The organism is Myxococcales bacterium (assembly GCA_016703425.1).
Taxonomy (GTDB): domain Bacteria; phylum Myxococcota_A; class Polyangia; order Polyangiales; family Polyangiaceae; genus JADJCA01.
In genome coordinates this window covers 57672-115342 of the sequence record JADJCA010000015.1, presented here as the reverse complement: position 1 = coordinate 115342, position 57671 = coordinate 57672, and the positions used below count along the sequence as shown (strand labels likewise).

The 57671-nt window shown below is 68.1% G+C and carries 39 protein-coding genes (1 of these 39 only partly in view); 19 read left to right on the top strand and 20 right to left on the bottom strand.

Going from position 1 to position 57671, the window contains the following annotated elements:
• The 3 genes from IPG50_27325 to IPG50_27315 form a co-directional block, all read right to left on the bottom strand.
• Positions 1 to 1980: the 5' portion of a hypothetical protein gene (locus tag IPG50_27325; GenBank protein MBK6695888.1), read on the bottom strand. 285 nt of this gene lie to the left of the window's left edge; the window shows 1980 of its 2265 coding nt (coding positions 1–1980); the start codon lies at positions 1978 to 1980; its stop codon lies beyond the left edge, outside the window.
• Positions 1981 to 2135: 155 nt separating this feature from the next.
• Positions 2136 to 2843, bottom strand: a complete 708-nt coding sequence (locus tag IPG50_27320; protein ID MBK6695887.1) for a glutathione S-transferase family protein — start codon at positions 2841 to 2843, stop codon at positions 2136 to 2138.
• A gap of 34 nt (positions 2844 to 2877) precedes the next feature.
• Positions 2878 to 4827, bottom strand: coding sequence for a hypothetical protein (locus IPG50_27315; protein MBK6695886.1), 1950 nt, complete (start codon positions 4825 to 4827; stop codon positions 2878 to 2880).
• 139 nt (positions 4828 to 4966) lie between these two features.
• Between IPG50_27315 and IPG50_27310 the strand changes: the two genes are divergently transcribed.
• The 5 genes from IPG50_27310 to IPG50_27290 all read left to right on the top strand — a co-directional run bounded on the left by IPG50_27310 (position 4967) and on the right by IPG50_27290 (position 12756).
• Positions 4967 to 5668: a phospholipase gene (locus tag IPG50_27310; protein ID MBK6695885.1), complete on the top strand. Its 702-nt coding sequence runs from the start codon at positions 4967 to 4969 to the stop codon at positions 5666 to 5668.
• Positions 5665 to 6516 carry a nucleic acid-binding protein gene (locus IPG50_27305; GenBank protein MBK6695884.1) on the top strand — a complete coding sequence of 284 codons (852 nt, stop codon included), beginning with the start codon at positions 5665 to 5667 and terminating at the stop codon, positions 6514 to 6516. The genes IPG50_27310 and IPG50_27305 overlap by 4 nt, the downstream gene beginning before the upstream one ends.
• 45 nt (positions 6517 to 6561) lie before the next feature.
• A complete protein-coding gene (locus IPG50_27300) occupies positions 6562 to 7917 on the top strand; it encodes a hypothetical protein (protein ID MBK6695883.1) in 1356 nt (451 codons plus the stop codon).
• Positions 7918 to 8298: 381 nt separating this feature from the next.
• Positions 8299 to 11325, top strand: a complete 3027-nt coding sequence (locus IPG50_27295; protein MBK6695882.1) for a thrombospondin type 3 repeat-containing protein — start codon at positions 8299 to 8301, stop codon at positions 11323 to 11325.
• Between the two features lie 165 nt (positions 11326 to 11490).
• Positions 11491 to 12756 carry a hypothetical protein gene (locus IPG50_27290; protein MBK6695881.1) on the top strand — a complete coding sequence of 422 codons (1266 nt, stop codon included), beginning with the start codon at positions 11491 to 11493 and terminating at the stop codon, positions 12754 to 12756.
• A 16-nt stretch (positions 12757 to 12772) separates the two neighbouring features.
• Here IPG50_27290 and IPG50_27285 read toward each other — a convergent pair whose 3' ends face one another.
• From IPG50_27285 to IPG50_27275, 3 genes are read right to left on the bottom strand one after another with little or no spacing between them, the layout of a single operon-like run.
• Positions 12773 to 13516, bottom strand: coding sequence for a 1-acyl-sn-glycerol-3-phosphate acyltransferase (locus IPG50_27285; protein MBK6695880.1), 744 nt, complete (start codon positions 13514 to 13516; stop codon positions 12773 to 12775).
• Positions 13517 to 13571: 55 nt separating this feature from the next.
• Positions 13572 to 14183, bottom strand: a complete 612-nt coding sequence (locus tag IPG50_27280; GenBank protein ID MBK6695879.1) for a GNAT family N-acetyltransferase — start codon at positions 14181 to 14183, stop codon at positions 13572 to 13574.
• Positions 14184 to 14240: 57 nt separating this feature from the next.
• Positions 14241 to 15866, bottom strand: a complete 1626-nt coding sequence (locus IPG50_27275; GenBank protein ID MBK6695878.1) for a hypothetical protein — start codon at positions 15864 to 15866, stop codon at positions 14241 to 14243.
• Positions 15867 to 15978: 112 nt separating this feature from the next.
• Here IPG50_27275 and IPG50_27270 point away from each other — a divergent pair, with 112 nt between their 5' ends.
• The gene (locus IPG50_27270) at positions 15979 to 16368 is read left to right on the top strand and encodes a pyridoxamine 5'-phosphate oxidase family protein (protein MBK6695877.1); all 390 of its coding nucleotides are present in this window, start codon (positions 15979 to 15981) and stop codon (positions 16366 to 16368) included.
• A 12-nt stretch (positions 16369 to 16380) separates the two neighbouring features.
• Here the strand turns inward: IPG50_27270 and IPG50_27265 are convergent, their stop codons facing one another.
• Both IPG50_27265 and IPG50_27260 read right to left on the bottom strand, forming a co-directional pair.
• Positions 16381 to 16593, bottom strand: a complete 213-nt coding sequence (locus IPG50_27265; protein ID MBK6695876.1) for an RNA-binding S4 domain-containing protein — start codon at positions 16591 to 16593, stop codon at positions 16381 to 16383.
• A complete protein-coding gene (locus IPG50_27260; protein MBK6695875.1) occupies positions 16590 to 18116 on the bottom strand; it encodes a GAF domain-containing protein in 1527 nt (508 codons plus the stop codon). The genes IPG50_27265 and IPG50_27260 overlap by 4 nt, the downstream gene beginning before the upstream one ends.
• Before the next feature lie 103 nt (positions 18117 to 18219).
• On the opposite strand from IPG50_27260, the gene IPG50_27255 reads away from it, so the two are divergent.
• The 8 genes from IPG50_27255 (at position 18220) to IPG50_27220 (ending at position 38434) form a co-directional block, all read left to right on the top strand.
• Positions 18220 to 19839, top strand: a complete 1620-nt coding sequence (locus IPG50_27255; GenBank protein ID MBK6695874.1) for a polysaccharide biosynthesis C-terminal domain-containing protein — start codon at positions 18220 to 18222, stop codon at positions 19837 to 19839.
• Between the two features lie 123 nt (positions 19840 to 19962).
• A complete protein-coding gene (locus IPG50_27250) occupies positions 19963 to 20751 on the top strand; it encodes an alpha/beta fold hydrolase (GenBank protein MBK6695873.1) in 789 nt (262 codons plus the stop codon).
• Positions 20748 to 21650 (top strand): alpha/beta hydrolase, encoded by a 903-nt coding sequence (locus IPG50_27245; protein MBK6695872.1) that lies wholly within the window; start codon positions 20748 to 20750, stop codon positions 21648 to 21650. Before IPG50_27250 ends, IPG50_27245 begins: the two co-directional genes overlap by 4 nt.
• 66 nt (positions 21651 to 21716) lie before the next feature.
• Complete coding sequence (locus IPG50_27240) at positions 21717 to 22604, top strand: CPBP family intramembrane metalloprotease (GenBank protein MBK6695871.1); 888 nt, start codon at positions 21717 to 21719, stop codon at positions 22602 to 22604.
• Between the two features lie 6 nt (positions 22605 to 22610).
• On the top strand, positions 22611 to 28943 hold the full coding sequence (locus IPG50_27235; protein MBK6695870.1) for an amino acid adenylation domain-containing protein: 6333 nt from the start codon (positions 22611 to 22613) through the stop codon (positions 28941 to 28943).
• On the top strand, positions 28882 to 34014 hold the full coding sequence (locus IPG50_27230; GenBank protein MBK6695869.1) for an amino acid adenylation domain-containing protein: 5133 nt from the start codon (positions 28882 to 28884) through the stop codon (positions 34012 to 34014). Before IPG50_27235 ends, IPG50_27230 begins: the two co-directional genes overlap by 62 nt.
• Positions 34011 to 37541 carry an amino acid adenylation domain-containing protein gene (locus IPG50_27225; GenBank protein MBK6695868.1) on the top strand — a complete coding sequence of 1177 codons (3531 nt, stop codon included), beginning with the start codon at positions 34011 to 34013 and terminating at the stop codon, positions 37539 to 37541. The genes IPG50_27230 and IPG50_27225 overlap by 4 nt, the downstream gene beginning before the upstream one ends.
• On the top strand, positions 37538 to 38434 hold the full coding sequence (locus tag IPG50_27220) for a phytanoyl-CoA dioxygenase family protein (protein ID MBK6695867.1): 897 nt from the start codon (positions 37538 to 37540) through the stop codon (positions 38432 to 38434). Before IPG50_27225 ends, IPG50_27220 begins: the two co-directional genes overlap by 4 nt.
• A 19-nt stretch (positions 38435 to 38453) precedes the next feature.
• On the opposite strand, the gene IPG50_27215 is transcribed toward IPG50_27220, so the two are convergent.
• From IPG50_27215 to IPG50_27205, 3 genes are all read right to left on the bottom strand, one after another.
• The gene (locus IPG50_27215; protein ID MBK6695866.1) at positions 38454 to 40013 is read right to left on the bottom strand and encodes an SUMF1/EgtB/PvdO family nonheme iron enzyme; all 1560 of its coding nucleotides are present in this window, start codon (positions 40011 to 40013) and stop codon (positions 38454 to 38456) included.
• Positions 40010 to 40678: a hypothetical protein gene (locus IPG50_27210; protein MBK6695865.1), complete on the bottom strand. Its 669-nt coding sequence runs from the start codon at positions 40676 to 40678 to the stop codon at positions 40010 to 40012. The genes IPG50_27215 and IPG50_27210 overlap by 4 nt, the downstream gene beginning before the upstream one ends.
• A gap of 104 nt (positions 40679 to 40782) precedes the next feature.
• Entirely contained in the window at positions 40783 to 40971 is a 189-nt protein-coding gene (locus IPG50_27205; protein ID MBK6695864.1) for a hypothetical protein, read from the bottom strand.
• Positions 40972 to 41363: 392 nt separating this feature from the next.
• Here IPG50_27205 and IPG50_27200 point away from each other — a divergent pair, with 392 nt between their 5' ends.
• Entirely contained in the window at positions 41364 to 43070 is a 1707-nt protein-coding gene (locus IPG50_27200; protein MBK6695863.1) for a hypothetical protein, read from the top strand.
• A 27-nt stretch (positions 43071 to 43097) separates the two neighbouring features.
• Here IPG50_27200 and IPG50_27195 read toward each other — a convergent pair whose 3' ends face one another.
• The 4 genes from IPG50_27195 to IPG50_27180 are packed head-to-tail and all read right to left on the bottom strand — an operon-like array spanning position 43098 to position 45497.
• Positions 43098 to 43442: a hypothetical protein gene (locus IPG50_27195; GenBank protein ID MBK6695862.1), complete on the bottom strand. Its 345-nt coding sequence runs from the start codon at positions 43440 to 43442 to the stop codon at positions 43098 to 43100.
• A 3-nt stretch (positions 43443 to 43445) separates the two neighbouring features.
• On the bottom strand, positions 43446 to 44672 hold the full coding sequence (locus IPG50_27190) for a site-2 protease family protein (GenBank protein ID MBK6695861.1): 1227 nt from the start codon (positions 44670 to 44672) through the stop codon (positions 43446 to 43448).
• Positions 44605 to 45300 carry a hypothetical protein gene (locus IPG50_27185; GenBank protein ID MBK6695860.1) on the bottom strand — a complete coding sequence of 232 codons (696 nt, stop codon included), beginning with the start codon at positions 45298 to 45300 and terminating at the stop codon, positions 44605 to 44607. Before IPG50_27185 ends, IPG50_27190 begins: the two co-directional genes overlap by 68 nt.
• Positions 45297 to 45497, bottom strand: a complete 201-nt coding sequence (locus IPG50_27180; protein ID MBK6695859.1) for a hypothetical protein — start codon at positions 45495 to 45497, stop codon at positions 45297 to 45299. The genes IPG50_27185 and IPG50_27180 overlap by 4 nt, the downstream gene beginning before the upstream one ends.
• A 134-nt stretch (positions 45498 to 45631) precedes the next feature.
• Between IPG50_27180 and IPG50_27175 the strand changes: the two genes are divergently transcribed.
• Together IPG50_27175 and IPG50_27170 are read left to right on the top strand one after the other, a co-directional pair.
• Positions 45632 to 46990, top strand: coding sequence for a hypothetical protein (locus IPG50_27175; GenBank protein MBK6695858.1), 1359 nt, complete (start codon positions 45632 to 45634; stop codon positions 46988 to 46990).
• 191 nt (positions 46991 to 47181) lie between these two features.
• Positions 47182 to 48078: a hypothetical protein gene (locus IPG50_27170; GenBank protein MBK6695857.1), complete on the top strand. Its 897-nt coding sequence runs from the start codon at positions 47182 to 47184 to the stop codon at positions 48076 to 48078.
• A 31-nt stretch (positions 48079 to 48109) separates the two neighbouring features.
• On the opposite strand, the gene IPG50_27165 is transcribed toward IPG50_27170, so the two are convergent.
• A complete protein-coding gene (locus tag IPG50_27165; GenBank protein ID MBK6695856.1) occupies positions 48110 to 49057 on the bottom strand; it encodes a hypothetical protein in 948 nt (315 codons plus the stop codon).
• Between the two features lie 705 nt (positions 49058 to 49762).
• On the opposite strand from IPG50_27165, the gene IPG50_27160 reads away from it, so the two are divergent.
• Positions 49763 to 51949 carry a choice-of-anchor D domain-containing protein gene (locus tag IPG50_27160; protein ID MBK6695855.1) on the top strand — a complete coding sequence of 729 codons (2187 nt, stop codon included), beginning with the start codon at positions 49763 to 49765 and terminating at the stop codon, positions 51947 to 51949.
• An 11-nt stretch (positions 51950 to 51960) separates the two neighbouring features.
• On the opposite strand, the gene IPG50_27155 is transcribed toward IPG50_27160, so the two are convergent.
• From IPG50_27155 to IPG50_27145, 3 genes are all read right to left on the bottom strand, one after another.
• Positions 51961 to 52806, bottom strand: coding sequence for an MBL fold metallo-hydrolase (locus IPG50_27155; protein MBK6695854.1), 846 nt, complete (start codon positions 52804 to 52806; stop codon positions 51961 to 51963).
• A gap of 67 nt (positions 52807 to 52873) precedes the next feature.
• Positions 52874 to 54049 carry a thiolase family protein gene (locus IPG50_27150; protein MBK6695853.1) on the bottom strand — a complete coding sequence of 392 codons (1176 nt, stop codon included), beginning with the start codon at positions 54047 to 54049 and terminating at the stop codon, positions 52874 to 52876.
• Positions 54050 to 54286: 237 nt separating this feature from the next.
• On the bottom strand, positions 54287 to 55117 hold the full coding sequence (locus IPG50_27145; protein MBK6695852.1) for a Spy/CpxP family protein refolding chaperone: 831 nt from the start codon (positions 55115 to 55117) through the stop codon (positions 54287 to 54289).
• A 216-nt stretch (positions 55118 to 55333) separates the two neighbouring features.
• On the opposite strand from IPG50_27145, the gene IPG50_27140 reads away from it, so the two are divergent.
• A complete protein-coding gene (locus IPG50_27140; protein MBK6695851.1) occupies positions 55334 to 56071 on the top strand; it encodes a hypothetical protein in 738 nt (245 codons plus the stop codon).
• A 154-nt stretch (positions 56072 to 56225) separates the two neighbouring features.
• Here IPG50_27140 and IPG50_27135 read toward each other — a convergent pair whose 3' ends face one another.
• The gene (locus IPG50_27135) at positions 56226 to 57482 is read right to left on the bottom strand and encodes a hypothetical protein (GenBank protein MBK6695850.1); all 1257 of its coding nucleotides are present in this window, start codon (positions 57480 to 57482) and stop codon (positions 56226 to 56228) included.
• Between the last annotated feature and the right edge of the window lie 189 nt (positions 57483 to 57671).

Genomic DNA, 57671 nt, shown 5'->3' with positions numbered 1-57671 from the left:
CCCGATGCCGTTGTCGTTGCCGGCGCCGAGGCCGAGCACGTTGGCGCGCACCTTGTCGTTGCCGCCGAGGTCGATGAGGAACGCCACGCCAAAGTCGTGACCGACGCCGGGCCCCGTGGCCGTGGGCGGAAGCTCTTGGTTGATCTCGTCGTCGCCGCCTTCATCGAGGAGCACGGCGTGGGCGAAGTGCGCCGTCGTGGCCTGCGTGTAATAGAAGTCGTCGTAGCGATCGTTGCCGGCGCGATCGAGCAGGAGCCCGGTCCCGAACCAGTAGCCGCTCGCCTGCGAGGCCACCGACGCGCGGTAGCGATCGTTGCCGGCGTAGTCGCGCAAGACACCAATGCCGCCGCTCATGTAGTGCTCGGTCGCGTCGTCGCGGCGTCCATAGCCGACCCCTTGGGAGAAGCTCTGGTTGCCGCGGCCCGGGATCTGCGGCGTCCAGTAGAGCGGGTCGCCCCCGAAGGCCGGATCGCCGACGTCGGCGAGGTATTCGTCGTCGCCGTCTTTGTCGACGAGCGCTCCGAAGCCGCGCACGTAGCCGAAGCCCTGCGACGTGTAATAGGTGCGGCGCACATCTTTGCCGCTCACGTCGATGGAGAGGCCGATGCCGAACATCGCGGAGCCCTGTCCGAGCGCCTCAACCTCGTAGACGTCGTCGCCGCCGGCGTCGTACAGCACGCCGACGCCGAGGCCGCCAAAGCCCTGGGACATGCGGAGCGAGCGATAGGTATCGCCTTCCGTGCCGAGGTCAAACAGCATGCCCACGCCCAAGAGCCCCGCGCCTTGCCTGGGTGTCGTCGAGAGCGATACCGGACCGTCGTCGTTCTTTGGAACATCGACCGGCGTGTAGCGACCGGCTGCGTCGGAGGGGAGCCGCGCGCCGTCTTTTGCGTTGGGCACCTCGTCGTAGCCGTAGCGATCCTTGCCGCCGAGATCGATCGCAACGGACACGGCCTTGCCGTTCTGCGGCGCGCCGGCCGGGATCCGGTAGGTGTCGTCGCCGCCCGTGTCGAGCACCAACAGGACGTCGCTGCCGATGGCGGCGTCGTTCGGGGAATACGTGTGCTTTGCACCATCGCGCAGCACGATGCTGCCGAGCGGCGTCGGCACGGTGACCTCGAAGCCGGTGACGTCGCGAAAGCGCGTCAGGTTGGCCGACTCGACGGCGAGCGCGAGGCGCGCTGCGTAGGTGGCCATGGCGCCGGTGTCGAAGTCTCGCAGCGCGTCGCGAACCCGAGCGCCGCCGACGTTGAAGGCCTTCCCGCGGACCACGAGCTGGCTCACCTTGAGGAGTTCGGTCTTGAGATCCGCGTAGGGGCCGAGCGCCTTGGCCTGCGCTGCCGGGCCTTCGCCGAGGATGCGCACGATGGGCGAGAGGGCTCGCTGCAGCTCGAGCGGCACCGCTGCCACGCCGGCCGTCAAGGCGTCGTCGTCGGCGTCCGCGCCGGCTCCGCGCAAGAGATCCGCGATGGCTCGCGCCAACGGCGCCGCCTCGGTTGCCGGGCCCACGAGCTCGGCGCCGGGATCGCACGCCTCAGCGACCGGCTTGCCGAGGCGCGCTTGTGCGAGCGCGATGGCTTCTGCGACGGGTCGTTCGGAGGCGGCGGCGAGGTCGAGATCGGCGCCGAGGTTCTTGGCGAAGCCCGGCAAGAGGAGCGGATGGTCGTGGATCTCGTCAACGTACGAGAGGCGGTAGGCGTCCTTCGTGAAGGTGAAGGCATCGCGCCAGGTCGGCGGGTAGGTCAGCGTGCAGCGGTCCTTGCCTAACTTGGCCAGCGCTTCGTCGAGGCGGTCCGGTGCTTGAGGTTTGGCGACGCAACCTTGGGCGTCCAGCTTCGGCACGCCGGCGGTGAACGCGCTCACGCACTTCGGTGCGCCGAGGCCCGTCGGCGAAGCGCCTTCCGTCGAGGCGTCGGCCGTGGACGCCGTGGCCGTCGCGTTCGTCGTCGAGCCTTCACTGGAGCAAGCCGCGGGGACCACGGCGATCGAAATAAGCGCGAGAACGACCGCGCGACGGGATTTCAGCATCTCGCGCGCACCATTGTCGGTGGCGCCGGCCACGCAAGGCGCCGTCCGGAATAGTCCGTGGTGTTGTCCGTCGCCTCGAGGGCTCCCGCCGCCCGGAGCGGCTCGACCTACAGCGCGTCCGTCTCGGCGATCGTCTGCGTCTCGGCCTCTGCGGCCCGCTCCCATTCGCGGAAGGCCGCGTCTTCGAGCACCGCCGCGCAATACGCCGCTGCCGCGCCCTCGAGGGGGACGCCGTACGTTCGAAGGCGCGTACACACCGGCGCGAACATCGCGTCGACGGCCGTCCGCGCGCCAAACAGAAACGGCCCGCCCGCAGGCGCGCCAAAGTCACGGCGCGTCGCCGTGAAGATGTCGACGACGCGCGCGAGATCGGCGCGCGTGTCGCCGGGCCAGTCGCGAGGCGTCGTGCGTCGCCGGATGTTCATTCCGAGGTCGCGGCGCAACGCGCCGAAGCTCGAGTGCATCTCGCACGCAAGGGAGCGACAGACGGCGCGCGCCATCGGCTCGTCGGGCCAGAGCTTGCCCTGTCGCGACACCTCGGCGGCCCACTCGATGATCGCGAGTGAATCCCAGATGCGCGTCTCGCCGACGTGGAGCGCGGGGACGCGTCCCGACGGGCTCAAGGCCAAAACTTCCGGGATCTGTGACTTGCCGTAGCCCGGACCTCCCAGGAACACGACGCGCTCGTCAAAGGGAATTCCCGCCCACTTGAGGGCGAGCCACGGCCGGAGCGACCACGACGAGTAGTTCTTGTTGCCGATGACGAGGAGGGGCTGGAGTTGAGGCGAGGACACGTGAGAGGACGCGGGGCTCATGCTTCGCGCAGCATCGCCCACAACGAACGCGCTGTCAGTCAACGCCGCGGCGCGGGTCCGCGCTGCCGACATCGACGCGAAAAACACGCCCTCTGGCGTCGACGGGCGTCGCGCTCGGACGCGACCACGCGCGCGTCATCGACCGCATCGCGCTCGGCCCCGTCCAGGCCGCCGCGCGGCCAGCGCAACCGTCGAATGCGAGCGCCACCGTGAAGCCGGGTGCCAGGTCGCCGCGGAGCGAGTCGACGAGATCGCCGTTGTGTTTGCCCACCATGCGCAAGTTCTCTTGGGCGCGCGCCATCGTGTAGCCGGCCTCGCCCACGGTCACCGCCGTGCTCGGTTCGAAGAAGAACGCGCGCGGCGTGTCGCACGCCCCCTTCGGGACGTCGGACTTGCGAACGAAGCACGCCGCGAACGAAGCCGCGAACCACGCGAGAAGACCAACAACGGGCGCAAGCGCGAGCCACCTTGGACTTTCCCCAGCCTCGCTCGCACGCGGGTGAGCCCCTGCCGTCGCCATTCGCTCGTCGGCCCGCGCGATCCAAGGCAGGACCGCCATGAAGCTCAAGGTGGACGCTTGGAGCTGCGCGCTCTCGGTGATCCACGGAGGCGTGAGGAACGCGGCGCTGACGGTGCCGGCGAACACCAAGAGCGCCGCCTCGCCTACGCGCGATAGGGTCCCGCGCCGCCACGCGCGCGCGGCGCGCCACGACTCGCGGAGGAGCGCGAGGGCGTAGAGGCCGCCGAGCGTGGCCATGAAGATCAGGTTGAGCGCGCGGTAGAGGCCGGCGTTGTCGACGAGTCGTCGGGCCCGTTCGCCCAAGGTGCCTGAGCCCTCCAGGTGCGTGTCGTCAGGTGCGTAGTGAATGACCGAGAACGTTCCGTGGGGACCCGCTACGAACGAACCCGCGCTCCGAAAGATTCCGAAGACGAGCCACGGCCTCTCGGCGATCTCGCGCCCCAAGAGACGCAAGGTCGCGTTCATGCGCTCCGCTTGTGGCAGGTCGGCAACGTCGCGGTGGACCTCGCCCAGGTACGTGAACTGCTCGCCGTGAACGGCGCCGTAGAGGACCGGCGGAAACTCGCCGCCCATGCGCCCGAAGCCGTCGCCGAGCGAGCGGATCAACGACGCGTTCGCGATCGCGGCGGCGCCGAGCGACAAGGCGCACAGGAAGGCGAGCCTTCGCCCGCGGGCTTCGGCGCGGCGTGCGATCCAGACGACCAAGAGCGGCAACGCGACGAGAGGCCCCGGGGGGCGCGCGAGAAGCGCCACGCCGAGACACAAGAACGCGACCGGCAAGAGAGGCCCGCCTCGCAGCGTTCGGCCGCCGTGGGGCGTCGCCGCGAGCAAGAGTCGGAAGGCCACGAGGCCTGCAATGGCGGCGAGCGCCTCCGTCGCGACCACAAAGAGGTAGCGCCGCAGGAAGAAGGCGAAGACGACGAGGACGACGGCCAGCGCGCGCCAGCCATAACGCGCGCCAAGCTCTCGCGATACGGCTCCCATCAAGAGCGCGGCCACGAGCCCGAAGACGCCGAGCGCCGCGCGCAGGTCGAAGCCCGTGAGCGACATGACGCCGGCGAGGCTCAAGGGATAGAGCGGACGCATCGCCGTCAGCGTCGCCGGCGTGCTCAGCGGCAAGCCGTGGACGAGACGCCAGGTGTTGGAGAGGAAACCCTCGGCGTCGCTCCACGGAATGATGCCGCCGACGAGCGCGTGGCGCCCTTCGAGTCCGGTCCATAGTTGGTGCGCGAACGATGAGGCTCCCACGGCGACGAAGAAGGCCATCGTGAGCGCCAGGCCGACTCGTCTTGAGAGCGGCACCGTGAGCCACGCAAAGAGCGACGCCATGGGCACGAAGACGAGCGCGTCATAGCGCGGCAAGACGCCGCCCACGACGAGTGCCGCGTGCGTCAATGCGAGCGCGAGAGCGGCGACGGCGCGCAGTCCCGGCGACGCGTTCGTGGAAGGCGGAGTGGACGGCAAGGCGCGTTGCCACGCTCGCACGGTGGGCGGCTTCGATCCAGGCGCATCGCGCCGGCGGCGCCACGCTTCGCGAGACGGCCGTCACGAGACGCGACGCAGGGCCGCCGCTATGACCGCTGCTGCTGCTATGGTCCAGAGCATGGAAAGGCTCCCTCTCGCGGCGCGCGTCACCGGTGGCTCCGACTCCCGCGGCGGCGGTGACGGCCCTGTCGTCGTGCTCCTCCACGGCTTCGGCGCCCCCGGCGACGATCTCGTCGCGCTGTCTGGCGTCCTCGACATGCCCGAGGGCACGCGCTTCGTGTTTCCGGAAGCGCCGCTCGAACTGCCGCCCGAGTACATGGGCGGGCGAGCCTGGTGGTGGATCGATCTCGAGGCCCGCATGCGCCGCCGCGCGCGCGGCGAAGCGCCAGACGTCCACGAGGTGCCGGAGGGCCTGCACGAAGTCAGCGCGAAGGTGAACGCGTTCCTCACGGAGATCGAACGCATCTTCGCACCGGCACCCGGCAAGCTGCTCCTCGGTGGCTTCTCGCAAGGCGCGATGCTCGCGCTCGACGTGGCCCTTCGGTATCCGCGCGCGCTCGCGGGCGTCGTCCTCATGTCGGCGACGCACATCGCCTCTGGCGAATGGGAGGCGCGCTACGAGCCACGGCGCGGCTTGCCGGTCTTCATGAGCCACGGCCGAGAGGATGAGCTCTTGCCGTTCGCGACGTCGGAGGCGCTCAAGGACACGCTCGTCGCGCACGGCCTGCCGGTCACGTGGCACCCCTTCCGCGGCGGTCACACGATTCCCCAAGCGGTGCTCGACGAGGTCTCCGACTTCGCGAAGCGGGTGCTCGCATGATCCTCGATCACTTGGGCCACCACGTGACGCTCTCGGTGCGGCGCGTCGGCTCGCCGGGCGCGTTCCTCTCGGAGCGCGCCGAGGAAGACCGCGACGTGGTCCTCTTGCCGGGGCGCGAGGTTCCGGAGAACGCCGCCGAAGGCGACGAGATCGAGGTCTTCATCGCGCTCGATTCGGAGGATCGACCCATCGCGACGCGGGAGGAGCCCAAGCTCACCCTCGGCGAGGTGACGTTTCTCGAGGTCAAGGCCAAGACGAGCTTTGGAGCCTTCGTCGATTGGGGGCTACCGAAGGAGTTGCTCGTGCCGCTCGGCGAGCAGACCCGCGACGTCTTCATCGGCGAACGTCACCCCGTGGGCCTCATCCTCGACGACACGGGGCGCCTCGCGGGAACGATGCGCGTAACGGAAATGCTCGACGAGCTGCCGGATGCGCAGGTCGGCCAGTGGGTCCAAGGAGAAGCCTGGCGCAACGACCTCTCGCTCGGGCTCTTCGTCATCGTCGAGCGTCGGCACGTAGGGCTCGTTCCTGTGAGCGAGCCGCACCGGCTGGAGCGCGGCGCCGCCGCGAAGTTTCGCATCACGCACGTGCATCGAGACGGCAAGATCGAGCTCTCGCTGCGCGGCCCGGCCCACCTGGAGCTCGAAGGCGACGCTCAGCGCATCCTCGCGGTGCTCTCGGGCCCCACGCCACCGCGCGTCTCCGACAAGTCGAGCCCCGACGAGCTGCGCGAGCTCTTCGATCTGTCGAAGAAGGCCTTCAAGCGGGCCGCCGGTCGCCTCCTTAAGGAGGGCGCCATCGCCGCCGACGGCGAGGGGAATTTCGTCGTGCGGCCGAAGCGCGCCTGACGTGGCCTCGCGCCCCTCGGCGCAGTTTCCGCTACCATCCGCGGCGTGAAGCTCCTCATCGCCTTCCTTCGCGTGGCGCCCGGCGCCGCGCTCGCCCTGGCCACCACCGCGTCCTTCGTCGCCGCCTGCGGAGCCGACGACGCCAACGGCGCAACCGCTGGCGGTGGAACCCCCGCCGGGCAAACGCCTTCCGACGCTGGCAGCGTGACCTTCCCGGTCACCGACGGCGGCATCCTCGTCACTGAAGCGGACGCGGGACCTCCCGCGTGCCGCGGCGACGTGCCTTCGACAGCCGCGCCGCAGGCGAGCCCTCCGCCGGCGCCGGCCTTGACGCTCGCCGCTGGGTACAAGATCGAAACGCTCGCGACCGTGACCTCGCCGCGCCACCTAGCGGCGCTTCCCAACGGCGATCTCCTCGTGGGCACGTCGGGCACTCGGCTCATGCTCATTCCCGGCGCCGAGGCCGACGGCGCCTCCGGCGCGGCGACGACCTTCGCCACGCTCCCCGAGTCGCAGGCCCACGGCGTCACCTTCGCGCGTGCAAACTGCACGGTTTACGCCGCCACAACGCAGGGTATTCATTCGATGCCCTACGTCGACGGGCAAACGTCAGCGGCCCCAGGCTCCGGCATCGCGAAGGTCCGCCCCGGTGGCGGGGGCGGCCACGTCACGACGTCGCTGGGTTTCTCGCAGGGCCAGCTCTACGCCTCGGTAGGCTCTTCGTGCAACGCCTGCGTCGAGACCGATCCCACACGCGCGACGATTCAGATCATGGGCGCCGATGGCAGCGGCATGACGACGCGAGCCAAGCGAATCCGCAACGCCATCGCGGTCGCCGTGCACCCCCAGACCGGCTCGCTTTGGGCGGGGGGGGCGGGGCAAGACGATCTGCCGACGGGTCACCCCTACGAGTTCCTCGACCCTGTCACGGCGCACGCTGGCGTGGCCGACTACGGCTGGCCCGACTGCGAAGAGAACCATGTGGCCTACAAGGCCGGCGCCGATTGCTCCGGCGTGGTCGTGCCTCGCGTGGTGGTGCCAGCCTACTCAACGATCATCGGAGCGGCGTTTTACCCAGCGAACCAGCCGGGCACCTTCGCCTTTCCCGCGAGCCACAAGGGCGGTCTCTTCTTGTCGCTGCACGGCTCGTGGCATGACGCGAACGGCAAGTACATCGCCGCGCCGCGCGTCGTGTTCGTCGAAATGGACGGCGACACGCCGAAGATTCCCGTCGATTGGGCCGATCCCCAAAAGCAGCTCACGGACTTCGTCACGGGCTTCCAACTCGCCGACGGCACAACGCGCATTGGACGCCCGAGCGGCGTCGCCGTGGGCGCGCGCGGGAGCCTCTTCGTGGCCGACGATCAGGCGAACGTGGTGTACCGCATTCGTCCGAAGTGACGAAGTGAGCGGCCGAAGGGAAAGGCCGCTAGAGGCTCGTGTGCTCCAACGGATGGCGCTCGCGTTCCGCGTGCCGCAGGGTCCCACTCATTTGCGAAGCGTTGGCGCGTTGACCGTGCGCACGAGTTGAACGCGGCCATAGTCAGGGGCTGCCTTCGCTGTCTTGAGGCGGAAATCCAACGGCTCGGGGGGGACACGCGATGCGACGACTTCGTGAAGGCGGGCGGCTGGGCGTGCTGATCGGGCTGGGCTGGTTGCTTGCGTCATGCAGTGACCTCGAGGTAGGTCCCCCCCCCCACGGCTACCCACACGATTCGTGAGCACATCTCGGGCGGGAACGTTCACGACGTCACGAATGAGCCGGGGCTGCCGTATCGCGCGGTGGGGTACATAAACTTCGCGACCGGCGGATTTTGCTCCGGAATCGCGTTCGGTCGAGACCGAGTGCTCACCGCTGCACATTGCCTGTGCGGCGGGGCCGCCGGGGTCTTCTCGCTGCCGCAGGCCGTCGGACCGGCCGCTCAGGTCTCGATCCTCAGTGCGACGCCTTTCCCTGCCGACTTCGCGAACATCTTCTGTGTGCCGCCTTCCTCGAAGCCGGCCGGCCGGGCGGACCGCGACCTCGCTGTCGTATTGCTGTCGCGCAACCTCACGACCACAGAGTTGCCGTCGCCCCTCAAGCTGTACACGGCGGGCGACTTCCTTGATCGGCTCTTCAATCCCGCGCTTAGCCAACCGGTGTTCATGCCGACCGCAAGCGAGATGATTGGCTTCGCAGGCACCACCACGCGCTTCGCGGCAACCAATCCACCTCTGACGTTCACTCAGGACTGCGGCGTCTTGGGACTTGGAACCTGCTCATGGAAGTACATCGAGACCGTTCAGGGAGCGCGCTCTGACCCCGGGGACTCAGGTGGACCGAGCACGTTCTTCATGAACGGCACCCAGGCGACGGCGTTCGGGGTCCATTCCGGCACAGCCACGGTGCTGCTTAGCACGGTCAATCGAGACTCCCCGACGTTCGACCACTCCGGCAACGGCAACGGCCAGTTCCTCCGGCAGTTCATCGCCGACGCCGATGAAGACGGCATCAATGACGCAACGGACAACTGCACGCCAGCCAAGGCTCCGCAGTGCCTCACCAAGCCGTGGCTTTGCTCCAACCCCAACCAAGCTGACGATGACGGCGATGGGGTCGGAGATGCCTGCGACAATTGCCCGGCTACCGCCTGCACGGCCCGGGGCTACGTGACGACGATATGCAAGAACGCGAACCAGCAAGACGCCGATGGTGACGGCATCGGCGACGTTTGCGACACCTGCCCGACAAGCGCCAGCGACGGCCTCGATGCCGACGCCGACGGGGTGGGCGACACCTGCGACAACTGTTCCTTGAAGCCGAACGGCTATGTTCGCTGCACGACGTCTGCCGATTGCGGCGGCGCGGCGTGCATCTCGGCTGGCTCGTTTGGGCGGTGTTTGACCGGCAACAACGTCGGCGCCGCGTGCTCTACGAACGCCCAGTGCGCCGGCGGAACCTGCCAGACCAACATCACGCTGCTCGGCCGCTGCGCGACCCAGCGCGACGACACCGACGGCGACAGCATTGGCGACGTTTGCGACAATTGCCCCACCGTGGCGAACCTCGGCATGGAAGCGAACTCGAACACGTTCGCGGAGGCCAAGGTCGGCGCGACGGCGCTAGGCGACATCTGCGATCCGGTACCGGTCTTCGTGTCGAAGCCGATCCTCGGTGGCTTCGTCCCGAACGCGCCGACGTACGCTTCGACGAGCGCGGTCACGACGTTCCTTTCGACGGCGGGCTTGGGCGTCGGCGGGTCGGTTTCCACGGTCTCTGGGCCGGTTGGGTTTCGCCACTGCTCGTGCACGGATCCGCTTGATGGGACCAGCGTGATCGACAAGAACTCGTGCTCGTCCACTTTGCGATGTCGAACGCTTCGCGGCGACTTCGACGCCAGCGGCACGCGCTGGAACAAGGTGACGACCGCGACGACCGGCGGCATCGCGATGCCACCTACCCCCGCCGTGGGCGCCGGCATCGACCAACGGCTCACGCGCACGTTCTCGTCGACGACTACGACGCAGTTTCTGCCGCACCCGGAGCAGACGGAGAACACGCGCGTCGGCACTCCGGAGGTCCTCGGTTGGTTCTCCGCTCGCGACGTCGCCGATGCGCGCGTCGAGAGCGTCACAGTCAACGGCGTCGCGGGAACCGTCGGTCTCTTCTGGAGCTCTGTGCGAGACGGCGCGGCCGCGTCGACACGTGACTCGTCGAGCCTGCAACAGCTCCGCGAGAACTACGAATACGTCACGACGCCGCTCGTTCGCCCGCTGCAGCCGCTCTACACGATTCGGCACCTACCGTGCGTGTTTCACTACTGCCAGTTGGTGCTTCGGCCCGATTGGCTTTGGGATCCGGCACCGATTCGGGACTACTACAATCCCGCGCCCTTCACCTTGGTGGGCTGGCCGGCGCGGGCGTACACGACCGCCACGGCGGGGCAGCACGTCGCCGTCGGCGGCGCGGGCCAACCTCAGGTGGACCTCACGCCCGTCATCCCGGCTTCCGTTCGCACGCTGATGAGTCGGACCGACATGCGATGGGTGAGCCCGTCGGAGCCGGGCACGCAGGTAAACCGAGCCGCGACCGACGCCATCTACGTGGGCGCGCCGGCAACGTGGACGGCAGCGAGCTTGCGGCCCACCATGTTGAGGCTCTCGACCTACACGCTTCGAGCCAAGACCCCAGGAACACCGCCCGCCGGCACCCCCGGATTCGTCCCGAGCGATCGGACGAGCTACGGCGCGTTCTATTCGGCGAGCGAGCGCCGCTTCGTGATGGTCGGTGGCCACGATCCTGCGACCGGTCGCGTCACGAGCGAGGTTTGGAGCTATGGGATCGACACAGACACGTGGACGCATCTCTTCGCCGCCGTCCAACAGGTGCCGGTCGCCGACGTCTTGGCGACGGCCTACGACGCCAAGGCCAAGCGATTCGTCACGCTCGATCGCTGGGTCAATCCCGTCGACTCGTTGACCTACGACCGACTCACGCTCTTCAACATGGCGACGGGGACCTCGACGACGCTGGTCAACGCGCGAGACTCGGCGCGTTACTCTCGCTTCGGGCTCGCGGTCGACAACGATGGCAGCTTCATCGTGACGGGGCAGCCTACGGCCGGGAGCACGTGGGACGCCTACCGCTTCCGCGTCGACACGGGCGCGCTCGTGTGGGTCAACGCCACTCACCCGACGGGGCTCCTGCTCGACACGCCGGTGCGCATGGCGAGCGGCGTCTTCGTGCCGGTCCTTGTCGACACCGCGCAAGCGATGATCAGCACGAAGTCGCTCACGTTCGCTGCTGACACTGTGGGAATGCGGTTCTAGAAACTTGCTTCGTCTTAGGAGATTGGGTCTGTGATCAGGTTGCGTTCAGTACTTCGTGCGACAGGACTCGCCGGCCTCTTCGCAATTGCCACGAGCGCATCGCTGCACTTCGCATGCTCAAGCGACGAGCCTGGCGTTCCGAGTCCGCCTGCGGATGGAAGCAGCGTGCGCGACGCGGGGCCTGACGCGCGTCGCGATGCGACGCCGATCACGGATGCCGAGCCGTTGGTTGACGGTGGCTTCCTCTCCGACCCGGCGATCTGGACTCCGGTCGCAAACGACTTCGGTTGTCCGCTCTTCGAGGCGCGCGTCGTGCCAGACCCCTTTCCCGCTCGTGTCTGGACATCTTGTGGGACGGGGTGTCGCGTGGGCCCTGCGCTTTTGCCCATCGACACGGCCGTCTACGTCGACGGCGTGCATTCGACCGGAATTGTGGTTGGTGGCGAGGCCTACTTGTCTTTGCTCACGGGGTATCGAGCCGCACCGGTTCGCGTACAGCAGCTCACTCGGCTGTCCGACGGAGTGACCGTCGCGGCGCCAGCCATCCGCGGGTCTCCAAATGTCTGCGGCTTTGGCGCAGGCGTGAACGATGCTGCGCTTCTGGTGGCGCCGGTCGCGGCCCGGGATCCCGAGAGTTCTTGGACCTTTGGCAAGCTGCCGACTGAACCCGGCAAGCCCATCGCGTGGCACGGCGTGACCGTGACCGCGCCCGCCATCCCGCTGGATCGCTTCTCCTTCGAAAACGCCTACGGCCTAATCTTCGCCGCCGGACAAGTGGGGCTCCTCGACAGTCCGAATGCGCCCGCGTTTGTCGTGCCAAAAACGTTGGGCACGCAAGTCTTCGATACCGCGGCGCGCGGCGCGTTGCTCGCCGTGGCCCGGTTCAGCACCGACGGCGGTGGCATCATCGAGGGGATCACTGCAGACGCGGCGGTGAACACCCTCGCGGAGATGACTGATGAGACGCCGGTCGCCGTCGCCATGGACGGCCAGCGCGTCGCGTGGATCACCGCGACGGGGCCCGTGGGAGACCGCTCCTACGGTTCGTACGCGACAACCAAGTTTCACTCGGCTCCCGTCGTCGGTACGAAGCTCGGTGCCGTGGAGCACGGGCCGTTGCTCAAGTCGGCGCCGTCGAGCTCAATCAATCGGTCTCTGGCGCTCAATGGTGACTACGCCGCCGCCATTGCGTGCTCGCCTACGACGGTTGTCGACGATCCGATCTGCCAGCTCCAGGTGGTTCAGCTCTCCACAAAGAAGGTCTGGACCATTGGCTCAAGGCCCGGCGGCAACAACTTCGTTGCGGTCATGGCCGTGTCGCCCACCGAAGTCGTGCTCGCAGAAGTCGACCATCCGACGCATCCGCCCTTCGGCAACATCGACCGCATTGTCCGCGTCGACATCGCCTCGCTCGATTCGCTCGGTTGGTAGTCCCGCCCCGCCCCCCTCAGCCCACCGGCTGCATCGACTCTGGCAGCGCCTTCAAGAACGGCGCGCGCAGCTCTTGGACGTGCTCTTCGATGCGCTCTTCGCTCCAGTCTTTCGTGGAGATGGGCGGCAAGAACGTGATCGTTACGGCGCGCGGGTCCAGGCGGAGCGTGCCCTTCTTCCAGACGCCCTCGAGGCCCACGGTGACCATCGGCACGATGGGCAGCTTCGTCTCGAGGGCGAGGTGCACGATGCCCTTCTTGAAGGGCAAGAGGCGTCCCGTCTCGGAGCGCGTGCCTTCCGGGAGAATGCACAGGTGGAGCCCTTGCTCCGCGATGAAGCGCGCCGTCTTGCGCAGCGCCGCCTTCGCCTTCTCGGTGCGCCCGCGATCGACGAAGACGTGGCCCGCGAGCCACCAGGCCTGTCCGTAGAAGGGGTAGTAGAGGACCTCCTTCTTCGCGACGCCCACGGTGCCTTTCGGCGTCAGCCAGATGGTCGTGAAGGCGTCGAGGATCGACGTGTGGTTGCATGCGTAGATGGCAGGGCGAGCGGCGGAGACGTGCTCCAAGCCAAGGACCGTGACGGTGCAGCCGCTGCACGCCATGACGGAGCGGCCGATGAGCGTCACGAAGACGTTGGCGACGCGGATGCGTAGGCCGCGCCACGGCAGGAGCAGCACGAGCACCGGTAGCATGAGCGCCACGAGGACGCCGATGGCGGCAAGGCCCGCGGCCAAGCGAAAGAAGCTCGTGACGGTGGACATTCGCGAGCGACGCTATCCGAAGGGCGGCCAGCGAGCATCTCTGTTCATCGACCGTTCAGCCGAGCACTTGCCGTCCGCCGGCGTCGAACGCGGCGACGGGCGTCGCGTGCGCCGGGCTGCCCTCGTACGCATCGGCATGCATCGTGAAGATGTCGGCGTCGTCGAAGGCGCCGCTCACGAGCTCGAGTCGCCGAGGGAGCGTGGCCTCGTGCACGAAGCCAAGCTTCTTGGGAATGCGCGCGCTCACCGCGTTGCTCCTGGCCGTGCGGATCTCGAGGAAGCGCACCTTGGTGACCTCGAAGGCGACGCGCGTCAGTGCCGCCGCGAGCTCAGTGGCATAGCCGCGACGCGTACGGTCCGCCGCGATCCAATAGCCAATCTCGAGCCCGCCGGGGCCGACGCGTGGATGAATGCCCGTCCCCCCGACGATGGCGCCCGACTTCTCGAAGACGCCCATGATGAAGTCGGTGTTCTGATCGAAGGCGGCGCGAAATCGCCGCAGCTTGGCGATCTCTTCGTCGACGGTCTCTTCCTTCTTCGCCCAGAGCATGAATTCGCCGAGGTGCGCGCGGCTCGCGGCAATGGCTGCGTTCAGTCGAGGCGCGTCCTCCGGCGACCAACAGCGGAGGGTGAGCCTCGGTGTCTCAATGCGGTGGGGGACCAGCATAGCGAGAGGAGAGCCTCCTTCCCCGCGCCTCGCAAGGGTGACGCACGGTGGCAAAGGTTAGGGCTGCGCCAGATCCCACTTCGGTCGCGTCGCGCTCTGCGCGAACGACGCGGCGTCGCCCCACTCGGCCGAGCGTGACTTCTCGCGGCCGTCCAAGAACGCGACGAACTCCAGTTGTGCGCCTTCGCAAAGGCCGCCATCGCAAGCCGCGCGTTCGTTGGCGTAGAGGCGGACGAGCTCCGTCGGCGGGACCGTTCGTCGACCCGCGGTTACGATGAAGGGAACGCGCAGGCCCGCTTCGCCGGCCTTGCCCTCATAGGCCTTGAGCACGAGCTCGGAGCAAACGACGGCGTCGTCGGTCGCGAAGTCGAAGTTGAAATCGTAGGGCCGGCCAAAGTACGACGCAGCCCGATCGATGGCCTGGGCGACTTGCCGCCTTGAGAGGCGAGGCCGGAGCGCACCGACGTAGTCGGCGCCGAGCGAGTGCTCCAGCGACGCGGCGACGACGCCCTCGCTGACGGCTTCGAGGATGCGATTCGGGTGTCCGCGCTCGTCTTTGGCCGAGAGCGCCTTCCACACGGCAGGGCGCTTCGCCTGAAAGTGCTCGCTGAAGCTCGTGCCGAAGGCGGCGCGCACGGAGTCGTCGGCGTCGAAGGTCTTTGCCAGCTCGTCTGCCGAGCCGACGTGGAGCGCCGCGTGGGGCCAGAAGCCTGGCAGGCCGGCGTTGGAGAGGTACCAGTTGCGTCGTTCGACGACGATGTCGCCGGGTGCGAGCCTTTGCCGAAGCTCGCCGAGCTGCTTGTCTTGAATGAGCCGCCTCGACTCGGGCACGAAACGCGTATCGCCGGCCCACTCGGCGAGCTCCTTCTGAACCGGAAACCACCGGTGAAACGCCGCGGAGCGGAGGAGCTCCATCTTGTTCTCGAGGCTGCCTTGCGCCGCCTTGGGGCCGAGCAAGCTGAGCGCTAGCGCCTCACGCTGCTTGACGACCTCGTCGAAGCGTCGGTCCGCCTCCGTCGACAGGTGACGTGCGATCCACAGGCGGTACCACTCGGCGCCGGTCGGTACGAACGTCTGGTCGCGGACGCTCGCCAGCTCGTTTCGCATCGCCGTGAACGAGCCCTTGGGGACGCCCAGCTCGGGGACCGCCTCGTCGAAGAGCGTCTGCGCCAGCGTCTTCTTCGACACCAAGTCTACGAAGCGGAGGCCCGCGTTGACTTGCGACGACAGGGCTGCGTGAGAGAGCGCGAAGGCACGCGCGTGGAGCGGCGCGTGTTTGACGTAGTCGACGCCGAACCACCCCGCGTAGCGCCGCTTCAAGAGATCGAGCTCCACGAGCGGGTCGAGGAAAAGTGCCCAGACGTCCCTGATGCGGCGCCGCGCTTCTGGATCGAGATCGTCGACGCGTGCCCGTTCGAGCAGGGGTGCCGCTTCGCGCGCCCGCTCGACGGCCTCGTCGATGCGCTTGGCGGCGCCTTCGAGCCGCGCAAGGTCGTCACGCGTCGTGCCGTCGAGCGCTTCCGGTGCCACCTTCCACAAGGGTGACGCGAGCGCTTCTGGCGCCAAGGCGGCGAGCGGATAGCCGCTGGCGCCGCGGTGCCGCCACGCGGCCGTGGCCACCGTGGCGCCGAGCACGACGACCCACGGCCAGACGAGGCGCTTCTTCTTTGCGAGCGGAGGCACGTGGCGAGGCTACTACGGCTGCCGCCTTTCGGGCGTTGCGCGCGGTTGCTGCCTCGGTCGCCAGACGCGCGTAGATTCCCCAACGCTGGATCGCACCGAGCTTCTCGCCTTCATGCGCAAAGGAACGTTCTGGACCCAAGCCAGCGCCACCGTCGATGGCACGCCGCAGGCGGCCGTGGTCGGCGTCGCCGTGACGAGCGCTCTCGAGCTGGTCTTCGACACGCTCGACACGACGCGGAAGTGCAAGAACCTGAGGGCTAACCCCAAGATCGCGCTGGTCATGTGGGATGGCGCCGCGACGGTTCAGCTCGAGGGCCTGGCCGACGAACCGACCGGCGCCGAGCTCTCGGAGCTCAAGGCCGTGTATTTTGCACAATTTCCCGACGGGCCGTCGCGGGAGTCTTGGCCTGGCATCGCGTACTTTCGCGTGCGCCCCTCGTGGGTGCGCCACACCGACTTCAGCGGCGCGACGCCGCTCGAGAGCGAGTTCCGATTCCCGTAGCCTGCGATGGCGTCACTCGTTCGATTCGGTGCGCGCCAAGAGCGCCTCGTCGATCACGATGGATTGCCCTTCCGCCAGGACCGTGTCGCCCAGGACCAGCTTGCGACCCCGCCGCGTTTCGACAGCGCCGTTGACCTGAACGCGGCCGCTCTGGACGAGCACCTTCGCTTGGCCGCCGGTGTCGGCGATCCCTCGAAGCTTCAGCAGTTGGTCGAGGCGGATCATCGAGAGCCCTCCTTCGCGGCCTTCAAGTACACGCTGAACTGGGTGCCGGTCTCTGTGGCGTCGAGCTCCACGCGGCCCCCGCAAGTCTCCACCGAGCGCCTTACCACGAAGAGCCCGAGACCAATGCCTTGGGTGCGCGTCGTGAAGAACGGCTCGAAGAGCTGCGAGGCCGCCTCCGGCGCGATGGTCGGCCCGTCGTTGTAGACCGTGAGCCGGACCTCCTCGCCCGTGGGCGCCGCTTCGATACGGACGGCGCCGCCCGCGGAAACGTGCGACAGCGCGTTTTGGATCAGGTTTACCAACGCGCCGCGGAGCAGCTCCGCGTCGGCACGGACGCTGCGCCCGTTGGCATCCATTCGGATGGTGGGCTCGGCGGCGCGAGCCGGGACCGCCGGATGCTGCATCGCCGCCGAGGAGGCTTCACCCACGAGCGTCAAGAGGTCGATGACGACCATCTGCGGCTCGCCGGGTTTGGCGAAGTCGAGGACCTCCTCGGCGACGCTGCGGAGCCGTTGCGCTTCTTCACCGATGATTCGCAGGAGCTCTGTCTGGTCGGGCGTCGGCTCGAGGTGCTTCAGCGCCCCGAGCGCGTTGAAGACCACGGCGATGGGCGTCCTCACCTCGTGAGCGAGGACGGCGCTCATCCGTCCCATGGCGGCGAGGCGCTCGCGCTGAACGAGCTCGGCGTGCAGGGCTGCCGCGCGCATGGCGGCGCCGAGCTGCGCGGCGAAAAGCTGGAGCGCGACGAAATCGTGCTCGGTGATGTCGGGACCCGCGACGGCGAGGACGTGACTAAGGCGCCCGTCGCTGAAGATCGGGCACCAAGCGCTGCGCCGCACTTGCGCCTCGCGCATCGACGCGTCGAGCGTCGTGGCGGCCCGGAACTGTTCGCCGAGGGTCGGCAGGTTGTCGAGGAAGATCGGGCGCATCGTCCGCGCGACCTCGGCGGCGATGGGGCTCTGAGCCGGCTCGAGGTGGCGGCCGATGATGGAGCGACCGTAGGTAGCGATGGGGTCGTCTTCGCGCCCCAAGACGCGCAGCGGCGTCGTGATCTCCCCGCTCATGGCGCTGTAGGCGACGGTCCATCCGAGCTCGATGAAGATCGGCTCGCACGCATCGAGGAGGGCTTCCGCGCCGGCTGAGGCGGCGAGGCGCCCCACGATCTCCGCGAGTCGCGAGACGAGCTCGACGCCACGACGCTCCTCGCTGATGTCGCGAGCGCACACGACGAGCGCCGCGCCAATGCGTCCGAGGCGTACGTCAGAGAGCACTTCGCGCGCGCCCGGCGGCCGAAAGCGGAGCCGGAAGGTCGTCGGCGGCGCCCAACCGGCGTCTTGCTGGGCCGCCAGCGCCGCGAGCCGCGACGGCTCTCCCGGCGCGAGGACCGTGGCCAATGGTCTGCCGATGAGCGCGGCCCGATCCATGCCCAACATCACTTCCGCCCGCGCGTTCACGGACGTAATTCGCTCGCCATCCGCGACGAGCACGGCGTCTGGCAGGCTGTGCAACAGCTCATCGCCCACAGGTCACCTATAGCCGGTTTGAGGGCAGGCCTGCTTGGAGGACGATGAGGCGCGCGCTCCCTGGCCCGAGATTCAGGTACCTTCGTCCGTCGCGCCTCTTGGGATGGCTCCGCTCGGCCCGCGAGCGATCCCTCGAGGCGACGAACGTGACGGAGGAGTTTTGGCGGCGACGGAAGACGCGACGGCGAAGGGTAGCGACGCGGACGCGGCGCCTCGCCTCATCGCGAAGGAGCGTCGCTTCGTGCCGGCCCTCAACCTCGGCGCTTCGTGGGCCAATCAGCTCATCGCCGCCGCCGGCAGCTTCGTCGTCACCCCGGCGCTCCTCAGCGGCCTCGGCGACAGCTCCTACGGGGTCTGGCTGCTCATCAACTCCTTCATCGTCTACATGCGCTTCCTCGACGTCGGGATCTCAAGCGGCACGATGAAGTACTCGGCCGGCGCCCTCGCTCGCAGCGATCGGCCGGGCCTGTCGAAGATCTTCAGCACCAGCGTCCTTCTCTTTGGCGTTGCGGGGCTCGTCGCTTCGCTGGTGACCGCTCTCTTCGTCGTCGTCTTGCCAACGGCGTACCCCGCGGTATTGGCGCGCGAACACGCGGTCATTCTTGTGCTCGGCCTGGCCACGGCCTCCGATCTCTTGTTCCGACCGCTGGGCGCAAGCCTGCGCTCGCGCTCTTTGTATTTCATCCCCGACTCGGTCGAGACGGCGACCTACCTCGTCTTCAAGTTCGGCCTCGTCCTCTATTTCGCGAGCCGCGGGCTCTCGCTGTGGGTCCTCGCGCTGCTCACGCTCGGCGAGACCCTCGTCCGGAACTTCGTCGTGAGCTGCGTGGGCTTGTGGCTCTGCGACTGGACGCGGCACCCTTCGCCTCGCTCCGTCGACCGCGCGCTTCTCAAGACGCTCGCGCTCTACGGCGCCGGCTCGCTCCTCATCAACATCGGCGAGCTCTTCCGCTTCGGCGTCGACGCCGCCGTCATCGGCTATTTCCTCCACGACGCGCAGCTCATCGCCGTCTACGGCATCGGCCTCCGGCTCGTCTCCATCGCCTATTCGACCATCAGCGCCGTCGCGGCCATGTCGATCCCCCGGTTCAGCGCGCTCTACGAGACGGAAGACCGGGAGGGCTTCATCGCGCACCTCGCGAAGACGAACCTCTTGGTGGGCCTCGTCTCCACGTACCTCTTGGTGAACATCGGCGTTCTGGGCCTGCCCTTCTTGAGGATGTGGATCGACACGCCGTGGGTTGGCCGCGCCTTTCAAGTCACCCTCATCATGTTGCCGGCTTACTTCATCGAGCTCTCGAGCGGCCCCGGCGGCGCTCTCTTGGCCGGTGCCGGCAAACTTCGCGGCGTCGCGACGCTCACGCTCGTGGAAGCCGCCATCAACCTCGCGCTCAGCGTCGCCCTCTTGCATTGGTTCGGCATCTACGGCGTCGCGTTCGGCACGGCGATCCCCATGATCCTCGTCCGCGGCCTCGTGTTCCCTTGGCTCCTCAAGCGGACGCTGGGCATCCCCATCGCCCAATACCTCCGCACCCACGCCCGCGGGCTCGTCGCCTTCGTGGTGTACGCCGTGCTCGTCCTTCCGAGCCTGCTCTTGCCCATCAAGGGGCCATTGAGCTTCATTCTGGCGGGGCTCTTGAACAGCGCAGTCTTCGTCGTGCTCGTCTTGGCGGTGCACCCGGGCGCGCGCGATAAGGTTCGCGCTCGACTCGGCCGGCGCTGAGATCGCTCGGGCCGAGACCACGCGCGTTGTCTTCGCCCCCGTTGCTTTCGAGCGCACCCGACCCTTGAAATGCGGTACTTGAAAGCCCACGCTCGCTGACGAGCGTCGCCCAATCGAGTTTCGGTGCCCGCGCTGTATTTCGGACAATCCCAGAGCGCCTTGCTCGGCGTCTTCAGCGAGGCCGCGTCGAACGTCAGGCGCGACCACGGCGTCGTCTTGTGCCCCCCCATCGGGCAGGAGCACGTGCGCTCGCATTGGGCGATGCGGCAGCTCTCGGTCGCCCTCAACAAGGCGGGGTTCGACTGCCTCCGCTTCGATTGGTTTGGCGTCGGTGACTCGGCCGGTGAGCTTCACGAGGCGACCCTTGCGCGCTGGGCGGAAGACTTGATCGCCGCCAAGGATGAGCTGCGGGATGCGTCCGGGGTCCGTGACGTGTCCCTCGTGGGGCTCCGCTTCGGCGCGACGCTGGCGGCGCTCGGCGCCCAGGCGGTCGACGCGGCAAACGTCGTCCTGTGGGACCCGGTCGTCTTCGGAAACCGCTTCGTCCGATCGCTGCGCTTGCTGACCGATTCGCTGACCACCGACTCGCTTCGCTACTTCGAGGCGAGCGGTCGTGCCCAGCGCCCGCCCTCGGAGCTCGTCGGCTTCGACTACGGGTCGTCGCTCCTCCGGGAGATCGAGTCCGTGGACCTCACGGAGCGCCTGCCCGACGCGCCCCTGTGTCTCGTGCGGTCGTTCCGGAGCCTCGAGCTGGAAGCGCTGGGCCGGAGCCTAAGGGACCGACGGGACGCCACGGTTCGCGACGTCACGCTCGATTCGAGGTGGGTGAGCCCCGACGACGTCGAAGAGCTGCTCCTCCCCGGCGACGCGCTCCGCGCCGTGACGGCGTACCTCGAGGAGCGCACGTCATGAGCCCGAAGGAGCGCGTTCATGCCTTCGGTCCCGACGGCTCGCTCATGGGCATCGTCACCTTGCCGGACGCGTCGTTCGACAGCGAGCCGGCCGCCGCGTCGCGCCCCTTCGTGGTGCTGCTCAACGCCGGCATCGTCCATCGTGCAGGCCCTTTCCGTTTGGCCGTGTCGCTCGCGCGAAGCCTGGCGGAGCGAGGTTTTTCGGTCTTGCGCTTCGATCAGTCCGGCCTCGGCGACAGCGCGAAGGGCGAGGGAGGCGCGCACGCCACCGAGCAGGTGTTGAAAGACGGCCGCGCTGCCATGGACTTCTTGGCGCAGCGCTACGGCGCGCGGCAGTTCGTCGTCGGTGGACTCTGCTCGGGAGCGATGAACGCGCACCGCATCGGCGTGGCCGACGACCGCGTCGTCGGCCTCTGGATGCTCGACGGCTCCGCCTACCCGACGCTCAGCACGCATCGGCCCACCGTGAAGCGGGTGCTCCGGTCGCCGGGGCGCTGGGCTGGCTCGGGTCGGCGCCTCTCGGGTCGCGCGTGGTCGATGGTCGCGGGGCTCATGCGAGGCCCGACCCCCATCGGCCCGTCGGCGGAGGCGTCGGACGAGCGCAAGGGGCTCTTCTACCAAGACTGGCCGCCCAAGGAGACGGCGCGCCGTGAGCTCGATCAGATGCTCACGCGAGGCGCGCGCATCCTCTTCGTCTACACCGGCGGATGGTCGGGGTTCGTGCACCCGCGGCAGTTCGATGAGATGTTCCCGCGGCTCTCGCATCGGGAGCGGGTCACGGTCAAGTACTACCCGCACGCGGACCACACGTATCTGCTCCAGGGTGACCGAAACGAGATGACCGCCGATGTGGGAGCCTTCTTGGATGCGCTCTCGCGAGACCTCTCCCGTTCGCGGTGAGTTTGTCGGTACGATGCGCGGTCCATTGCTCTCGCGTCACCAGACCGCTCGTGGACAACGCCGCGCATGAACTCCGACTCCCGCACGCGCACGCAGGCGCGGACGGGGCCGTCGGCCCTCGTCGCCGCGTACCCGGCCACGACCTTCGTCGTCGTCGCCTTCGCGACGCAGAGCTTCATCGTCGCGACCCAGTATTTTCAGATTCGCAACCACGGCCTCAGCGCCCTTCGCGTCTTCACGCCGGCCCTCGCGGCCCTCGCGGTCGCGTACCTGGCCCAGGGCAAGAGCGCCGCCGCGCACCTCCTGTCCTCGCTCTTCAACGTCCGCGTGCCCTTGAAGTACTGGCTCTTCGCCCTCGTCTACCCGTCCTTCGTGGCGGTGCTCGCGCTCCTCTGCCTCCGCGCCGTTGGCGCCGTGAACGACATCCACTTCGATTTCGCCGAGGCGGCGGGCCTAAGGTTCCTCTCCCTCACGGCGCAGATCGCTGCCTCGGAAGAGATCGCGTGGGTCGGCTTTCTTCTCGCGGTCTTTTCGGCCCGGTATCGCCTCTTTCAGGCGTGCCTCTTGGTCGGTCTCTTTTGGGGCCTTTGGTACGTCCCGCTGGTCATCGCCGACATCCAGGTGGCGCCGGGGCTGCCCATCGTCCCGCTCATCTTGAACTTCATGACCATCGCCGCCATTTGCGGCTGGCTCTACGTGCGCACGCGCAGCGCCGCGGTGGTCTTCGTGATGCAGGCGACGACCAACTACACGAGCCAGATCATCCCCGTTTTGCCGCTTCGCGGCGGCCTCGCGCAATACGTCGCCTTCGTGCTCATGAAGTGCCTCTTCGGCCTGGCGCTCTTCGCCTTCTGGGGACCGAAGCCGATGTTCGGCCGCGTTCCGTCGCGGGACGACGGCTCCCGCGACTCCGGGTCGACCGACGCCCTGCCCACCGAAACACCCGCCCGCTGAGCGCTCATGCCTAGCTATCACCGAGATCAATCCATCCCCGCTCGCTTCGAAGAGGTCGTCCGGCGCGGCGGCGAGCGCGTGGCGCTCGTGCTCCCGGGCCGCGGCGCTCAGCCGGAGCAGACGCTCACCTACCGCGAGCTCGACCTCCGCGCGAACCACGTGGCTGCGCTCATTCGCGAGAGCGGCGCGGCGCGCGGCTCCTTCGTGGCGACGTACATGGATCGCTCCCTCGAGACCATCGTCGCCTTCCTCGGCATCCTCAAGGCGGGCTGCGCCTACGTGCCGCTCGACCCAGCCTACCCGAAGGAGCGCGTCACCTTCATGGTGGAGGACACGCAGGCGCCGGTGCTCCTCACGCAGCAGCACCTCGCGCCGACGCTGCCCCAGGGCGTCGTGGCTCGCGGCACGCGCGTCATTTGCCTCGACGCGGGCTTCGGCGCCGGCGCCATCGCGGCGCCGCTCGTCCACACGCCGCCGCTCACCGGCGGCGATCTCGCGTACGTGATCTACACGTCTGGCTCCACGGGAAAGCCGAAGGGCGTCTGCGTCCCCCATCGCGGCGTCGTGCGGCTCGTCATCGACAACCACTTCACGCCGATGGACGAGACGCGGGTCTTCTTGCAGCTCGCGCCCGTCTCCTTCGACGCGGCGACGCTCGAGATTTGGGCGCCGCTCCTCCACGGCGGCCGGTGCGTGCTCTACCCCGGTTCTGGCGTGCCAGACCTCGACTTCTTGCGCGAGACCGTCGTCAAGACCGGCGTCACGACGATGTGGCTCACCTCGTCGCTCTTCAACCTCGTCATCGATCGGGCGCCCGCGACGTTGCGGTCGGTGGCCGAAGTCCTCGCCGGCGGTGAGGCCCTCAGCGTTCATCACATCAAGCGCGCCCTCGAAGTCTTGCCGTCGACGCAACTCGTCAACGGCTACGGCCCCACCGAGAGCACGACCTTCACCTGCTGCTTCCGCATTCCGCGCGCGCTCGATCCGAAGCTCGCGTCGATCCCCATCGGCACGGCCATCGCGCACACCGACGTCTTCATCCTGAACGAGCGTCGCGAGCGAACCGCGGACGGCGAGATCGGCGACCTCTACGTCGGCGGTGACGGCCTCGCGACGGGCTACCTGAACCGGCCCGAGCTCACCGCCGAACGCTTCGTCGAGAGCCCGTTCGCCAAGGGCGAGCGCCTGTATTTTACCGGTGATCGCGTTCGCCGCCTGCCCGACGGCAACATCGAGTTCTGTGGTCGTACCGACGATCAAGTGAAGATCGGCGGCCATCGCATCGAGCTCGGCGAGATCGAAACGGCGCTCGGCGAGCTCGCCGCCGTCGAGCAGGCCGTCGTCTTGGCGCGCGAGGACTCGCCCGGCGACAAGAGGCTCGTCGCCTACGTCACGGCGAAGAAAGGCGAGACGCTCACCGCCGGTCGGCTTCGATCGCTGCTCGAGGCGCGGCTGCCGAGCTACATGGTGCCGGGCGCCTTCGTGCTCATGGACGCGTTGCCGCTCTCGCCCATGGGCAAGGTCGACCGCAAGGCGCTGCCGAAGCCTGGTCGCAAGCGACCCGAATTGGAGCGTGGCTACGTCGCACCGCGAAAGCCCCTCGAGAAGCTCCTCTGCAAGCTCTGGGAAGACACCCTCGAGATCGACTCGGTCGGCGTGCACGATCGCTACTTCGAGCTCGGTGGCACGTCGCTGCAAGCGGTGCGTTTCGTGGCGCGGCTCTCCGATGAGCTCAAAGAGACGATCCCTATCGTCAGCTTCTTTGAGGCGCCCACCATCGCGGAGATTGCCGCTGTCCTGCTCCGTGATCACCCCGCCGCGGTGGCGCGCTTCGCCGACGGCGCCGCAACGACCGGTGGAGAAGACGACACGGCGGCAAAGGACGCGGCCTTGCGGGGGGACTCGCGGGGCGACGCGGCTGCCGGTTCTTCCGAAATGGCCATCGTGGGTCTCGCGGGTCGGTTCCCCGGCGCCAAGAACGCGCGCGCGTTCTGGACCAACCTCGAGCGCGGCGTCGAGGCGACGAAGCCCGTCACCGCCGAAGACCTCGAGCGCGGGGGCCTCGACGTGAGCCTGCTCGCGAACCCCGACTTCGTTCCGCTCTCGTTCCACCTGGACGAGGCAGAGAGCTTCGATGCGGCGTTCTTCGGAATGACGCCGCGGGAAGCGGAGCTGATGGATCCGCAGCAGCGCATCTTCCTCGAGTGCGCGTACGCGGCGCTCGAAGACGCGGGCTACGACCCGTCGCGCTACCGCGGGAAGATCGGCATTTTTGGCGGGGTCGGTCGCAACCCGTACATGCTCGAGAACCTCGCCGTGCGGCCCGAGTTCCAGGGGCGCCTCATCGAGCATCACCTGCAGATCGGCAACGAGCGGGACTTTCCGTCGATGCACGTGGCCTACAAGCTCGACCTCAAGGGGCCGGCGGTCAACGTGCAGACGGCGTGCTCCACCTCCGGCGTGGCGCTCCACCTCGCGTGCCAGAGTCTAAAGAGCGGCGACAGCGACATGGTGCTCGTCGGCGGGGCCAAGATCTTGGGGCCCTCGCACGCGGGCTACGTCTACGTCGATGGCGGGGCGCTCGCGCCCGACGGTCACGTGCGCGCCTTCGACGCGAAGGCTGGCGGCATGGTGCGCGGCTCCGGTTGCGGCATGTTGGTGCTCAAGCGGCTTCGCGACGCGCTGAGGGACGGCGACAACATCCGCGCCGTCGTGAAGGGCACCGCCATCAACAACGACGGCGGGGCGAAGATTGGCTTCACGGCGCCGAGCGTCCAAGGCCAGTCGGAGGTCATCACGCGAGCGCTCGAGCTGGCGGGCCTCTCGGCCGACGACATCGACTACGTCGAGACGCACGGCACGGGCACCGTCATCGGCGATCCCATGGAGGTGGCCGGCCTCACCCGCGCGTATCGCAAGACGACGACGCGCACGGGGTATTGCCGCATCGGCTCGGTGAAGACCAACATCGGCCACCTCGACGCCGGCGCCATGGCGGCGGGCCTCATCAAGACGGTGCTCTCGCTCGAGCACGAGGCGCTCCCGCCGAGTCTGAACTTCGAGAAGCCCAACCCTCAGATCGACTTTGCGAAGAGTCCCTTCGTGGTGAACGGGAAGCTCTCGCCGTGGCCGCGCGGACAAAGGCCGCGTCGCGCGGGCATCTCGGCCTTCGGCCTCGGTGGCACCAACGCGCACGCCATCGTGGAGGAGGCGCCGCTCCTTCCGCCGACGGGCGCGGGGCGAAGTCATGAGCTGCTCGTGCTCTCGGCAAAGACCGAGACGGCCCTTGCGCGTGCGCGCGAAGAGCTGGCCGAGCACCTGGCGGCCAACCCGAAGCTCGCGCTCGCCGACGTGGCCCACACGCTCCTCGCAGGGCGACGCCGCTTCACGTGCCGCGCGGCGGTCGTGGCGAGCTCGCCCCAAGACGCCGTCGTGAAGCTGTTGGGCGTAGCGGCTGACGGCAAGCCCGGGCTCGAGGTGCGCAATGGCGCCGACAAGACGCCGCTCGCCGGCGTCGTGTTCATGTTTCCCGGCGGCGGCGCTCAATACGCGCGCATGGCGGAGGGGCTTCGCCACGAGCCGGCCTTCGCTGAGGCCTTCGCGCGCTGCGCCGATCACTTGCGTCCGCTCCTCGGCGCCGAGCTGGCCGACTTGGTCTACGGAGGCGACGTTGCCAAGGGCGCTCTCGAGAAGCCCAGCCAAGCGCTGCCGGCGCTCTTCGCCGTCGAATATTCGGTCGCGATGCTCCTTCGCTCGTGGGGCATCGAGCCGACGGCGATGATCGGCCACAGCATGGGCGAATACACCGCCGCGTGCCTCGCCGGCGTCATGTCGCTGAAGGACGCGCTCGGCGTCGTCCTGTGCCGCGGTCGGCTCTTCGAGAAGCTTCCGAAGGGAAGCATGCTCGGCATTCCGCTCTCCGCCGACGAAGCGCGGCCGTTCATGACGCCTGATCTGTCGTTCGCGGCCATCAACCGGCGTGATCAATGCGTCGCCTCGGGAGAGGTGGCGTCCATCGACGCGCTGGCGGCGAAGCTTGAGCGCGCCGACATCGAGCCCACGCGCATCCACATCGATGTGGCGGCCCACTCGTCGCTCGTGGAGCCGATTCTCGCGGAGTTCGCGGCGTACCTTCGCACCCTCGAGCTGCACGCGCCGACGATGCCCGTCGTCAGCAACGTGACGGGCACGTGGCTCCGCCCCGACGAGGCCCGCGATCCCGAATATTGGGTCCGTCACCTTCGGCAAACGGTCCGCTTCGCCGATGGGGTCGACTGCGCGCTCGAAGGCGGCGGCCGCGCGCTCGTCGAGGTGGGACCGGGCCGCACCCTCGTGACGCTCGCCAAGTCACACCCAGCGGCGGTGAAGGACGCGCTCATTTGCACGGTGCGACACCCGAGCGAGACGGTGTCCGACGTGGAGTTCTTGGAGCGCGCCGCGGCGCGCCTTTGGCTCCTCGGCCTCCCGCTCGCCGACGAAGGGCGCTTCGCGGGCCAGTCGCGTCGGCGCGTGCCGCTGCCCTCCTACTGCTTTGAGCGCAAACGATACTTCCTCGACCCGGCGCCTTCGACGGTCACCGCGCCGCTCTCCGTCGCGGCTTCGGAGCCCTCGCCGAGCCCCGTTGCCTCGTCGGTCGCGCCCCCTTTGCCGGTACCTGTTCCCGAACTGCCACCACTGCCTTCCGTCCTTACTGCGCCAGTCCAGACCCTCGTTTTCCACCAAGAGCCCGCCATGCCCACGCAAAGCCGCAAAGATCGCATCGTCACCGAGCTTCAGCGCATCCTCCAGGAGCTCTCCGGCCTTGATGCGTCACGCATCGATCCGGCGGCGACCTTCCTCGAGTTGGGCTTCGACTCGCTCTTCTTGACGCAAGCGAACGGCGCCTTCCGCAAGCGCTTTGGCGTAAAGACGACGGTGCGCCAGCTGCTCGAGAAGGCGCCCGGCGTAGGCGCGCTCGCGGACTTCCTCGATGGTCAGCTCGCGCCCGACGCGTTTCCGGAAGAGACGGCCGTTGCCCCCGCGCTGCCAGCGCCGCTGCCGGTCCCGGCGTCCGAGCTCCGGCAGACGGCTACCGAGGCGAGCCCTGTCGCGCCCGCGCCCGCCCCCGTTGTCGTGGCGACCCCGGTCAACGGCACCACGGGACCCGTGCAGTTTGCACCCACTCCCATCGCGGCCCCCGTCAACGCGAGCGCCGTCGAGCGCGTCATCGCGCAACAGCTCTCCGTGATGCAGGCCCAGCTCGCGGCCCTCGGTGCCTCTCCCTCTCTCCCCGCCTCTCTCCCCGTAAACGTGAACGTGCCCGTGCCCGTGCACGCTCCGACCTCGACCTCGACCTCGACCTCGACCGCGACCCCGACCCCGACCGCGACCACGACCACGACCCCGACCACCGTCTCGCCTCGCGCCGCCACGAAGCCGGGCGCGGCGGAGATCGTCCCCGAAAAGAAGGTCAACAAGGAGAGCCCGTGGCAGCCCGTGGACAAGGGGCGTCACGACGACTCCGGCGCGCTCACGCCGGAGCAGCAGGCGCACATCGACACGCTCATTCGCGCCGTCTGCGAGCGCGCGCCGACCTCGAAGTCCATGACGCAGAAGTACCGCGCCCAGTTCGCCGACCCGCGCACGGTGCAGGGCTTCAAGCTCCAGTGGAAGGAGATGGTGTTCCCCATCATCGCCGCGAAGACCGAAGGCTCGAAGCTGTGGGACCTCGACGGCAACGAGTACATCGATCTCGTCAACGGCTACGGCGTCACGTTCCTGGGGCACAACCCGCCCTTCCTTCGCGAAGCCATCAAGGAGCAGCTCGATCGAGGCGTCGAAATCGGTCCTCAAAATCGCCTCGCGGGCCCCTTGGCCGAGCTCTTTTGCGAGCTCACGGGCAACGAGCGCGCGGCCTTCTGCAACACCGGTTCGGAAGCGGTCATCGCGGCCATTCGCTTGGCGCGAACGGTCACCGGCAAAGACGGCATCGCCACCTTTGCGGGCCACTACCACGGCATCTTCGATGAGGTCCTCGTCAAGGGCGTCACCTTTGGCGGCAAGAAGAAGACGGTGCCCATCGCGCCGGGCATTCCGCAGCGCCACGTCGAGCACACGCTCGTCTTGAAGTACGGCGACATGGAGTCGCTCGAGGAGATCAAGAAGCACGCCGACGAGCTCGCCCTCGTGCTCGTCGAGCCGATCCGGAGTCGCAACCCTGACAACCAGCCCGTGGAGTTCGTTCGCGCGCTCCGCAAGCTGACCGAGGAGCACAACATCGCCCTGCTCTTCGACGAAAATGGTGACGGGCTTCCGGTCGCACCCGGGCGGCATGCAGGCGCTCTGGGGCATCCGCGCTGACCTGGCGACCTACGGCAAGGTCGTCGGCGGAGGCTTGCCCATCGGCGTCGTCGCCGGCAAGGCGAAGTACATGGACGCCCTCGATGGCGGCATGTGGAGCTTCGGCGATCAGTCGGTGCCCGAGGCCGACATGACCTGGTTCGCGGGGACCTTCGTGCGCCATCCGCTCGCCATGGCTTCGGCCTTCGCGACGCTCACGTACCTGAAGGAGCAAGGCCCGGCGCTCCAGGAGAAGCTCAACGCACGGACGCGCGCCTTCGCCGCCGAGATGAACGCGTACTTCGACGAGGTCGGCGCGCCCTTGTGGATGGAGCACTTCGCGAGCTTCGTTGTCCTGAAGTTCACGAGCTTCCAGGACTATTCGCAGCTCCTCTTCTACCACCTGCACAACCGCGGCATTTTCACCTACGAGGGGCGCCCGGCCTTCTTCACGACGGCCCACACCGACGAAGACTTCGCCAAGATCGCGCGGGGTTTCCGAGAGAGCATCGAAGCGCTCCAAGCGGTGAAGCTCTTCCCCGGAACGCCGCCCATCCGTGTGCCCGTCTCCGTGCCGATGAGCGAAGGCCAGCAGGAGATCTGGCTCGCGACTCGCTTCGGGCGCGACGCATCCTGCGCCTTCAACTTGGCGAGCACGCTGCACCTTCGCGGCAAGCTCAATCGAAAGGCCCTCGAGCTCGCCGTCACGATGCTCGTGAAGCGTCACGAAGCTCTCCGCTGCGTGCCCAACAACGACGGCACGACGCAGCGCGTGATGCCCGTCAACGAGGTGCCGCTCCCGCTCTTTGACCTGAGCGCGCTCACGAGCGACCGCGACGCGCAGCTCGAGCAGCTCCGCCAGAAGGAAGTGACCGAGGAGTTCGACCTCGAAAACGGTCCGCTGTTCCGCGCCAAGCTCATCAAGCTCGCCGAGGAAGAGCACACGGTCATCCTCACGGCGCACCACCTCATCGCCGACGGCTGGTCTTGCGGCGTCCTCTGCCGTGACCTCGGCAAGCTCTACGCGTCGGTGTGCAGCGGCAAGCCGCACGGCCTCGTGCCCGCGATGCCCTACAGCGAGTGGATCGCCGACATGAAGATCGTCGCGAAGGGCGAAGAGCGGCGCGCCGCCGAGGACTACTGGGTGTCCGAATACAAGGGCAGCCCCGTGCCGGTGCTCGACCTCCCCACCGATCGCCCGCGCCCGCCGGTGAAGACGTTCGCCGCCGATCGCATCTCGCTCAAGCTCGATCAAGCGTTCACCAACGCGCTCCGGAAGATGGCTGGTGCGCAAGGGGCGACGCTCTTCGCGGGCCTGCTCGCGGGCTTTCAGCTCCTCTTGAGCCGCCTCTCGGGCCAGTCCGACGTCGTCGTTGGCTTCTCGCTCGCGAGCCAGTCGGACATCGAAGGTCGGGACCTCGTTGGCCATTGCGTGCAGTTTCTGCCGCTCCGCATCGCCCTCGACAAGGCGGCGCCGTTTTCGGACCACGTGAAGCACGTGCGCGGCAAGGTCTTCGACGCCTTTGAGCACAAGAGCTTCGCCTTCGGTACGTTGATCCAGAAGCTCGCGATTCCCCGCGACCCGAGCCGCGTGCCGCTCATGAGCGTGGCGTTCAACTTGGACCCCAACTCGCTGGGCATCGAGTTCCACGATCTCGCGTGCACCGCAGGCTCGATCCCGCGCCGCTACGAGAACTTCGACATCTTCTTCAACGTCGTCGAGTCGAACGCCGGGCTCGAGGTGCAGTGCACCTTCAACCTCGACCTCTTCGATCGCGAGACGATGCGACGGCGCCTCGATCAATACAAGGTCCTCTTGGAGGAGGCCGTCAGCGACGCAAGCCGTCCGAGCCAGGATCTACCGCTGCTCCCGCTGGCTGAACGCGAGCGCATTTTGGTGCAGTGGAACCAGGCCGAGGCGGTGACGTCTCCGATGCCCGGCAAGCGCGTCACCGAATGGGTGCAGAGGGCCGCGGAGAAGGAGCCCAACGCCGTCGCCGTGCAGATGGCGGCGGGCCCGTCAGTGGCTGGTGGACTCGCTGCCGCGCGGGCCATGACCTACCGCGAGCTCAACGAGCGCGCGAATCAGCTGGCGCACTACCTGACGACTCGAGGTGTCACGCTCGGTCGTTGTGTGGCCGTGTGCATGCCGAGGACGCCGGAGCTGCTCGTCGCGCTCTTGGGCGTCTTGAAGGCCGGGGGCGCGTACGTGCCGCTCGACCCGGCGCTCCCGGCGGCGCGCATGGCGTTCATGCTCGCCGACTCGGCGGCGGACTTGGTGCTCACGCACACGCAATGCGCATCGGTGCTGCCGACCGGTGTCCGCGCCGTCGTCGTCGACGCCTGGCCCGGAGAGATCGCCGAGCGGCCCAAGACGCCGCCGGAAGGCGCTGTTCCGGAGGATGCCGTCGCGTACGTCATGTACACGTCGGGCTCTACCGGCGAGCCGAAGGGCGTCATGATTCCGCATCGCGCCCTCGAGCACTACTTGTCGTGGGCGCTCCCGCGTTACCGGATGGAGTCGGGCTCCGGCTCGCCGGTCCATTCGTCCATTGGTTTTGACCTCACGGTCACGTCGCTCTTCGGGCCGCTTTGCGTCGGCAAGGCCGTGACCCTTTTGCCGGAGGGCGACGACGTCGAAGCGCTCGGCCGCGCGCTCAAGGAGCCGGGCGGCTTCAGCGTCGTGAAGCTCACCCCGGCGCACCTCGGCATCCTCGCGGAGCAGTTGCCGTCGTCGGCGCTCGCCAAGACGGCCGGCACCTACGTCATCGGCGGTGAGCAGCTCCTGGCGTCGCACGTGGCGGAATTCCGTGCGCACGCGCCCGACGTCGTTCTCGTGAATGAGTACGGCCCCACCGAAGCGACAGTCGGTTGCTGCATTCATCAGGTATCGCCGGCGTCGCCAACCAGCGGCGCCATCGCCATCGGTCGCCCCACGCCGGGCACGCGCCTCTACATCCTGGACGACCGCCACGCGCCGGTGCCCATCGGCGTGACCGGAGAGCTCTACATCGCGGGGCCTCAGCTCGCGCTCGGATACTTGAACCGACCCGAGCTCACGGCAGAGCGCTTCGTCGCGGACCCCTTCGGGGCTCCCGGCGCGCGCATGTACAAGACGGGCGATCTGGCTCGTCATCGTGCCGACGGCGAGCTCGAGTACCTCGGCCGCGCCGATCACCAGGTGAAGATCCGCGGGTATCGCATCGAGCTCGGCGAAATCGAGAAGAACCTCGAGATGGCGCCGGGCGTGGAGCGCGCCGTGGTCTTGGCCCGCGGCAAAGACGCCCAGAGCCGCACCCTCGCGGCCTTCGTCGTGCCCTCGAACGACAAGACCCAACCGAGCGCGACGACGGAGCAGAAGGAAGCCTGGCGTAAGAAGTGGGACGCGCTCTACGCCGCCGGTGCACAAGCCATCAAAGCCAACGGCAACGGCGGTGAGCACGCGGAGCTCGACGACCTCGTGCTCCTTCGCGAGCTCTCCGACAAGAAGGGCTACGAAGCCGAGGTGAAAGAAGGCCTCGACGCGACCTTCGCGCGGCTGACGAAGCTCCCGCTGGGGCGCGTCTGGGCTATCGGCTGCGGCACGGGAGCGGAGCTTCTGCGGCTCGCGCCGCTTTGCGGGACCATCTTCGGCACCGACTATGCGGAGGGGGGCGTTCGCGAAATCGAGCGGCTCTTGCGCACGCCGAAGTACGAGTCGCTCAAGAACGTGAGCGTCGCGGTGCGTGAAGCCGCCGACTTCGCCGGCGTGACCGAAGGCTCTTTCGACTCGGTCATCATCAACAGCGTGTGCCAGTACTTCCCCGACGGCGCGTACATGAAGCGCGTCCTCGAAGGCGCCATCCGGAGCATCGGCGCTAACGCGAGCGGGGCCGGCAGCGTTTTCATCGGCGACGTGCAGAGCTACGCGCTCCTCGAGGCGCACCACGCGTTCGATCAGATCGAACGCTCGGCGCCCAGCACGAAGACCAAGGATCTGCGGGAGCTCATCGAGAGGCGCGTCCAGACGGAGGACGAGCTGGTCATCGACCCGGCCTTCTTCTTCGAGATCGCGCGGGAGAACCCTCGCGTCGGCGCTGTTCGTGTGGAGCTGCGGCGCGGCACCCTACAAAACGAGACGACGCGCTTCCACTACGACGTCTGGCTCGAGATCGGCCCGCGGCCCAAGGCCGTCCCGGTCACTTGGCGCGACTACATGAGCGAAGGCTGGGGCTCGGCGGCAGAGCTGAGGCGCGTCCTCGAGTCGTCGAAGCCGACGATCTTCGCCGTAAAAAACATCCCGAACTGGCGAAACGCGCAACATCTCCGCGCGCGAGACCTCGTACGCGAGGCGGAGAAGCGCGAGCTTGCCGACGTGGCGACCCTGAAGAGCGCGCTCCTCGCTGACGCGAGCGATCGCTCGATTGATCCCGAGGCCCTCTGGGCTCTCGGTGACGAGCTTGGCTACCACGTCGAGCTTCGGTGGACGGACCTCGACGGTCCCGGTCGCTTCGAGGCCGTCTTCACGCTTCGCCCGGCGGGCGGCGAGCCGGTCCGAGTGGAGTGGCGCACGCCGCCTGCTTCGCCGTCGGCGACGTGGTGGCTCGAGTCGGCCAACGAGCCTGCGAAGAAGCTGGCGGCGCGGAAGCTCGCCGAGGGGCTTCGTGCGGCGCTCCGCGAGCGGCTCCCCGAATACATGATCCCGCAAGGGATCACGATGCTCGACGCGCTACCGCTCACGCACAACGGCAAGGTCGACACGGCGGCGCTCCTGGCCCTCGACGTTGGCGAAACGCGTACCGGCGGGGCCGCCGAGTTCTCGGCGCCCCGCACCGAGACGGAGAAGCAGGTCGCGGACGTCTGGTGTGAGGTCCTCGGCCTGAGTCGTGTCAGCACGACGAGCGACTTCTTCGAGCTCGGCGGGCACTCGCTCCTCGGCATTCAGATCATCGTTCGATTGCGCGAGGCCTGCGGCGTCGCCGAGCTGTCCTTGAGCAGCCTCTTTACGACCCCAACCGTCGCGACGCTCTCGCAAAAGATCGACGCGATGGTCTATCAAAAACGCGTGCCTGACGCCGGCGCTCAAGGCGAGCGCGAAGAGGTCGCGTTTTGAGCGTCGCCGCGTTCCTCTCGCGCCTCCGCGACCGCGGCATCGAGCTCCGCGCCGAAGGCGACAAGCTCCTGGTGAACGCGCCCAAGGGCGCCATCACCGACGATCTTGGCGACGAGATCCGGCGCCGAAAGCCCGAGCTCCTCGCCTTCTTGCGCCTCGGCGCCGAGGCCGGGACTGCCCGAGCCAGCATCGCCATCGCGAAGGCGACGCTTACGCCTGCCGCCGGCGGAGCCTTCGAGGCGCCGCTCTCCTTCGGCCAAGGGCGGCTCTTCTACCTCGACCAGCTGGATCCCGGCCTCGCCGTCTACAACGTCCCCGTCGCCTTCTTCGTGGACCACGCCCTCGACGTGACGGCGCTCCGCTCGTCCCTCGCCGACGTGGTGGCTCGGCACGCGGTCCTTCGCACGACTCTTCGTCTGGGCCCGCGCGGGCCAGTGCAGCACATCGCCCCGCCGTTCGTCGTGGAGATCCCCGTCGTCGACCTCTCGGAGATGGCACGCGACGAGATGGACGCGCGCTGCCAGGCGGTGCTCTCCGAACACGCGCGAGCGCCGTTCGACTTGGCGCGCGGCCCGCTCATTCGCGCGGTCTTGGTGCGCCTCGAGACGACGCGGAGCGTCCTGCTCGTGACCACTCATCATGTCGTCACCGACGGCTGGTCTCAGGACGTCTTCGAGCGAGAGCTCGCGGCCTGTTACGAGGCGCGGCTCCGCGGCGAAGAGCCGAGGCTTCCCGCGCTAGAGCTCCAATACGCCGACTACGCCGTCTGGCAGACGGACGGCCGCGACCCGGAGCAAGCGAAGAAGCTCGACCATTGGCTCAACAACCTGGCGGCGCCGCTCCCGGTGCTCGAGCTGCCGACGACCGAACAACGCGGCCCGCGGGCACCCACGGAAGGCGCTACTGCGCGCATCGACGTCGAGGCCGACGTCGTCGACCGGCTCGCCGCGCTCGGGCGTCGCGACGGCGCGACGCTGTTCATGGTGCTCGTTGCTGCGTATGCCACCCTGCTGCATCGCGTCGCCGGCCAAGACGAAGTCGTCATCGGCACACCCATCGCGAACCGAAATCACGGTCAAACGATGGAGCTCATCGGCTACTTCGCCAACACGTTGGCGCTCCGAATCGATCTGTCCGGCGCACCAACTTTTCGCGAGCTGGTGCGTCGCGTTCGCGAGACGTGCCTCGGCGCCTACGCGAACCAAGACGTTCCCTTCGAGCAGCTCGTCGACAAGCTGGGTGTCCCTCGCGATCTCAGCCGTTCGCCGGTCTATCAGACGATCTTCGCGTTCGAGGACGTGCTCTCGGCGTCGCCCGCGAAGCCTGAGGCGCGGGCCTTCGTCGTCTCGCGCCGCGAGACGGTGCACGCCAAGGTTGCGCGCAACGATCTCAGCGCTTGGGTGAGTCGCACGGATACGGGCCTTCGGATCACCTTCGAGTACCCCACCGCGCTCTTTGATGACGCCTTCATCGAGCGCCTGCTCGCGAGCCTTCGCGTGCTCCTGGGCGCCCTCGCCGACGGCGCTGAGAGCCCCCTCGCCGAGCTTCCGTTGCTCACGGAAGAAGAGCGACACCGGATCGTGACCGCGTGGAACGGGACCGACGCGACGCTTCCCGACGTCTCGGGCGCGCATCAACTCTACGAACGACAGGCCGACAAGACGCCCGACGCGATCGCGCTTCAATTTCGCGACCAACGCCTCACGTTTCGCGAGCTCGACGCGCGCGCCAACCGGCTCGCCCGGCATCTCGCCAACCTCGGCGCCAAACAGGGGACGCTCGTCGGCGTCTTTCTCGAACGCTCCCTCGAGATGGTGGTCACGCTCTACGCCATCCTCAAGGCCGGCGCCGCCTACGTGCCGCTCGATCCCGAATACCCCGTCGACCGCCTCCTGCTCATGGTGTCGGACTCGGAGCTTGGCATTGTGGTGACGAGCGACGCCCTCGCGCCACGCGTGCCGATCCCCAGCGGCGGTACACCGCCGACCGTCGTCAGCGTCGACGGCGCCGCCGCGACCATCGGCGCGTGCTCTGCCGAACGCCTTCTGGGGTCGTTGCCCAAGGGACAATCCACCGTCGCCACCGATGAGGCGGCCTACGTCATCTACACGTCGGGCTCCACCGGCGTACCCAAAGGCGTCGTGGTCCCGCACCGCGCGCTCGTCAGCTTCCTCATGTCGATGGCCAAGAAGCCGGGCATCGCTCCGAGCGACACGCTCGTGGCGGTGACCACGCTGTCCTTCGACATCGCGGGCCTCGAGCTCTTCTTGCCTCACGTGGTCGGGGCGAAGGTTGTCGTGGCGAGCGCCGACGTCGCGCAGAACGGCCGCAAGCTGCGAGACCTGCTCGAATCGAGCGGCGCGACCATCATGCAGGCGACGCCGGCCACCTGGCGCGCGCTCATCGCGGCCGGCTGGCGCGGCGCGAAGCCGTTCAAGGTGCTGTGCGGCGGCGAGGCGTTCCCCGCCGATCTCTTGGCTCCGCTCTTCGAGCGCGCCTCGGCCATCTGGAACATGTACGGCCCCACGGAGACGACCATTTGGTCGACCTGCGCCCCGCTCGACGCGAGCGATCCGCGCATCAGCATCGGCGGCCCCATCGACAACACAAGCGTCTACGTCCTCGACCCTTTGGGTCAGCCGACGCCGCTCGGTGTGCCGGGCGAACTTTGCATCGGTGGCCTTGGCGTGAGCCTCGGCTACAAGAACCGGCAGACGCTCACCGATGCGCGCTTCGTGCCCGATCCGTTCCGCGCGGCGTCGGCGTTGGGGCCCGGCAAGATGTACAAGACCGGCGACGTCGTGACGCAGCGGGCCGACGGCACGCTGCTCTACCAGCGGCGCGTCGACCACCAGGTCAAGGTGCGCGGCTATCGCATCGAGCTTGGCGAGATCGAGTCGGTCTTGGCCGAACATGAGGCCGTGGACCGGTCTGTGGTGATCGTTCGTGAAGACCGACCCGGCGACGCGCGTCTGGTGGCCTACCTCGTGCTCAAGAGAGATCAGCTTCTGACGGCGAGCGAGGTCCGCAAGCATCTCCGGAAGAAGCTCCCCGAGTACATGATTCCGCAGCACGTGGTCGAGTTGCCGGCGCTGCCACTCACGCCCGCCGGCAAGATCGCGAGGCAGGCGCTTCCGCCGCCCGACGGGGTGGCGAAGCGCGAAGATGCGAGGGCGCCGTCTTCGCCGAGCGAGCTCTCGCTGGCGCGCATTTGGCGAGAGGTGCTCGCGACGGAGAGTGTGGCGGCGACCGACAACTTCTTCGAGCTAGGTGGGCACTCGCTGCTTTCGATGGTCGTCATCGCGCGCGTCGAGACGGAGCTCGGGCATCGCCTGAACCCGCGCGACCTCTTGTTGCTCACGCTCGAGCAGCTCGCGAAGGGGTTCGGCGTCGCCGATGGCGTCACCGACGCGGGGTCGGCGGCGTCGAGCGAGCCCAAGGTCGCGCCGCGACCACCCACGACGCCGAAGGCCGAGGCGCCGAGGGGAGGCCTTCTTTCGCAACTCAAAGGAAAGATCTTCCGATGACCGCACCGTTCGACGACGTTCCCACGCTCACCATCGCAGACGACGAGGCGCACTCGCAGAAGCTAAAGCCGAGCACCGTCGACGAAGCGGTTCGCCTCTTTCGCGAAGGCGGCGCGCTTCGGCTTCATGGCGCCATACCGCTCGAGTTCTTGGAGGAGCTCGACGGCCACTATCGCAAGCGGTACTGGTCCGAGCTCGAGTCCACCGACAAGGAAGATCGGCGGCCGCTCTTCACCGTCGACGTGGAAGGGCCCTTCGCGCGGCCGCAGTTTTACGCCAACCCGCTCGTGTTCCCGATCATCGAGCGCCTCTTGGGCGACGACTGCATCCTCGGCGCGTGCAGCTCCGTCGTGTCGTTTCCGGGGGCCCCCGACCAGTTTACACACCGCGACTCCGACTCCCTCTTCGGCGACTTCGCGTACGACGTGAAGCTTCCGCCCTACGCGCTCACCGTGCTGATGCCGCTCGTCGACGCGGATGCGGAGACCGGTTCCACGGAGGTGTGGCCGACCACGCAACACGAGCCCGACTTCGAGAAGGCCAAGGCGACTCCGCCGGTTCATCCCGTGGTCCCGCGCGGCTCCATCATGATGACCGACAGCCGCGTCGTCCACCGCGGCGCCCGCAACCGCTCCGAGCGCGTCCGCCCGCTGGTGTATTGCAGCTACCATCGTCACTGGTTTCGCGACTACGGCGGCTACGAGACCCGGCCGCCCATCTCCATCAACCCCATCGAGTACGCTCGCGTCCCTCGCGAATACCGGCGCCTCTTCTCGTGGGGTTTCGATCGCTACCTCAAGATCCGCGTCAAGCGGGGCGCCCGTCGTGTCGCGCTCGACGTGCTCCCTCAGCGCGTCCTTTTACCGCTCAAGCACGCACTGAAGAGCCGCTGAGCGAGCCGCCGCGCGTGCTTCATGGAAGGCGCGCGCACCGTGCGCCGATGCGGTCGCTTCGGAACGTGTCGCCAAGAGACGAGCCCGTCTTCGTGTCGATTTGAGAGGTGTTGGCCAAGAACGAGCCACCGAGGTACCCGGTGTTCGTGTCTGCGGGAATCAGTCCCACGCAGTCGATGCAAGAAGGGACGCCCGCGGTGAGCTGGCCGAGGCCCCACTCGCCGACGTTGCCGGCCATGTCCAGGTGTCCCCAGGCGGCGGCGCCGGCGGGTTTCGTGCCCGGAGTGACTGGCTTGGTCCCCGCACAGCTTCCCCCTGGGCAGTAGACGACCTGGCCATCGGACGGACCCGTCGAGCCCCACGGGTAGAGTCGCTGTTCCGAACCTGCAGTGGCGGCGAAATTCCATTCGAAGGCCGTGGGCAAGAAGCCGCCGTCCCAGATGCAGAAGGCGAACGCCTCCCGAAACGTGATGCGGTTGAGGGCTCGAACATCGCCCGCGCCCGAGCTTACCGTCCATGTGGAGGTCGACGAGCCAGGGAGCAAATCGGTGTTGAAGTTGCCGATGCCCGCGTCCCAAGAGCTGTTCCAGCCGCCTTCGAATCCCCCGGTCGCGTGCACCACGCCTTGCCCACCGTTAAGATGCGTGTGCTTCCCAACGCCGGCTTGGGGGCGCCAACCGCCAGCCCAGGCGGTTGCGAAGTTTCGGAAGCGCCCCACGGTGACTTCGTAGAGGTCGAGGCGGAAGGGGCTGATGGTCGCCGGGAGGAACTTGTCATCACTGCCCAAGAAACTTCCTCCAGGCACAAGCGCGTGGTCGCAGCAGTTCTGATCGCCAGCGGGACCGCAGGTCGTGAGGCCCTGCGTCGACCCAGCGGCAACGCAGCTCGGGGGCGCGCCGCAGCTATTGATGCCCCCAACCCCGCAGGCTTCGCCCGGGGCGCACGTGTTGGGACATAGGACCGATTGTCCACAATTGTCGGTCGCAGGGCCGCAAGCCTTTCCCGCGCAGGTCACTTCAGGCGGTTGGGCGACGCATCCACACTTGTTGGCGGTCGCTCCGCCGCCGCCGCAAACGAGGCCCCTGCCAGGGCATGAGTCGTTGCAGGTGAAGGGAACACCGCAGGTGTCGGTAGCGGGGCCGCAGTCCTTGCCGGTGCACGGCGTCAGGCGGTCGGGCGCGCACGCGCATGCGCTTGGGGTTCCCTGGCAGGTCTCTTTGGTGGTGCACGATGCACAGCTCGCGGCCTGGCAGCCGTTGTTCCGATCGGTGGGGACGCAGAAGTTGCCGCATGGCTTCGTGCCCGCACCGCAAGCGCCAATCGCGCAGGTCGTGCCTTGGCAAACGAGCGTGCCGCTTCCCGCGTCGGGGCACGCGGCGAGATCGCACGTGGTGGCGCCGCAGCCGTACGTCGGATCGGTGATCGCGACGCACTTCCCTGCGCACGGCTTGTAGCCGGCGGCGCACGCGGAGAACGCGCAGGCCTGTGTTGCGTCGCACGTGAAGACGGCGTTGGTGTCGAGCGAGCACGGGGTGCACGTCGCGCTGCTGCAACCGAAGGCGGGGTCGAGACGGCTCACGCACGCCGCGCCGCACCGCTTCTCGGTGGGGCCGCACACCGTGGGGCCCGAGTCGGGGCTCGTCGCGGCGTCCCCGACGCATCACCCGGATCGATGAGCGTGGCGTCATCGCCGCCTACCGCGGCGTCGCGCGCCTCGTCACCGGCCGCGTAGGTCGGCAGCGCTCGCCCGTCGATGCGGTCGGACACGCACGAGCCGCTCTTGGGGTCGCATGTCTCGCCCTCGGCGCAAGTCGAGCGGGCGTCGTTGCCGTCGGCGACGACCTTGCTCGTGCACCGTGCCGACAGGACGACCGTCAGCGCGCCGACGCGATCCGTTGGCACTTGCTCGACGACGTTGTCGCGGCGGTCGAAGGGAACGCCGCCGCGAAAGCCGGCGACGGTGATGCGTACGGCCGCCGTCGGATCGCCGTTCGATGCGATGGCGAGCGTCGTCGGCAGGCTCGCCTCTTCCGGAAGGCGGAGGTCGCTCTCGCGGAGCGTCGTGCCGTCTGCCGCCTTGACGACGAGGCGCAGGCGGTCGAGGGCCAGCGGGCCGTCTTCCGTCACGATGAGCATGAGCCCGCCTCGATCGGCGGCCTGTGCACCGCAGCCGACCGCCGTGAGGCCAGGCGCCACGCAGCACGCGAGGAAGGCGAGGAGCGCCTTGCGCGGCGAAAACGGCATGGGTGACTTTATCATGCGGCTCGCGAGCGGCCTCCGCCTTGACGCCTTGATGCCGCGCTCATGAACCGGCTCGCTAGGCGAGAGCTGCGCGCGCGGTCGGCGACTCAGGCCGCGATCGCGATGGTTTCTTCAAGGTCGATGGCGCAGCCGATGAGGACGTCGGAGTCGAACATGCCCCGCAGATCAAAACGGCCATCGTCGAGCTCTAGCGGCCGCGCCCCAGCCTCGAGCGCGCAGCCGGCGAGGGTGCCGGAAACGAGAGCGTCGATGCTGGTCTTAAGGGTGCGGTTCATGGGCTCCTCCGAGGTGGGGTGATACGGGGAGCTCCTGCAGCCCCCGTACCATCGCAGGGCTCAAGAGGTTTCACGCGTTTACGGTCGAAAACGGTCCATTCCTTGCCGCGATCCTGCCGGACGGGGCAAACGACTGCCTCGCCGGGGACAACTTGGTCCGCGGGGGCCGAAACGGCCGCAACACGGTGACTGGCGAGCGTCCGGTCACCCTACGTGCCGCCCCTTGTGGGCCAGCCGGCTCTCGGGCCATGTTCCGCCTCCCCTTGGGTTGCGTGGAAGTTGCACTGTGCATGCAAGGGGACGAGGGCAGGGACCATCAATCCTTCGCCGAACGCCGCAAGTGACCTCGAGTCCGCTTGCGCCACGAGAGCGCTCCATGAAAGATGACGGACGTGCGCCTGTGGACCTTCGCCGTCTTTGCCGTTGTGGCTGGCCTTGGCGTGGTGGGGTGCCCCTTCGACGTGGGGAGCCTGACTGGGGGGACCGAGCCGAACCCCGAAGCTGGCGCGGCCGACGCAACGGTCGCCGCGGAAACCGGCGTGGGCGGCGCCGACGCCGGCACCTCGGGCTGTGCGCCGGGCCTCCTGCCGGGGCTCGATGGCGGCTGCGCTCCCACATGTGGAGGCCTCACTTGCGCGGCTCACGAGACCTGCGATCCGGGCGCCACGCCCCCCGCTTGCATCTGCGTGGTGGCCTACGCGCGGGCGGGAGGGCAGGGACCATGCGTCTTTGCCGGCGGTCCAGCGGACCCGGGCTTTCAGAACACGCCCCTCGCGTGGCAGGTCGAGCCGAGCGTCGACGGCGGCGTCAGTGTCGTGCCCACGGCCGACGGCGGCCTCGACCCGGGCGCGCTCGTCTTCGACAATAGCTGCAAGCCGGCCCTGGCCAAGCAGACCTTCGCGATGCCGCCTTACGCGGCAGCGGAGCCGGTGGCCCTCGAGCTGAACATCAAGGGCAGCGGCGCCAGCATGCCGATCGAGGTGCTCGTCGCAGGCCGGACCTTCCCCGTCATCCTCGCCGGTAGCGGTTACAGCACCGTGCGCGTCTGCCTTGGTGAATCCGCCTATGGCGGTGACGTCGAGGTCGGATTCCGACGCACGAACCAGTGCGGCAGCTGGTCCGTCGATCGCGCGACCGTGGTCCCCGATCCCTCGTGCCTCGTGGCCGGTGCCGTAGCCAGCGGCGACTTCCAGACGCCGAACGTGTGGCTCACGAGCGGTGGCGCGGGCACGACCACCGCCGGCCTCGCGGGTATCTCTGGCCGCCTCGCGGCCGACGACCCGTGTCCGGTCCCTCGACTTACGGGTAAGATGCACGTTCCCTTGTCGATGGCGCGACCGGCCCTGGCGGTCTCCTACCAAGGCACGGCGGGTGTCTACGCCGACCTTGGTCTCAGCGGAGGTCGCTTTCAGTCGGGCGGCCCGCCGACGATTCCGAGTCTTCCCTTCGGGCGCCTCGTGGGCACCGGTGCCTTCGAGCGCGTGAACGTTTGCCTCCCCGAGTGGGCTCGCGGAACGATTCGGGCCCTCGACGTCTCCATGCCGGCGCGGGGCACCGACTGCGCGCAGGCCAGCGCAGCCGAGTTCCTCGTCGACGACTTCACCGTCGTGGAGGACCCGTCGTGCGACGCCGCCGGCACGCTCTTCGACACAGGCTTCGAGGGCGCCAAGGCCGGCGCCAAGGTGCTCTACGTACGCGGCTCAAAGAAGACAAACGTGGATTTTGGCAGCACGTTCCCCAAATTGACGGGGGCGGGCCTCCTTCACGTGAAAAGCTCCTACGTCGATTGTTCGACCGTGTACTCGTCGACCGAGACCGGCTCGATGTTCGCGAGCGGACCGCGTCCGCCAACCTCCACGAGCCCGGGCGCGCCACGCGCAACGTTCTCGTACATCGCTGGCGCAAACGGGACGAGCCTGGCCGCGGGGCAAACACTCGCGCCGGCGCCAACGAAGACCCCTGGCTCGATCTGCCTTCCGCGTTCGCTCGCGGGCCAGGGCTTTACGCTCGACTTCGCTGTCACGATGGGGTGCCCGTCATCGACCAGCGATCTTTACGTCGATGACGTCGCGCTCGCGTGGGACCCAACCTGTCCGTGACGGGCCCGGCCACGCGTTCGCGATACCTCAACTACACGGCTTGCATTCGCTGACGCAGGTGCGGAGGCACACTTGCTCCTGCGCTTCGCAGCCACGACGGCACCCTGCTCCTGCGCTACGACCCGCGGAGGCTTGCTTTTCTGTGTTGCCGAGCTCCATCGGTGACTGCGCATCGCAATTCGACTCGCAGGTGGCGGTGGTCTGGGCGCAACGTTCGTCGCACGAGCGCTCGCAGCTCTTCCCGCAGGTCCCACCGGTGGGGCCAACCGCAGCGGGCGTGCCGGTGGCACACGCGAAGAGCGTGAGGGCTACGAAGAGCAGCGCGAGAGGGCGCGTCGCCGCTCGCGCGGCAATGGGGGCAGGCGTCATCATGGCTCACATCACAATCGGCGTCGGCATGAAGAGGAGCACGAAGAAGAGCAACGTGACGACGGCAACGGCCTTGCGACCTGCGCCGAGCTCGGTCGTCGCATCAACCGTCTCGGGATGGTCGAAGAGGCCCGGCTCCGTAGGCCGGGCGCTCCGGAGCGAGCCGCCGCGTCGCTCCATGGCGAGCAAGAGACCCAGGCCTACGAACCACGCGACCCAGAAGAGCCCCTCGGCGCGGCGATGCGCGCCGTAAGACGAGAGGGCGACGAGGCCGAAGATGCCGAAGAGTCGCTGCCGATTCGACACGCGCGGCTCACCGTCTTGACGAGGCTCGGCGGGCGTCGCCAGCGAAGCGAGGACTGCCAAGACCGTGAACCACATGAGCCAAAACATCGAGTTCGAGATGTGCGTGCCGAGCTGCATGAGGCCGAGCCCCGCGCGCACGTCGCGCAGCACGAAGAGGGACAGGTTCACGAAGAAGAGGGCCAGGAGTGAGCGGTGCACGAAAGTCGCGAGCTCGTTCTGCCTCCGCCCGAACAGCGAATAGGCGACGTGACCGCCGTCGAGTTGCCCCACCGGCAAGAGGTTGATCATCGTGACGAAGAGGCCGCCCCACGCGGCGAAGGCGACGGGGCCGAGCTCGAGCTGCATGCCCGCTGGCGCCGCCCCCATCGCGATACGGTCGAGGAGCTTCAGCAGGATGGATTCACCGAGCGTCACGCCCTCTCCGCCCTCCAACGGGACGAAGCGCGAGTGACTCGCGCCGTAAAGGTACATGGGGATGGCGACGGCGAGGCCCGCGAGCGGACCACTCGCGCCGATGTCGAGGAGCGCTCGACGTGAGGGAATGCGCCCGCTCATGCGAATGATGGCGCCCATGGTGCCGAAGGGCGACAACAAGGGGAGCGGAATGAAGAACGGCGGCGAGGCCGGCACGCCGTGGAGCTTTGCGGCGATGAAATGCCCGAACTCGTGCGTTACGAGGATCGCCAAGAGCGCGCCGGTGAACTGAGCGGCTTGTGAGAGCGCCTCCCGCCCGAGCGGCGCCTGTTCGTGGGCCGGCGAGTTGGTCCACGCCGTGGCGAAGACGCTGAGGACGGTGAGAACAAATAGAACGCTCGCGCGCTTCCAGCCGGAGCTCGCGCTGTCGCCCGACAGCGGCGGATCATCCGGCGTTTCGGGCTCGCGCAAGCGCTTCGGCGAGTCGTTGGAGCTGGGGCTCGAGGCGGGCATCGAGGGTTCCGAGGTTGGTGCGTACAACGAGATCGCCGCGGGCCAGATCCTCGCGCGCTTCGACCGACGTGCCTTCCGGAAGGCTCAGACCCTCAAGCTGGGCCCGCAGCGCGTCTGCGTCCAGGGGATTCGCCTCGAAAATGAGCTTCCGTACGCCTCGCGCTTCGGCGAGCACGGTGCGGGCGAGGGCGCCGATCCTCGAGGGGTCCAGCTCGAGCGTCGCCCCCAGGAGCCGCTCCGCGAGCGCCACGGCTGTGTCGGCCAGTCGCTGCGCGTCGCGCTCGGCGCGTCGATCGTCTTCCGCGCGGAGCGCCAAGAGTCCAGCCGCCAGGCGAGCGTCGGCCTCCGCACGAAGGGCTCGCTCGACGGCCGCACGCTCCGCGGCGATGCGGCCCGCGGCTTCTTCGTGGACCGTTCGGGCCTCGGCGTGAGCCCTCGCGCGGATCTGCGCCGCTTCGTCGTGGGCCTCGGCGGCAGCCGAGGAAAGCACGCGACCGCGCCGCGATTCGGCGTCGGCCGCGCGCGTCGCGTTGCCGCCCCCTCGCGGCGCTGCCGTTGGGATCGCCGCCGGTGCGTTGTTGGGTGCGGCGCCGCCGCGAAGGATGCGCCCCCGCGCGATCGTCGTCACGGCGCGCCTCCTTGGAGATCACGCGCCACCCGCGCGAGGCAACTGGCGAGATGGTGCGCGCGCGCGTTCTTTGAGGTCGGGAGTCGCGCTGGGTGCCCGAGCACCGACGCGAGGTCCGCTTCCTCTAGACCGAGCACCATGGACACCGCCACGAAGGCGTCCTCCCACTCATCGGTCGCCGCGTCCGCGTCGCTCATGGTGGGAAGCGTAACGCAGGTCGTGGCCGCCCTTGCCACGCCCTTGCCACGACCGGAAGCCGGCCCAGCAAAGTGGTCTACGGCCACAAGAAAGCGCTCACACCTGCGCGGACACGTCTCTTACCATCCGCGCCATGCTGACCGCTCGTTCGCGCGTTCTCATGGTTGCCTGGGGCGCCGCAGGGCTCACAGCGCTCTACGCGTGTTCCTCGGACTCGCTTTCAACGGAAGGGAACGGGACCGCTGACGCGGCTTCCGCCGAGGCATCCAGCACCTCCGACGCATCATCGTCCGACGGCGCAACGAACGTCGACGCGCTGAGCGATGCCGCTCGCCGCGAGCCGACGGTTCACGTCTTCGCACGAGCTTTCACGACGTGCGCCACGAAGGGCGGGGCCGCAAAATGCTGGGGCGCCAACGACAAGGGGCAGCTCGGCAATGGGGCGTTCGCCGCTGCCGTCAGAACTCCCGTCGACGTCAGCGCCCTCACGGCACCCACGCAGCTGGAGCCGGCCAATGCCCACACGTGCGCCTTGAGCGCCGCGGGCGTTTCTTGTTGGGGAAGCAACGTCGCGGGGCAGCTAGGCCACGACCCCGCATCCGACCCCAAAGATTGCGCCGGCGTCGCTTGTCGCAACGTGCCACAGGCTGTCGCCGGACTCGTCGGCGCCACGGACCTCGCGGCGGGCATTGACTTCACGTGCGCGGTCGCCGGTGGCGCTGTGTCTTGTTGGGGCTCACCGAACTATGCGGAGCTCGGACCCGCGCGCGATGGCGGCGCGACTTTCAGCCCAGGACCGGTGCCGATGACAGGTACCGTCGTCGAAGTACGAGCCGGTTCGAACAGCGTGTGCGCCCGCAAGGCTGATGGGACCGTGTGGTGTTGGGGGCGCAATCAGCTGGGGCAGCTCGGCAGCGGCGCTTCCGACGCCGGCTTCGACGGGACGGCGCACGCCACGCCGGTTCAGGTGCCGGGCCTAACGGGCGTCGTTTCTGTCGCCGTCGGTGGGCAACATGCGTGCGCGATTCGGGGCGACGGCACAGTGGCGTGCTGGGGCGCCAACTCCAACGGCGAGACGACCAACCCGGGCGGTCAACTTGGGCATGACCCCTCCAGCGATCCCGCGTGCACCGGCGGAGCGCCTTGCAGCGCATCGCCGACCACCGTGTCCGGCATCACGAACGCGCGCAAGCTTGCCCTCGGCAGCTATCATTCGTGTGCGCTCCTCGCCGACGACACCGTGTCGTGTTGGGGCAACAACAACAACGGCCTTCTGGGTCATGATCCGTCGAAGGACTTGGGCGTGCAGTTTGCACCGAAACCGGTCACGGGCCTCACCAACGTCGGCGACCTGGCCTTGGGCGACTTTCACTCGTGCGCCGTGACGCGCGACGATCAAGTCCTCTGCTGGGGCGAAAACGGCGCCGGACAGCTCGCGAAGCCCGTTGCCTCGGTGGGCTCATCGTTCACGCCGGTTGCCGTCGGTCTCTAGACGCATCCGCGGCGCGAGGTCGCTGCGCGCTCATCCCTGCCAGGCCGCGTGTGCGACCTCGCCGCCGAGCCGTCCGAAATCCACGCCGTGGCCCCATGGGCCACGGTGCATCGATCCAATCGCGCGGAGTTTCGCGCGGATTCGCGTGGCACTTCGATTGCAGCCTTGGCCGCGCCCCTCGGAGTAACGTCATGCGAATTCATCGCAAGCTACCGCGCGCAAGCGCACCGCTCACGACGCGGATCTTGGACGTGGACGCACTTGAGAGCGCCAGCGGCGGTGCTCGCATTGGGCAGGGAGAAGGCTGGCTCGATTGGGGGCGTCGTCAGTTGCCCGGCGACTGGCGCACCGACGAGCAGAAGGGCAACGACTTCAAGGCGTGGGACGATTGGAACCGCGCCAATGGTTTGCCTGGTGCGTTCGGCGAGGAGCCGCGCCTCAAGGGCAACGAAACGTTCCTGAATCCCAAAGAGGTGACGCAGGACAACCTGTGGGGACCGTTCCCCGAAGAGCTCCAGGGGCTCAAAGATCTACGCGACGGTCCGCCCGACGGGAGTAGCCATCCCCTTAGTCCCCGAACGGTGCAGAAGCTCGACGAGTTCATCAAAGACGCCGAGACCAACCAGGACCGCCTCGACATTCGATCTTTTGGTCGTCCGGAGGCAGAGCGCGATCGCACGCCGCCCGCCGACACGGCGCCGCCGGGGAACCTCCGCGTGGAGGGGCCGCAAGACGGTGGCATCGTTCCCACGTCGGCCGCGGCGCAGTTTGAGGGCGGCACCGGCAATGAGGGCCAAGCGACACCCCTCGGCGGCGCCTTCGCCAACGCCGGTTGGAACGGAGGCGACAACGGTCTCGACGCGGGCTTCAACGGCCTCGAAGGCGCCGGGGCCGTCGCGCCCGAGGGCGAGCCGCTGTGGAGCGGGGGCGCCGGCAACGTAAGCGACAACGGCGACCCGCTTCAGTTCGCGTCGAATCCCGTCGACGACTATCAGGACCCGTCGTTCAACGGTGTGGCCGACACGCAGGAGGCGTCGGCCGAGTACGCCGCCGCACCGGAGATGAGCACCGACGAGAGCGTCGCGTAACGCTTCCGCGGTCGATTCGACGGGCTGTGCGTCAGCGCTCCACCACGGACTTCTCCGCCACGAGCCACTCCCGGCCGCGCTTCTCAAAGACCGCCTTGCCGACGACGCCCTCCGCAGCGAAGCGAAACTGCACGGTCACCTTGGCGGCGGTCGCCTCGACGGCGGTGAACTCGAAGATCGGCCGTCCCTCTTTGATGCGCTCCGGTTCGACCCAAATGACGGGCGTTCCGAACATCGTGAGGCGCGTGACGGCGCGGTTCGCGTCGGTGCGCGCGACTCGCAGCGGAGCGCGGCCCGGGATCTCGCGGTGCCAGTAGGGAACAAGCGCGTCGAGCTCCAACGTCCGCTGAAGGACCTGCGTGAGCTCGTCGGGCGCGAGGTCGCGCACGCCGCCGTCATCGACAGCAGGGTCGCAGGTGTCGTCGAGCGACGAGCCGGCGGCGGCGACGCGAACTTGAATGAAATTCCCGAGCCCCGTGCCGACGCGGACGCCACCGTCGGCGCACTCGTCGAACGAGCCGCCCTTTCGCGGTGGCAGCTTGGTGCACTTGCCAAAGCGCCGCGTGAACTCGGACCGTGCGACGCTGGGTTGCACCGCCGGAAGGAACGACCCGGGCACTTCGACGCACGGGGGCGCCGTCCTCACGTCCTCGAGCCAGATCTCCGACACGACGCCGCTGCAGGCGCGCACCTTGAGCGACCCAACCTCGAGGAACTCGGTTGCGCCGGCGCGCGACGTGACTCGCACGGGCAGTCCCGAGAGCGCAGCAAGCCCATCGACGCGATCGCCCAGGTGCACCGGACCGAGCGACCGCCCCGGGACGATGGCGAGCGGGCAGTCGCCTTTGGTTCGTGTCGCCGGGGTGGCCGGCAGGGCGCTCGAAGACGCCGGCGCGGGGGCGGTCGTCTCGGTTCGACCGCGAGGCTTGCAGCCCGCGAGGGCGGCGAGGAGAAGCATGCACGGGAGCCAGGGGCGCATGGCGCAGGCCTATCACGACGAGGCGCGCTCCTGGCAGCTCGCTATCGCCTCCCCGTTGGCCAATCCAGTAAGCTGTGACCCCGTGATGCTTTGGGAGCCGACGACCTATCGGATAGCGACCCCCACAAGGTTTGTGCCGGCGCCCGAGCGGCGATCGGTTCCGAATCCGGGGTCGACGTGTGCGTGAGAAGGCGAAGCCTCCCCGCCATCCTTGGCCTGATGTGCGGCGCCTGTGCGCCTCTCATCGTGCCGCCGGGCACGACTGACGGGGGCAACATGGCCGAGGCATCGGACTCGGCGGCTGCGCGCGATGCGGGGCCCGATCGGGCGACCGCGGCGAGTTGTGACGTGCCGACCGAACTCCCGTGCCCTCCGGGGTGCGTAGAGCAGCGCGCAAGCATCGCCGCGGATAGCGGCACCTGCGCCCTTCCCATTCGACTGTATTGCGGAGCCCCGCTTACGGGCGGTCAGCCTGAAGAATTCTGCGCGGTGTTGGCCGACGGAGGGCTCGTTACCATACCGTCGCTCGATACGGAGCTTCCGCCGTCGGTAGCCTTTGGGCGGTGCACCGAGGCCGAGGCACGTGCCGCTGACGCCTGGAACGTGCCGTGCCCGTGAGCGACCGTTCAGGCCTGCCGGCGTGCCGTCCGCAAAGCCTCGATTCCAGCACGGGCGGAGTCGGCAGGAGCTGCTAGTCCATCTTCCGTGCTTAGCGCTCCCGCTCTCCTTCGTCCGCTGACCTTCCTGGCTCTCCTCGGGGTCGCCCCGCTACTCGCCGCCACTGGCTGCGTGAAGAACGCGGCGCCGCCCATCCTCGATGATCCCGACGCGAGCATCGCGCTCCCCGGGACCGAGGGCGCCGACGGGAGTGTTCTCGCGCCGGGCAAGCTCGTCTTCGACACGGCCGCGATCGATTGGGGCTTCGTCGATTGTCGAACGACCCCGCCGGCCAAGACCCTCAAGGTCAAGAACGTCGGCGACAAAGACGTGCCGTTCAAGATCAGCGTCGAGGGCGCTGCCTTTGACGTGTCACCCAAGACCGGCGTGGCGCTCCCCGGGAGTGAAACAACCTTCACGCTGACCGCGGCGCTAGCGGCCGAGGCTCCTGCTCGTGTCGCGCTCGAGGGCGCCCTCCTCATCGAGAGCGATCCAGGCGTGCCGCAGGTGCGCGTTCCGCTGAAGCTTACTCCCGAGGGCGCGATGCTGCGCGTCGCCGACGAGAACGTTTCCTTTGGCGAAGTGAAGGTCGGGCAGCTCGCGACCCCCGTCACCGTCGAGCTCGAGAACACTGGCTTCGTCCCCATCGAGGTGACCCTCGTGCCGCCGACGGGCGACGAATTGGGCCTCGCGTGGACGAACGTTCCGGCACCGATCGCCCTCGGCGCCACCGAGAAGAAGACGCTGAGCGCGACCTTCGCGCCCAAGTCCGAGGGAAAGAAGTCGGCCGACGCGACCCTCACCGTGAAGGGACCGATCTGCGGCGCCGTGCCGACGGCCATCAAGCTCTCCGGCGAAGGCGTCTACAAGCCGGTCACCGTTACCGCAGGCCCGCTCCTCTTCGGAGCCGTTGACTGCGGCACCACGGCCACTGCGAAGACCGTCTCGATTCAGAACGACAACGCGTTCGCCGTGACCTTCACCGCGGCGCTCACCAAGGCCGCGTCATCGCCCTTCACGGTCTCTCCCGCGTCCGGCAGCGTGCCGGCCGGTGGCTCGCTCAACGTGACGGTGACCCCGAAGGCCATGACCGCGCCGCGGGTCATCACGGCGAACGCCTACGGTGACACGTTGACGGTGACGACCAACGCACCGAACGACACGCCGCACGTCGTCGACCTCCAGCAATCGGCGCGCGGGGCCATCCTCGGAACCACGTTCGTGGCCGCGTTTGGCGCACAGACCGTCGGCACAACGACCAACCACACGCTCACCGTGAACAACACGGGCAACGCATCGGTCAATGTCGCCATGGCCACGGCGGCTCCCTTTGCCGTGAGTCCTGCCTCGCCGACGGCGCTCACCGTTGGCGGAGGCCTCTCCGCCAACGCCACCGTGTCGTTCGTCCCCACGGTCACCGCGGCTCAGGCCAAGAACCTCACCTTCGCGGTCGCCGGTCCGCTCTGCGGCTCAGCACCGGCGACCGTCGGCCTCTCCGGCAGCGGCACCGTGCCCATCTTCAGCACCGGCGGACGCATCACGACCTTCAGCGCCACCTGCGGCGCCGGCGCCGTGCCGTCGCAGACGCTCACCCTTCGCAACGACGCGGCGGCCCTCGGCAAGCTGCTCATCACGAACATCGCGAAGACGGGGCCTTTCACGGTGAGCCCGACGAGCCTCGCGGCCATCGACCCCGGCGGCACCGGCTCGCTCACGATCACCGCGAGTCAGCCGATCATTGGTACCGATCGCGGCGGTCAAACGGACCCCGGCACGATCACCTTCAACACCAACGATCCGAACAACCCGTCGATCACCGTGGCCATCGCGCGCGCCGTGCACGGGGCCAACCTCGACTACGCGGTCCGCGCGGGGCGCATTCTCGTGCCCACGTCGCTCGTGGACTTCCCTGGCTGTCCCCTGCAAACGCCGGTGCCTTCCGACGCCTTCTACATCCGCAACACGGGCGACGAGGACGTCCTCACGATCAACACCCTTACGTCGGGGCAGTGGACCTTCGCCACGTCCGCGGGGCTCACGAGCTTCGGCATTCTCGCTGGCAACTCGATGTTGATGACCGGCAGCTATTCGGGGCCCGTGGTGGCTTCGCTCCCCGCGCAGTCGGTTTCGCCCGCGTCGTCGCCATCGACGAACGTGTGCATTCCGCTGCCGAAGCTCAACGTGACCTACACGCTCCTGCCGCTGAGCGACACGCGCTGCATCATCATCTTGTAGCGCTGAGCCCGCTAGGTCGTCGCGCGGTAGCGGTCGTCCGTCAACGCGACGCGCCCTTCGTCAACGAGCTTCTCGAGGTGAGCGCGCAGGCTGAGGAGCGCGAAGGGCAATAGCTCTGCGGCGACGTCGCTGTAGGCCGCCGGCAACAGCTCTTCCGCGGTGCCCGGCGTGCTTGTGGCGGCCGCGAGCACTTTGCCTTCCCGCATGAGCCGGTGCTCGCGGGTCTTTCGGAAGACGCCGACGGGATCTTCGATGGGCGCGCCGTGGGCCGGTAGAGCAACGCTCGCGCCGAGCCCTTCGAGTCGTGCGAGCTGCGCGAGGTAGGTGGCCATGTGGCCCTCGCCTTTGCCCGGCGCGATGAGGATCGTGCCCACCGAGGCGACCATGTCGCCGACGAGGATGGTTCGATCCATCGCTTCGTAGAGGCAAACATGGCCGGCCGCATGACCCGGCGTGTGGAGCACGTGCCAGCGCATCGGCGTGGGACCGTGCAGAAGGATCTCCTGCTTGTCGGCGAGCTTGGCGGCAACTTGCAAGTCCGGCAGTTGTTCGGCCGTTTGCGCGTGAGCCCAAATGGGCAGCGAGAGCTCCTTGGCAAAAAGAGCGGCGCCGCCCACGTGGTCCGCGTGGTGATGCGTGAGCACGATGGCCAGCGGTTCGCGGCCCGAAGAACGAAGCGCGCGGGCCCATTCGAGCCACGCGCGCTGTTCGTCTTCGTAGGGGGTGGCCGGCTCGACCAAGAGCACGTCGCGGGTGCCGATGGCGTAGCTGTTGGTGTGCGTTGCCGGCGGCAAGGTTGGTGTGCGAGACGCGAGCGTCGAGACGCCGGAAAAGAGCTCGCGGGGGTAGAGCGACATCGCGAAAGGCTTTCTTAGTGGGTTTTCGCGGAGTCGCTCAGAACCGTTTCACGCGCGAGCGCGCTCTTCAGCGCTCGATGACGAGGGCGAGGGCTTCGCCGCCACCGATGCAGAGCGAGGCGAGGCCGCGCTTGGCGTTGCGATCCTTCATCGCGTACGCGAGCGTGGTGACCATGCGCGCGCCGGTGGCTCCGATGGGGTGACCCAGCGCCACGGCGCCGCCGCGAACGTTGACCTTCTGGAGGTCGATGTTCGAGAGCTTGGCGCAGGCCATCGTGACGACGGCGAAGGCTTCGTTGATCTCGAAGAGGTCCATCTGCTCGAGCTTCATGCCCGTGCGGAGCATCGCCTCGTTCATGGCGAGAACGGGCGCCGTGGTGAATTTGACGGGCTCTTGCGCGCCGCCGCCCCAGCCGGCGATGCGGCAGAGCGGTTCGAGGTTGTGCTCCTTGACGGCCTTCTCGCTCGCGAGCACGAGGGCGCTGGCGCCGTCGTTGAGCGACGAGGCGTTGGCCGCCGTGACGGTGCCGTCTTTGGCGAAGGCTGGCCGGAGCGCCGCGAACTTTGACGGATCGCCCTTCGACGGACCCTCGTCGAGCTTGACCATCAGGGGCTCGCCCTTCTTCTGCGGCACGGCGACGGCGGAGATCTCCGCGTCGAACATGCCTTCCTTCTGCGCGGCGAGGGCGCGACGGAAGCTCTCCTTGGCGAAGTCGTCTTGTTGCTCGCGGGAGAAGCCGTGCTCCTTCGCGCAGGCGTCGCCGCAGTTGCCCATGTGGACGTTGTTGTACGGGTCCCAGAGGCCGTCGAAGATCATGCCGTCGGTGAGCTTGCCGTCACCCATGCGCATGCCGGTGCGTGCACCTTGCATGTAGTAGGGGACGTTCGACATCGACTCCATGCCGCCGGCGACGACGAGGTCGCGCTCGCCAAGGGCGATGGCGCGGGCCGCCATGATGATCGCTTGCATGCCCGAACCGCAGACCTTGTTGATGGTCGTGGCGGGGACCGAGTTGGGCAGGCCCGCGTGGATGAGCGCTTGGCGCGCAGGCGCCTGGCCGACGCCCGCCTGGAGCACGTTGCCCATGAAGACTTCGCCGATCTGCGACGGCTGAAGCTTGGCCCGCTCGACGGCGGCTTTGATGGCGGCAGCGCCGAGCTCCGGCGCACGCATCGACGAGAGCGAGCCCAAGAAGGCCCCGATGGGCGTGCGGGTGGCAGACACGATGTAGACGGGCGGCATGCTGGCCATGGTGCTTCTCCTCAAAAATCGAGCTGGACCGGCCTTGCGGCGGCCCCGCGTTCAGTGCGGGCGCGCTTCGTATAGCCCGATCGGCCCCGCAGTTCTACCCACCCCCCGCAGTTCTACCCAGGGAGCTTGCGGCCAAAAGCGGGCCCCGGCCAGGCCCGCAAAACGGAAACGAGCCGGAAACCGGGACCTGGTCCCGATCGCCGGCTCGCGAGCCTCCAGCAGCGTTGTTCAGTGAACGCCGGGGCCGTCGCTCTTGGCGCGCTCGCGGAGCATCGCCGCGGCCTTGGTCCGCTGCTCCGGCGTCAAGATCGGCGTCGCCGTTTCGACGAACTTGAGCATCCGAGGGAGCCACTCGGCGGTGCGGTCGGGCATGACCTCGTTCGCGTTGAAGGTGTCGTTCTTGAACGATTCGAGGGCGCGTTTCGCGTGGCCGCGGTGCTCACGGAACGCCTTCATGGGGTGCTCGCCGCCGACCTGGGCCTTGAAGGCCTCCTTGAGCTTGTCCTTTTGGTCGCTCGTGAGCTCGAGCTCGCGCCACTTGCCGAGGCGCTCCTTCATCGGATGGCCTTCCATGGCCTTGTGCATCATCTTCGGTTCGAAGGCGTCGACGAAGGCTTTGCGCTGATCCGGCGTGAGCGTCTTGTGAAGCTCGGCGAGGGCCGCCATGTCTTCGCCGCGCACCTTCTTGAAGGCGTTCATCGCCGTCTCGACCTTGGGCGCGAGGGCGGCCTTGTCGATGGCGCCGCGCTCGACCTGATCGGCCAAGGAGAGCATCAGGTCCTTCTTTAGGTTCGCCGTCTCCGTGCGCACCGCTTGATGACGGGTCTCGGCTTGTTTGAAGAGGTCCTGGATGCGTGTGCGCTGATCGGCGCCAAGGGGGACGTCACCGAGCGCGAGGCCTACGGCGCGGAGCGGTCCCGCCTCCTGCGTGGCGATGGGCTGCTGCGTCGCGCCGACCGGCGGCGCCGAGGTCGACGCGCCGGCGCTGCAGCCCGAGGCGAGCACGAAAAGGGGGAAGGCCAACGTGGTCAACGAGGAGCGGAGAGAAGGCATCTTCATGAGCCTTAGGATGCGCGCGGCCCGCAAAATTGCCCCTTAAGTTGTGTGAAGTTCCATGCGGGCCCCTTTGCGAATCGTCGCGCCCACGGGCGCGCCTCACAGCGGAGCTTTACGCGGCGCCACGCCCGGGAGCGGAAAGCAATTGCCGGCGTCGTCGTCTCGACTGGAAGCGCATTGCCGTCGCTCACGGCCGACGCGGGCAAATGACGCATGGGCGTGCAGGTACGACCTTTGCTCCAGACCAACGACGTCGCCCGCGACGTCACGGAGGCGTCTGTCATGGTTGCACGTTGCGTTGGTTTCCTAGGAGCGAGCACTCTGATCCTTGCCGGTTGCGGCGCGTCGCCCGACCGCGAAGATGAGGACGGCGAGAGCGAGGCCGCGCTCGTCTTGGTCGACGATCCGATGGTAGCGCCGCTCAAGGACGCCCTCAGCGGTGGCGCCTTTCGCTGCGTCGCGCAAGACGGAGCGAGCTTCGAGGTGAGCGTGACCCCTGCGAGCCCCATCCACAGCGGAGCCCCGAGCCGCGTCGTCAAGTGGACTGCGCAAGCGTCGTGGACGGGGCGCTTCGGGACGTTGCCTTCGAGTGGCGACGCGGTCGTATCGACGCTGCCGAACGGGCGTCGCGTGGCAGGGCAGGGTAACCACAACTTCAGCACGTCAAACGGCTGGATCGATGGGCTTGACCTCTCGACGGTACGGAGCGCAATCGGCGATGTGTCGATCTCGTGCGGTATCTCGCGCACGCCCGTCTTTCACAACTCACCCGAGTACGGCGCTGCTCTTCGCTTCTTCGGGCGGCTCGAGCGCGCCTCGAGCGAGTGCTTCCAAGAGTCCTACTACCGAGCGCACAACCCCGACGTCGCGAGCGCGATTCAGAGCGGTGCCTTCGTCAGCGGTCGTCACCACTACGAGCTGCACGGACGCGACGAAGGCCGTGCAGCGTGTCGGTGAGCGGCGCCCGGTAGTGGGCGGCACACACGGATCCGCACTCGGTCAGTCGCTGCTACGGGCGCGAGCCTCACCGGAGCGCCCCGGCCGCTCTAGAGGTTGCTCACGTCTGGCCCGGCCTTCGCGAAAGGCCGCCTGGCCGCATCCGAGCCGTGGATCACTCCTCGGGCGACGCCGCGCTCGATTCGACGTTCTCGCCACCGCCGCCGCCACCCTCGTTGAGGCCGCTGAAGCCACCTTCGAAGCCGCCGCTGTTGGAGAGGTCGCCGAAGCCCTGACCGTCTTGGTTGACGCCGCTGAAGGCGTTGGCGTTGCCGTCACCCTCGTTGAGGCCGCTGAAGCCACCTTCGAAGCCGCCGCTGTTGGAGAGGTCGCCGAAGCCCTGGCCGTCTTGGTTGACGCCGCTGAAGGCGTTGGCGTTGCCGTCACCCTCGTTGAGGCCGCTGAAGCCACCTTCGAAGCCGCAGCTGTTGGAGAGGTCGCCGACGCCCTGGCCGTCTTGGTTGACGCCGCTGAAGGCGTTGGCGTTGCCGTCACCCTCGTTGAGGCCGCTGAAGCCACCTTCGAAGCCGCCGCCGTTGGAGAGGTCGCCGAAGCCTTGGCCGTCTTGGTTGACGCCGCTGAAGGCGTTGGCGTTGCCGTTGCCCTCGTTGAGGCCGCTGAAGCCACCTTCGAAGCCGCCGCTGTTGGAGAGGTCGCCGAAGCCCTGGCCGTCTTGGTTGACGCCGCTGAAGGCGTTGGCGTTGCCCTCGTTGCCGAAGGCACCGCCGACCGCTTGCGCGTCGTTGGTCGTGGCGGTCGACGCCCCGTTTGAGAGGCTCTCGTCGCGGCGGGCGCCATCGAGATTCGCCGAACCCTGCGCCGACAAGGAGTCTGCCCTATCGGAGGTCGCGTCTCCTGCGGGCGGCCCCGTGTCTGCCGGCGGCGTCGTGTCTTCCTTCGGCTGTTCGGGATTGATGGTCGAGCGCTCCGTGTTCAGCTTTTCCTGGCCGTTTTCATCGAGGCTGAGCGTGTGGGTGATGCTCGCGTCGACGGTGTTGATGCTTGGGTCGGTGCGCATGATCTCTTGCGCACGTTGGTCCGCGAAGTTTCGCACCTCCTGGGGAGAGCGGATGCCCGGCAGCGTCGTCTCGAAGCTCGCCTGATCTCGCGAGAGCGACTCTGTGGTCGAGCGAATGATGCCGTTGCGATCGACCTGGGACGTGCTCCCGTCGTCGTGTCGCTCCGTCGTCGTCGGCACCGCGAGCGGACTGTTTCCCGGCACCACCGTCTGCCCGTCCAGGCTGATAGGCTGACCGTTGGGTGCCGGCAGGACTTCAATCGAACCACCGTTCGGAAACATCCGAACGACCCTCGCGCCGCCGTGCACTGCGTCGAGGGCCTCGAGATCGAGCGTCGGGACTCGCATCGCCATGATTGACACTCCTTCGCGGCGATCCATCGCGGCGCCGCGAAACGAACATCGCAACCGAGGTGCCAGCCTGCTCGTTGTGAACTCCCAGGGCACAGCACTGCGCGCGAGGTGTTCCACGACCCCGAAGCACGGACAAATCGTGAAGTGAACGATTCGTTCACTGGTGTCGAAGCCGCAAGACCCACGGCG

What these genes read in the sequence shown, in the direction of transcription:
- IPG50_27320 (MBK6695887.1), bottom strand. Translation starts at nt 2,843, where the DNA reads ATGAGCCCCGCGTCCTCTCACGTGTCCTCGCCTCAACTCCAGCCCCTC.
- IPG50_27310 (MBK6695885.1), top strand. Translation starts at nt 4,967, where the DNA reads ATGGAAAGGCTCCCTCTCGCGGCGCGCGTCACCGGTGGCTCCGACTCC.
- IPG50_27305 (MBK6695884.1), top strand. Translation starts at nt 5,665, where the DNA reads ATGATCCTCGATCACTTGGGCCACCACGTGACGCTCTCGGTGCGGCGC.
- IPG50_27285 (MBK6695880.1), bottom strand. Translation starts at nt 13,516, where the DNA reads ATGTCCACCGTCACGAGCTTCTTTCGCTTGGCCGCGGGCCTTGCCGCC.
- IPG50_27280 (MBK6695879.1), bottom strand. Translation starts at nt 14,183, where the DNA reads ATGCTGGTCCCCCACCGCATTGAGACACCGAGGCTCACCCTCCGCTGT.
- IPG50_27270 (MBK6695877.1), top strand. Translation starts at nt 15,979, where the DNA reads ATGCGCAAAGGAACGTTCTGGACCCAAGCCAGCGCCACCGTCGATGGC.
- IPG50_27265 (MBK6695876.1), bottom strand. Translation starts at nt 16,593, where the DNA reads ATGATCCGCCTCGACCAACTGCTGAAGCTTCGAGGGATCGCCGACACC.
- IPG50_27255 (MBK6695874.1), top strand. Translation starts at nt 18,220, where the DNA reads ATGGCTCCGCTCGGCCCGCGAGCGATCCCTCGAGGCGACGAACGTGAC.
- IPG50_27245 (MBK6695872.1), top strand. Translation starts at nt 20,748, where the DNA reads ATGAGCCCGAAGGAGCGCGTTCATGCCTTCGGTCCCGACGGCTCGCTC.
- IPG50_27240 (MBK6695871.1), top strand. Translation starts at nt 21,717, where the DNA reads ATGAACTCCGACTCCCGCACGCGCACGCAGGCGCGGACGGGGCCGTCG.
- IPG50_27235 (MBK6695870.1), top strand. Translation starts at nt 22,611, where the DNA reads ATGCCTAGCTATCACCGAGATCAATCCATCCCCGCTCGCTTCGAAGAG.
- IPG50_27230 (MBK6695869.1), top strand. Translation starts at nt 28,882, where the DNA reads ATGGTGACGGGCTTCCGGTCGCACCCGGGCGGCATGCAGGCGCTCTGG.
- IPG50_27220 (MBK6695867.1), top strand. Translation starts at nt 37,538, where the DNA reads ATGACCGCACCGTTCGACGACGTTCCCACGCTCACCATCGCAGACGAC.
- IPG50_27210 (MBK6695865.1), bottom strand. Translation starts at nt 40,678, where the DNA reads ATGCCGTTTTCGCCGCGCAAGGCGCTCCTCGCCTTCCTCGCGTGCTGC.
- IPG50_27205 (MBK6695864.1), bottom strand. Translation starts at nt 40,971, where the DNA reads ATGAACCGCACCCTTAAGACCAGCATCGACGCTCTCGTTTCCGGCACC.
- IPG50_27195 (MBK6695862.1), bottom strand. Translation starts at nt 43,442, where the DNA reads ATGATGACGCCTGCCCCCATTGCCGCGCGAGCGGCGACGCGCCCTCTC.
- IPG50_27190 (MBK6695861.1), bottom strand. Translation starts at nt 44,672, where the DNA reads ATGCCCGCCTCGAGCCCCAGCTCCAACGACTCGCCGAAGCGCTTGCGC.
- IPG50_27180 (MBK6695859.1), bottom strand. Translation starts at nt 45,497, where the DNA reads ATGAGCGACGCGGACGCGGCGACCGATGAGTGGGAGGACGCCTTCGTG.
- IPG50_27175 (MBK6695858.1), top strand. Translation starts at nt 45,632, where the DNA reads ATGCTGACCGCTCGTTCGCGCGTTCTCATGGTTGCCTGGGGCGCCGCA.
- IPG50_27170 (MBK6695857.1), top strand. Translation starts at nt 47,182, where the DNA reads ATGCGAATTCATCGCAAGCTACCGCGCGCAAGCGCACCGCTCACGACG.
- IPG50_27165 (MBK6695856.1), bottom strand. Translation starts at nt 49,057, where the DNA reads ATGCGCCCCTGGCTCCCGTGCATGCTTCTCCTCGCCGCCCTCGCGGGC.
- IPG50_27155 (MBK6695854.1), bottom strand. Translation starts at nt 52,806, where the DNA reads ATGTCGCTCTACCCCCGCGAGCTCTTTTCCGGCGTCTCGACGCTCGCG.
- IPG50_27150 (MBK6695853.1), bottom strand. Translation starts at nt 54,049, where the DNA reads ATGCCGCCCGTCTACATCGTGTCTGCCACCCGCACGCCCATCGGGGCC.
- IPG50_27145 (MBK6695852.1), bottom strand. Translation starts at nt 55,117, where the DNA reads ATGAAGATGCCTTCTCTCCGCTCCTCGTTGACCACGTTGGCCTTCCCC.
- IPG50_27135 (MBK6695850.1), bottom strand. Translation starts at nt 57,482, where the DNA reads ATGGCGATGCGAGTCCCGACGCTCGATCTCGAGGCCCTCGACGCAGTG.